The 57,671-nt window shown below is 66.9% G+C and carries 41 protein-coding genes; 23 read left to right on the top strand and 18 right to left on the bottom strand.

Annotated elements, in window-relative coordinates; translation table 11 throughout:
• Positions 1 to 241 precede the first annotated feature (241 nt).
• The 6 genes from QF819_06680 to QF819_06655 all read left to right on the top strand — a co-directional run bounded on the left by QF819_06680 (position 242) and on the right by QF819_06655 (position 10,629).
• Positions 242 to 3,181 carry a BamA/TamA family outer membrane protein gene (locus QF819_06680; protein ID MDP6802844.1) on the top strand — a complete coding sequence of 980 codons (2,940 nt, stop codon included), beginning with the start codon at positions 242 to 244 and terminating at the stop codon, positions 3,179 to 3,181.
• Positions 3,182 to 3,345: 164 nt separating this feature from the next.
• Positions 3,346 to 5,655 carry a UvrD-helicase domain-containing protein gene (locus tag QF819_06675; GenBank protein ID MDP6802843.1) on the top strand — a complete coding sequence of 770 codons (2,310 nt, stop codon included), beginning with the start codon at positions 3,346 to 3,348 and terminating at the stop codon, positions 5,653 to 5,655.
• Positions 5,645 to 6,400, top strand: coding sequence for an MOSC domain-containing protein (locus QF819_06670; protein MDP6802842.1), 756 nt, complete (start codon positions 5,645 to 5,647; stop codon positions 6,398 to 6,400). Before QF819_06675 ends, QF819_06670 begins: the two co-directional genes overlap by 11 nt.
• An 80-nt stretch (positions 6,401 to 6,480) precedes the next feature.
• Complete coding sequence (locus QF819_06665; GenBank protein MDP6802841.1) at positions 6,481 to 8,799, top strand: SLBB domain-containing protein; 2,319 nt, start codon at positions 6,481 to 6,483, stop codon at positions 8,797 to 8,799.
• 22 nt (positions 8,800 to 8,821) lie between these two features.
• Positions 8,822 to 9,826, top strand: a complete 1,005-nt coding sequence (locus QF819_06660) for a sulfotransferase (protein MDP6802840.1) — start codon at positions 8,822 to 8,824, stop codon at positions 9,824 to 9,826.
• The gene (locus QF819_06655; protein MDP6802839.1) at positions 9,826 to 10,629 is read left to right on the top strand and encodes a sulfotransferase; all 804 of its coding nucleotides are present in this window, start codon (positions 9,826 to 9,828) and stop codon (positions 10,627 to 10,629) included. The genes QF819_06660 and QF819_06655 overlap by 1 nt, the downstream gene beginning before the upstream one ends.
• Here QF819_06655 and QF819_06650 read toward each other — a convergent pair.
• Positions 10,626 to 11,951, bottom strand: a complete 1,326-nt coding sequence (locus QF819_06650) for a hypothetical protein (GenBank protein ID MDP6802838.1) — start codon at positions 11,949 to 11,951, stop codon at positions 10,626 to 10,628. The two genes, QF819_06655 and QF819_06650, sit on opposite strands and share 4 nt — an antisense overlap.
• Before the next feature lie 34 nt (positions 11,952 to 11,985).
• Positions 11,986 to 13,089: a GNVR domain-containing protein gene (locus QF819_06645; protein ID MDP6802837.1), complete on the bottom strand. Its 1,104-nt coding sequence runs from the start codon at positions 13,087 to 13,089 to the stop codon at positions 11,986 to 11,988.
• Between the two features lie 193 nt (positions 13,090 to 13,282).
• Here QF819_06645 and QF819_06640 point away from each other — a divergent pair, with 193 nt between their 5' ends.
• Entirely contained in the window at positions 13,283 to 14,500 is a 1,218-nt protein-coding gene (locus tag QF819_06640; GenBank protein MDP6802836.1) for a glycosyltransferase family 4 protein, read from the top strand.
• Between the two features lie 24 nt (positions 14,501 to 14,524).
• Positions 14,525 to 15,523: a sulfotransferase gene (locus QF819_06635; protein MDP6802835.1), complete on the top strand. Its 999-nt coding sequence runs from the start codon at positions 14,525 to 14,527 to the stop codon at positions 15,521 to 15,523.
• Here QF819_06635 and QF819_06630 read toward each other — a convergent pair.
• The 3 genes from QF819_06630 to QF819_06620 form a co-directional block, all read right to left on the bottom strand.
• A complete protein-coding gene (locus QF819_06630) occupies positions 15,511 to 16,635 on the bottom strand; it encodes a DUF1972 domain-containing protein (GenBank protein ID MDP6802834.1) in 1,125 nt (374 codons plus the stop codon). The genes QF819_06635 and QF819_06630 overlap by 13 nt on opposite strands.
• Positions 16,632 to 18,143 carry a capsule assembly Wzi family protein gene (locus QF819_06625; GenBank protein MDP6802833.1) on the bottom strand — a complete coding sequence of 504 codons (1,512 nt, stop codon included), beginning with the start codon at positions 18,141 to 18,143 and terminating at the stop codon, positions 16,632 to 16,634. The genes QF819_06630 and QF819_06625 overlap by 4 nt, the downstream gene beginning before the upstream one ends.
• A gap of 207 nt (positions 18,144 to 18,350) precedes the next feature.
• Positions 18,351 to 19,391 (bottom strand): NAD-dependent epimerase/dehydratase family protein, encoded by a 1,041-nt coding sequence (locus QF819_06620; GenBank protein ID MDP6802832.1) that lies wholly within the window; start codon positions 19,389 to 19,391, stop codon positions 18,351 to 18,353.
• A gap of 155 nt (positions 19,392 to 19,546) precedes the next feature.
• Here QF819_06620 and QF819_06615 point away from each other — a divergent pair, with 155 nt between their 5' ends.
• From QF819_06615 to QF819_06560, 12 genes are all read left to right on the top strand, one after another.
• Positions 19,547 to 20,158, top strand: coding sequence for a carboxypeptidase-like regulatory domain-containing protein (locus tag QF819_06615; GenBank protein MDP6802831.1), 612 nt, complete (start codon positions 19,547 to 19,549; stop codon positions 20,156 to 20,158).
• A 200-nt stretch (positions 20,159 to 20,358) separates the two neighbouring features.
• Complete coding sequence (locus tag QF819_06610; GenBank protein MDP6802830.1) at positions 20,359 to 20,685, top strand: hypothetical protein; 327 nt, start codon at positions 20,359 to 20,361, stop codon at positions 20,683 to 20,685.
• A 113-nt stretch (positions 20,686 to 20,798) separates the two neighbouring features.
• Positions 20,799 to 21,095: an Asp-tRNA(Asn)/Glu-tRNA(Gln) amidotransferase subunit GatC gene (locus QF819_06605; protein MDP6802829.1), complete on the top strand. Its 297-nt coding sequence runs from the start codon at positions 20,799 to 20,801 to the stop codon at positions 21,093 to 21,095.
• Complete coding sequence (gene gatA, locus QF819_06600) at positions 21,092 to 22,576, top strand: Asp-tRNA(Asn)/Glu-tRNA(Gln) amidotransferase subunit GatA (GenBank protein ID MDP6802828.1); 1,485 nt, start codon at positions 21,092 to 21,094, stop codon at positions 22,574 to 22,576. Before QF819_06605 ends, gatA begins: the two co-directional genes overlap by 4 nt.
• Positions 22,573 to 24,027 (top strand): Asp-tRNA(Asn)/Glu-tRNA(Gln) amidotransferase subunit GatB, encoded by a 1,455-nt coding sequence (gatB, locus tag QF819_06595; protein MDP6802827.1) that lies wholly within the window; start codon positions 22,573 to 22,575, stop codon positions 24,025 to 24,027. The genes gatA and gatB overlap by 4 nt, the downstream gene beginning before the upstream one ends.
• The gene (locus tag QF819_06590; protein MDP6802826.1) at positions 24,024 to 24,602 is read left to right on the top strand and encodes an NlpC/P60 family protein; all 579 of its coding nucleotides are present in this window, start codon (positions 24,024 to 24,026) and stop codon (positions 24,600 to 24,602) included. Before gatB ends, QF819_06590 begins: the two co-directional genes overlap by 4 nt.
• Entirely contained in the window at positions 24,599 to 25,900 is a 1,302-nt protein-coding gene (gene purD / locus QF819_06585; GenBank protein MDP6802825.1) for a phosphoribosylamine--glycine ligase, read from the top strand. The genes QF819_06590 and purD overlap by 4 nt, the downstream gene beginning before the upstream one ends.
• On the top strand, positions 25,900 to 26,364 hold the full coding sequence (gene purE / locus QF819_06580) for a 5-(carboxyamino)imidazole ribonucleotide mutase (protein ID MDP6802824.1): 465 nt from the start codon (positions 25,900 to 25,902) through the stop codon (positions 26,362 to 26,364). The genes purD and purE overlap by 1 nt, the downstream gene beginning before the upstream one ends.
• A gap of 10 nt (positions 26,365 to 26,374) precedes the next feature.
• Positions 26,375 to 27,001 (top strand): L-threonylcarbamoyladenylate synthase, encoded by a 627-nt coding sequence (locus QF819_06575; GenBank protein ID MDP6802823.1) that lies wholly within the window; start codon positions 26,375 to 26,377, stop codon positions 26,999 to 27,001.
• 8 nt (positions 27,002 to 27,009) lie between these two features.
• Positions 27,010 to 27,483, top strand: a complete 474-nt coding sequence (locus QF819_06570) for a low molecular weight protein arginine phosphatase (protein MDP6802822.1) — start codon at positions 27,010 to 27,012, stop codon at positions 27,481 to 27,483.
• A gap of 20 nt (positions 27,484 to 27,503) precedes the next feature.
• Positions 27,504 to 28,790, top strand: a complete 1,287-nt coding sequence (glyA, locus tag QF819_06565) for a serine hydroxymethyltransferase (GenBank protein ID MDP6802821.1) — start codon at positions 27,504 to 27,506, stop codon at positions 28,788 to 28,790.
• Between the two features lie 4 nt (positions 28,791 to 28,794).
• Positions 28,795 to 29,607: a ZIP family metal transporter gene (locus tag QF819_06560; GenBank protein ID MDP6802820.1), complete on the top strand. Its 813-nt coding sequence runs from the start codon at positions 28,795 to 28,797 to the stop codon at positions 29,605 to 29,607.
• A 6-nt stretch (positions 29,608 to 29,613) separates the two neighbouring features.
• On the opposite strand, the gene QF819_06555 is transcribed toward QF819_06560, so the two are convergent.
• On the bottom strand, positions 29,614 to 30,696 hold the full coding sequence (locus QF819_06555) for a FlgD immunoglobulin-like domain containing protein (GenBank protein ID MDP6802819.1): 1,083 nt from the start codon (positions 30,694 to 30,696) through the stop codon (positions 29,614 to 29,616).
• A 128-nt stretch (positions 30,697 to 30,824) separates the two neighbouring features.
• Here QF819_06555 and QF819_06550 point away from each other — a divergent pair, with 128 nt between their 5' ends.
• Positions 30,825 to 32,327: a glycosyl hydrolase family 18 protein gene (locus QF819_06550; protein ID MDP6802818.1), complete on the top strand. Its 1,503-nt coding sequence runs from the start codon at positions 30,825 to 30,827 to the stop codon at positions 32,325 to 32,327.
• Positions 32,328 to 32,340: 13 nt separating this feature from the next.
• On the opposite strand, the gene QF819_06545 is transcribed toward QF819_06550, so the two are convergent.
• A complete protein-coding gene (locus tag QF819_06545) occupies positions 32,341 to 34,848 on the bottom strand; it encodes a FlgD immunoglobulin-like domain containing protein (protein ID MDP6802817.1) in 2,508 nt (835 codons plus the stop codon).
• A gap of 96 nt (positions 34,849 to 34,944) precedes the next feature.
• On the opposite strand from QF819_06545, the gene QF819_06540 reads away from it, so the two are divergent.
• Positions 34,945 to 36,141, top strand: coding sequence for a DUF819 family protein (locus QF819_06540; GenBank protein ID MDP6802816.1), 1,197 nt, complete (start codon positions 34,945 to 34,947; stop codon positions 36,139 to 36,141).
• 23 nt (positions 36,142 to 36,164) lie between these two features.
• Here the strand turns inward: QF819_06540 and QF819_06535 are convergent, their stop codons facing one another.
• The 10 genes from QF819_06535 to QF819_06490 all read right to left on the bottom strand — a co-directional run bounded on the left by QF819_06535 (position 36,165) and on the right by QF819_06490 (position 55,713).
• Complete coding sequence (locus QF819_06535; GenBank protein ID MDP6802815.1) at positions 36,165 to 37,856, bottom strand: long-chain fatty acid--CoA ligase; 1,692 nt, start codon at positions 37,854 to 37,856, stop codon at positions 36,165 to 36,167.
• The gene (locus tag QF819_06530) at positions 37,853 to 42,589 is read right to left on the bottom strand and encodes a GNAT family N-acetyltransferase (GenBank protein ID MDP6802814.1); all 4,737 of its coding nucleotides are present in this window, start codon (positions 42,587 to 42,589) and stop codon (positions 37,853 to 37,855) included. Before QF819_06530 ends, QF819_06535 begins: the two co-directional genes overlap by 4 nt.
• A gap of 77 nt (positions 42,590 to 42,666) precedes the next feature.
• A complete protein-coding gene (locus QF819_06525; GenBank protein ID MDP6802813.1) occupies positions 42,667 to 44,457 on the bottom strand; it encodes a hypothetical protein in 1,791 nt (596 codons plus the stop codon).
• Between the two features lie 76 nt (positions 44,458 to 44,533).
• Positions 44,534 to 45,487, bottom strand: coding sequence for a redoxin family protein (locus QF819_06520; protein ID MDP6802812.1), 954 nt, complete (start codon positions 45,485 to 45,487; stop codon positions 44,534 to 44,536).
• 144 nt (positions 45,488 to 45,631) lie between these two features.
• A complete protein-coding gene (locus QF819_06515; GenBank protein MDP6802811.1) occupies positions 45,632 to 47,326 on the bottom strand; it encodes a VCBS repeat-containing protein in 1,695 nt (564 codons plus the stop codon).
• 13 nt (positions 47,327 to 47,339) lie between these two features.
• Positions 47,340 to 48,410, bottom strand: coding sequence for an SGNH/GDSL hydrolase family protein (locus QF819_06510; GenBank protein MDP6802810.1), 1,071 nt, complete (start codon positions 48,408 to 48,410; stop codon positions 47,340 to 47,342).
• Positions 48,407 to 49,156: a class I SAM-dependent methyltransferase gene (locus QF819_06505; GenBank protein ID MDP6802809.1), complete on the bottom strand. Its 750-nt coding sequence runs from the start codon at positions 49,154 to 49,156 to the stop codon at positions 48,407 to 48,409. The genes QF819_06510 and QF819_06505 overlap by 4 nt, the downstream gene beginning before the upstream one ends.
• A gap of 92 nt (positions 49,157 to 49,248) precedes the next feature.
• The gene (locus tag QF819_06500; protein MDP6802808.1) at positions 49,249 to 50,775 is read right to left on the bottom strand and encodes a radical SAM protein; all 1,527 of its coding nucleotides are present in this window, start codon (positions 50,773 to 50,775) and stop codon (positions 49,249 to 49,251) included.
• Positions 50,776 to 50,830: 55 nt separating this feature from the next.
• Positions 50,831 to 52,948 (bottom strand): 6-pyruvoyl-tetrahydropterin synthase-related protein, encoded by a 2,118-nt coding sequence (locus tag QF819_06495; protein MDP6802807.1) that lies wholly within the window; start codon positions 52,946 to 52,948, stop codon positions 50,831 to 50,833.
• Positions 52,949 to 52,974: 26 nt separating this feature from the next.
• Entirely contained in the window at positions 52,975 to 55,713 is a 2,739-nt protein-coding gene (locus tag QF819_06490) for a pitrilysin family protein (GenBank protein ID MDP6802806.1), read from the bottom strand.
• A gap of 246 nt (positions 55,714 to 55,959) precedes the next feature.
• On the opposite strand from QF819_06490, the gene QF819_06485 reads away from it, so the two are divergent.
• Complete coding sequence (locus tag QF819_06485; GenBank protein MDP6802805.1) at positions 55,960 to 56,373, top strand: hypothetical protein; 414 nt, start codon at positions 55,960 to 55,962, stop codon at positions 56,371 to 56,373.
• A 32-nt stretch (positions 56,374 to 56,405) separates the two neighbouring features.
• Here the strand turns inward: QF819_06485 and QF819_06480 are convergent, their stop codons facing one another.
• A complete protein-coding gene (locus tag QF819_06480) occupies positions 56,406 to 57,476 on the bottom strand; it encodes a hypothetical protein (GenBank protein ID MDP6802804.1) in 1,071 nt (356 codons plus the stop codon).
• Between the last annotated feature and the right edge of the window lie 195 nt (positions 57,477 to 57,671).

Raw genomic sequence — 57,671 nt, 5'->3', positions numbered from 1 at the left:
CTCGCGACGAACCCTGCCGCCCCCCCGGACTCAGAGGAGAAAACCCGTCCAACACAAGTCCCCGAAATCTGCTAATATAAGTACCAGCTAATATCTGGAGCGGACCTGCCGTTAGTCTATGAGTGGGTGGGCATCGTTCCTCGTTGGATCGACAATGTTGACACCATGTTACGCATCCGGGAGATTCCCTGTGGTTCTTGGCGGTCTTCGGCAGCTGGCACCCCCGACAATAGCACTCAGCTTGATTCTGTCTTGCGTTCCGACGGAATCTCCGGCGGCGTTCGGCCAGAACAAGGTGCGGTACGAGGACTTCCGCTGGCGCGTTCTCGTCACGGATCACGCCGACATCTACTTCTACCCGGAAGAAGAGGAACTGGCGTGGCGCGCCGCGGACTATGCGGAGAAGGCTTGCCGCAAGCTCGATCAGGACTTGAAGCACGAGCTTTCATCCCGGATTCCGCTGGTTGTCTTCAAGTCGCACCATCACTTCCGGCAGAACAATGTGAGTCCAGGGATGGTCGGAGAGAGTACGGGCGGGTTCACCGAGTTCTTCAAGAACCGCGTGGTGCTTCCGTACACCGGTTCCGAAGCGGACTTCCGCCATGTCATTCACCACGAACTCGTGCACGCCTACATGTTCGACATGCTGGACGCCGGGTCGGCGGCGAACTCCTTCATGGCCCGGTTCGCGTTCAACATCCCGCTCTGGTTCGCGGAGGGGCTGGCGGAGTACTTGTCGAACCAGTGGGATTCCGAAGCGGAGATGATGCTTCGCGACGCGGCCGTTACCGGGAAGCTGGCGCCGTTCGATCGGTCGCCCGGCGGGTACTTCGTCTACAAGGCGGGCTGGTCCGCGGTTGCGTACCTCGCGCGGCGCCATGGCGAAGAGGTGATCCCCCGGATTCTCGCGGAGCTGGCTTCCACGCGGGATCTCGTCGAAGCCGTGGAGACGGTCACGGGTGAGAAGGTCCCGGACATGGCCGCCGACTGGGTGCGGGATGTGCGGCGCATTCACTGGCCGACCTACGGGTTTCTGGAAGATCCGGAGTCGTTCGGAGAGGTTCTGACTTCCCCGGAAGGCATGGGCGGGTCGTTCAATCACCACCCGTGCCTCTCCCCGTCGGGAGAGCGAGTGGTGTTCCTGTCCGACCGGGAAGGCACGCCGGACCTGTGGGTCATCGAGCCGGGCGCGGGCACCGAGCCACGACTTCTGGCCCGGGGCAATCGCGGCGGGAAGATGGAGTCGCTGCACCCCATGCGGAGCTCGGTGGGGTGGTCCGCCGATGAGAGCATGGTGGCCTTGGCGGCACGGGCGGGGTCGCGGGACGCGCTGATCATCGTGAGTGCCGAGACGGGACGCACGCTGGCCGAGTTCGACCCGGGACTCGACACGCTGGAGGAGCCGGACTGGTCTCCGGTGGACGGGCGGTTTGTCTTCACGGGGATGAAGGGCGATCGAGTGGACCTGTGGGCGATGGATGCCGACGGGACGAATCTGGTGCGTCTGACGAACGATCTTGTGCGGGAACAACGCCCGCGATGGAGCCCCGACGGGAAGCGCGTACTCTTTGCGTCCGACTTTGGCGGCGCGAGCGGGCTGGACCTGCGTGTGCTGGAGGTGGAGACGGGCGAAGTGCGCAATCTGCGCGTCGGGCCGGGAGATCAGTGGGGCGCGGACTGGACGAACGGCGGCGCGTCGGTCGTCTTTGTGTCGGATGCCGAGGGCACACGGGATCTGACGATGATGGACCTCGCAACCGGGCAGACGCGCCGGTTGACCGCACTCCTCGGAGGCGCGGGAGCGCCGACCGCCGCGCGCGCCGGAAGCCGCGTGGTGTTTCCCGCGTACTCCAACGGGCGGTGGGATGTGGTGCTGGTGGAGAATCCGGACACGCTGGGGATTCCGGAAGCGGAGTCCGTGACCTGGCCCGCGATCCCGTGGGACGGGCGGGAGATCTGCGAAGCGCCGACCCCGTCGCCCGCAGAGGCCCCGGACACCCCTTCGGCACCGGAGGAGACCGCCGCCGCAGACCGCTCGGCGGACGCCGAACCTGTCGCGCCCCCGCCCGCCGAACCGCCCGCGCGCAAGACTCCCTTCGTCATCGATTACGAACCGCGCTTTCGCCCGGAGTGGGTGCAGGGGATGCTGGGCTACAGTCCGTTCGGAACCAGCGGCGCGTTCCGGACGACCATCACCGACATTCTCGGTGACCACCGCATTCAGATCGGGGCGCAGGTGTTCCGTGCGGCGCGCAACTCCAATGCGTTCGCGTCCTATTCCTACCTCGGAGGAAGGGTTCACTGGGAGACCGGTCTCTTCCATGTGAAGAACTTCCTTCTGACGGACCGGTCGTCGCTGGGGCAGCCGATTTCGGACAGCGGCGAGAGAGCGTACTTCTCCGAGCAGAGATGGGGCGTGTCGGGCGCGGTGAGATACCCGTTCCATACTTTCCGGCGAGTCGGGTTCGATGTTCGCGTGATGCAGGTGAACCGGACACACTTCGACCGGGAGTCCGTGGACCCGGCGGCCGGGTTCGTCGAGACGGGGACTTCCGGGAGCGCGATCCTCCTCCCTCGGGTCTCCCACACCTTTGACAACACGCGCTGGGGATGGACCGGCCCGGTGCGGGGGAACCGGTGGACGGTGTCGCTCCAGCATTCCCTCACGCTCGGCGGTGAATCTCTTTCGTACGGGACCGCGCTTGCGGACTTTCGGGCGTACTCGCCCCGGGGTGGCGGCACCGTGGCGGCGGTTCGCGGTCTGGCCGTCACCTCCTTCGGCGAAGACCCGCAGGAGTTCCAGCTTGGCGGCCCGCATACGCTGCGCGGCCACCCCTACCGGGAACTGCGCGGACGGACGGCGTTTCTGGCCTCGGCGGAGTTCCGGTATCCGTTCGTGGAGTACCTGCGCACGGGCTGGCCTTTCCGGGCCGTGTTCCGGAGGATTCGCGGCAACCTCTTCGTGGATGTGGGTGCGGCGTTTGACGACCCGGACGGGTTCCATCCGGTGGGGGAAGCTCATGGCGGACACGAGGGTCTTGCCGACTTGAAGGTGGGCTACGGTATCGGCCTCCGATCCCGGTTGGCGTTTATCCCGGTGCGTCTGGATGTCGGCTGGCCGACCGACTTCGTCCACTCGGGGAAGCCGCGCTGGCACTTCTCGATGGGGACCGAGTGGTAATCGCGCCCGGCCCGCTTCCCGACACCCACGCGCCCGACCATTCGTGATACTCTCCCGCTCTTTCCGTCACCCTTCTTCCCATCTGAGCGGGGCATCCCTTGTCCGAATGGTGGAATCCTGCGTCCCTGGGGGAGACCCCGACGGACGGCGCGCTTTCCGGCGCCATGGTGTCCGAAGAGGGAGTCCTTGCGGACTTGAACGACCGGCAGCGTGAAGCCGTTCTGCACGAAGACGGGCCGCTTCTTGTGCTCGCGGGCGCGGGGTCCGGGAAGACGCGTGTTCTGACGCGACGCGTGGCCCACCTGATCGGCGTGAGGGGGACGGCCGCGTCTTCCGTGCTGGCCGTGACCTTTACGAACAAGGCGGCGGGACAGATGCGCGAGAGGATCGTGTCGCTCGTCGGCGACGCAGGCCGCCGCGCGTGGATCGGGACATTCCACTCGATCGGTGTTCGCATTCTTCGCCGGGAAGCAGCGCACGCGGGCGTTCATCCGGACTTTTCCATCTTCGACCGGGCGGACCAGACGACCGCCGTACGGCGCGTGCTGGAAGCAAAGGGAATCTCCCCGCAGGAGCACAAGCCGGAGTCGTTCCTCGGAGTGATCTCACGCGCGAAGAACGATCTTGTCTCCCCGGCGGAGTTTCTCGAAAAGGCGCGCGGGCCGTGGGAACGGCTGGTCGCGGACATCTACGCGTCGTATGCGGAGTCGCTGACCGCGCAGAGTGCGCTCGACTTCGATGACCTTCTCATGCGCCCGGTGCTGCTGCTTCGCGATGAGGACATTCGCCTGAAGTACGCGCGGCGCTTCCGTCATGTGCTGGTCGACGAGTACCAGGACACCAACCGCTGCCAGTACGAGTTCCTGCACGCGCTCACCCGGGACCACCAGAACCTCTTCGTCGTGGGGGATGACGACCAGTCGATCTACGGATGGCGAGGAGCGGACCTTCGGAACATTCTGGACTTCGAGCGCGATTACACTGACGCGACTACCGTTCGCCTGGAGCAGAACTATCGCTCCACCGGGACCATTCTGGACGCGGCGAACAGCGTCATCCGGAACAATTCCGCTCGCAAGGGCAAGGAACTGTGGACGGAGAACGGAAGCGGGGATCGCGTGCTGGTGCTGGAGGTGCCGGATGACCAGACGGAGGCGATGTCCATTCTCCGCATGGTGAAGTCCGCGCAAGCAGAGGGAGGGCACACGGCGGAGGACTTCGCCGTGCTGTACCGGACGAATGCGCAGAGTCGGACGCTGGAGAATACCTTCCGCATGGGAGGTGTGGCGTATCAGGTCGTGGGCGGGCAGCGGTTCTATGAGCGACGAGAGATCAAGGATGTGCTGGCGTACCTGCGGATCGTGGCGAATCCGGCGGACGATGTGGCTCTTCGGCGCGTGGTGAATGTGCCGGCACGCGGCGTGGGCAAGAAGACGCTGGAGGATCTTGCCGCAGCGGCCACGGCAGCCGGGACGCCGCTCCTGGCAGCCATTCGCATGGCGGTCGCCCAGGACGGGGGCGCGGCTCTTCGGCCGGGGGTGCGGAAGAAGCTCGCGGCGTTTCTGGAGGGGTTGGATCGCGCGTCGTGCGCCGGGGAGACGCCGGTGGGGGAGACCACGGAGCGGCTTCTGGAGGACATCGGGTATCAGGCGTACCTCGGGAAGGAGTCGGAGGAAGAGGCACAGGCGCGCTGGGAGAATGTGACGGAACTGCTCGCGGCCATGCAGGAGTTCACCGACGAACACGAGGACGGAGACGCGACGGTGGCCGGGTTCCTTCGCGAAGTGTCGCTGGCCACCGATGTCGACGACATGGAGGAGGAGACGGACCGCGTTACGCTCATGACGCTGCACACGGCGAAGGGGCTGGAGTTCCCGTGCGTGTTCATTACGGGCATGGAGGAAGGACTCTTCCCGCACGCGAACTCTTCGGAAGATGCCGCGGGGCTGGAGGAGGAGCGGCGGCTCTTTTATGTCGGCCTGACGCGGGCGGAGCAGCGCGTGGTACTCGTGACGGCCGGAGAGCGGATGCGGTTCGGCGGGTTCCATTCGTCGCTGCCGTCGCGGTTTCTGGACGAGATCGACGAGAAGTGCGTCGAGTGGCGGAAAGTGCGCTCCGAACGGCGGGGAATGGGGCGCGGTTCGAGTACACCGCAGCGTGCGTGGGGGGGGCGCCGTGCCACGGGAGGGGCCACGGCCCCGGTTCGGAAACGGGCCCCGGTCGGACCGGTGGTGCGGACTCCGGAGCCGGATTACGAGCCGGACTACGAAAACGAGAACCAGGATGCGGGGAGTTCCTCCTTCGAGAAGGGGATGCGGGTCGTCCATCCTCACTTCGGGGAAGCCGAGGTTGAGGCGGCGGAAGGCCGTGGCGAGAACCTGAAGGTGACGCTCCGCTTTCCGGACGGGTCGCGGAAGAAGGTGCTGGCCGCGTACGCGAAACTCCGACCGGCGGAGCAGACCGATGACGCATGAGCGAGGCCGGCCGCATGCGGGCGGAGGTCGGATCCTCTCCGTGCAGGTCGGGATGCCGAAGGACATGACGGCGGAGTACGGTCCCGGCCCGGGGGGGCGCTCGTGGCAGAGCGGCATTGTCAAGCGGGCGGTGGAAGGAGCGGTGCGCGTCGGTCGGGAAGGTCTCGCGGGTGACGGGCAGGCGGACCGTGTGCATCACGGTGGCCCCGACAAGGCTGTGCTGGCGCACGCTTCGGCGCACTATGATCACTGGCGGCGCGAACTGGCGGAGGTGCTGGGCGGCGTAGAGGGAGTGCTCCCGGCCGATCAGTTCCCGCACGGGGCGTTCGGCGAAAACCTGACTGTCGAAGGGATGGACGAGGAAACGGTCTGCATCGGAGATGTGTTCCGTGCGTCGGCCACAGACGGAGAGACCGGGGGCCATGGCGGTGGGGGGGGCGGCGCCCTCCTTCAGGTCACGCAGCCCCGGCAACCGTGCTGGATTCTGGCGAAACGCTGGGGCGTCCGGGAGCTTCCCCGCGCGGTGGACCGCATGGGCGCAACCGGATGGTACCTGCGAGTGTCGGAGGAAGGGACGGTGGAGGCGGGGATGGCTCTTCGCCTGGTGGAGCGGCCTCACCCGGAATGGACGCTCTCTCGCGCGTATCGGGCGTTTCAGCAACGCCGCGACGCCCCGGAGCAGGCCGCGCATCTGGCGGAACTGGCGGAACTGTCGGAAGCTTTCCGGCAGGAGTTGCGGGCGTAGCCCAGCGGATGGTGGCGCGGTTCGGGAATCCCCCCTAGACTTTCGACCGGCCGGACAGAACAGCAAGCGGGGGAACGAACATGATGATGCGCTTTGGGAAACGGGTTCGCCGCGGGATCGCGGGGGTTGTTGTGGGGTGCGCCTGCGCCGCGGGCGCTCTCGCCGCGGGATTGCCGCCCGGCGTTTCGGAAGAAGATGTTCTGCGGGAACTCCGCTCACGCGGCATGGACGACGGCGCGATCCAGGCCGCCCTCTCGGGAGGCGGCGGGAGCGAGCCGGGGAGAACCGCCCCGGCCGACATCCCTGAACCCGCGCGTGAGGTTCTGGAGGAAGGAAGTGCCGCGCCGCCGCCTCCGCCGCCTCCGCCGCCCGTGAAGGGTGGCTCCGATCTCGCCCGTTTCGGCGAGAGCCTCTTCAGCCTGGCTCCCTCGACCTTCGCCCCTCCCGCGTACGGCCCGATCGATCCGGGCTACCGGATCGGACCCGGCGACGAGATCGTGATCGATCTGTGGGGGGACGCGGTCTTCCGGCTGGAGAAGGTCGTCTCCCGCGAGGGGACCGTGCTGCTGGCCGATGTCGGGCAGGTGAGCCTTTCGGGGCTTACGCTGGCCGAAGCGGAGGAGCGCGTCCACGGGCAGTTGTCGAAAGCGTACTCCGGGCTGGGTTCGACCCCGCAGACCGCGTTTCTGGATGTCTCGCTCGGGAAGCTGCGGCCCATCAAGGTGTTCGTGGTCGGGGAAACGCGCCGCCCGGGGGCGTACGATCTGTCCGCCGCGTCCACGGTGTTCCACGCGCTCTACTATGCGGGGGGTGCGTCTCCGCGCGGTTCGCTGCGCGATGTGCGCGTGGTGCGTGGCGGGGAAGTCGTGGCGCATCTCGATGTGTACGACTACCTCCTGCACGGTACGCGCGACGGCGACATTCGCCTGGAGGATGACGACACCGTGTTCCTCCCGGTGCGCGGAAAGCGGATCGCGCTGCGCGGGGAAGTGCGCCGACCGGCGCTGTACGAACTGCTCGCGGGAGAGACGCTCGCCGATGCCGTGAAGATGGCGGGGGGGATCACCGGGACAACCTATCTCGACCGGGCGCATGTGAACCGCGTCGTGCCGCCCCGGGAGAGGGATCTCATGCGCGAGGACCGGGTGGTCGTGGATGTGCACCTGGGCCGCGTTCTGGCCGGAGAGGAGTCCTTTGCGCTTCAGGACCTGGACGATGTGAAGCTCCTCTCGGTCGCGGATCTCAAGCGGAACTATGTGGAGATTCGTGGCCATGTACGGATGCCCGGCACCTTCGAGCTGAAGGAAGGGATGCGCGTGCGGGATCTCGTGATGCGCGCCGACAGCTTGAAGGGCGAGGCGTACCTGGCCCGGGCGTTTGTCGTGCGGACGCGCGAGGACTTTACGCGCGAGACCTTGACCTTCGATCTGGGCGCGGCGATCGCGGGGGCCGACGCGGAGAACATCCCGCTGGAAGCGTGGGACGAGGTGGCCGTGTACTCCATCTGGGACCTGCGAGATCGAGAGACCGTGCGCGTCACCGGGGCCGTGCGAAGACCCGGCGAGTACGAGCGCACGGACCGCATGACGCTGGGGGAACTTCTCGTGCGCGCGGGAGGCTTCGAGGAGCACGCGTTTACGGAGGAAGTGGAGGTGTCGCGCGTTTACCCGGAGAACGGAGACCGGACCCGGATCGCGGATGTGTTCCGTGTGGAGATTGCGGAGGGTTTTCTGGAGAGCGGGGATCTGCCCGCGTTCGCGCTGGAAAACCACGACCATGTCTTCGTGCGCAAGCTTCCCCACTGGGAGCTGCAACGGAATGTGATGGTGACGGGAGAGGTGCTCTTCCCGGGGGCGTACACGCTGCGGACCCCGACCGAGACGCTGGCGGATGTGCTCGACCGCGCGGGCGGACTCCTGGAGACCGCGTACCCGGAGGGGTTTCGCATGGAGCGGAAGTTCGGGGGCGCGGGACGCGTGTCGGTGGACCTTGTGAAGGCGCTGGCGGACCGCGACAGCGACCAGAATCTCGTGCTGGCGTCCGGAGATGAACTGATGGTGCCGGAGCGCCCGATGACGGTGAAGGTCTCGGGAGCCGTCGGGCTGCCGACGAGCCTTGTGTACCGCGCGGGGAAGGGGATCGGGTTTTATGTCCGGAACGCGGGCGGATATCTGGACACGGCGAAGCGGAGCGAGGTCAAGATCGTGTACTCCACCGGGCGCGCGGAGAAGGTACGGCGCTTCTGGTTCGACCCGGGTGTGGAGCCGGGATCGCAGATCGTCGTCCCGGCGATGGCGGAGGAAGAGGGCACCGACTGGGGGGAGGTCGTGAGGGATGTGACCGCCGTGCTGGCCAGCCTTGCGACGACGGTACTCGTGATCGATCGCGTGGGCGGGTAGCGGAGGGAGATGTCGGGGCGTGATGATCTTCGTCGTCGGCAGCAGCCGGAGCGGCACAACCCTCATGGGTAGAATCCTCGGTCGCCACTCAGCCGTTCACTTCTTTCATGAGCTGCACTTCTTCGAACAGCTCTGGGCGCCCGCGGACCGGGGGCGCATTCTGTCGATGGAAGACGCACGGGAACTGGGGGCGCGCCTCTTCGCCATTGAGCGGCACGGGTACCTTCGGCGCCAGGATCCGTCGGCGTTCGAGGTGGACGCTCAAGAGATGCTGGCCCGGGAAGACCCTTCCGCACTCACGAAGGAGAGTGTGTTCCGCGCCTTTCTGCACCGGGAGGCCGCGAATTCCGAAGCGTCGATCCCCTGCGATCAAACCCCCCGGAATGCCTACTACGCGAAGGAGATCCTCGACCTCTTCCCGGATGCGCGGATCATCCAGATGGTTCGCGATCCCAGGGATGTGCTTCTGTCCCAGAAGCGGAAGTGGCGGCGGCGGAAACTCGGGGCCACGCGGATTCCACGACGGGAAGCACTGCGGTCGTGGATCAACTACCATCCGCTTCTCGTCGGCCGATTCTGGGAGGCGTCGCTTGCGGCGGGGCGGCGGGTGGCCATGGACCCGCGGCATCGGTGGGTGAAGTACGAGGATCTGGCGCACGACCCGGACGGGACGGTGGACGGCATCTGCGCGTTTCTCGGGATCCGGCGCGAAGTCGGGATGCTGGATGTTCCGCACAGGGGTTCTTCGGCCGCGAATGACGCAGCGGACCGGGGAGTGCGGGAGGATCGCGTTCGCGCATGGAGCCGGGGCGGACTGAACGATTCGGAGATCGCCCTGTGCGACCGGGCCACACGAACGGGCCGGGCCGCCCACGGATATGCGGATTCGACCCGCAGCGGGTCATGGCCGGGGTTTGCCTGTTACGCGGCCACTCTCCCGGTGCGTCTGGGGGCGGCCTTCCTGATGAACCTGGGTCGGATGCGGGATCTTCGCTCGACGCTGGCCCGCCGCATGGGACGGGCGTAATGCGAAGGGCCGGGCGGACGCTGCGCGAGATGCGGACGATCGTCGGGAGCTTCGCCATGGCGCGGCGCTTTCGGGAGAGCGATACGCGGGTTCTCCTGATACTGGGCACGGTTCGTTCCGGCTCGACCGTTCTCGGTCACATCCTGAACTCCAACCCGGAGGTTTCAGGGTATGGGGAGACGCTCACTTCGTATCGCAGCGTGCCCCGGCTTGCCGGACTGATGTCGAATGTACGGCGTGAACTGGGGACCGAGGCAGCCGGGGTTCCCTGGCTGTACGACAAGATGCTCCACGACTGGCTCCTTCTCGGAGACGATGTCCTTCGGTCGGAGCGCGTCTCCTTCCTCATTCTTCTCCGGGATCCGGAAGAGACGCTTTCCAGCATGCACCGCCTGCAGGAACATGTCCCCGGGGCGCGCTTGTCACGAATGGAACGGGCGGTTCCGTACCTTCGCGATCGCCTGGACACGCTGGTCGAAATGGCCGCGCGAGTCGGAGATCCCGGCCGGGCTCTCTTCGTGACCTATGGGCAACTGGTGGAGCAGACAGAAGATGTGTTTCGGGCCATCGAGACGCACCTGGACCTCTCCACTCCGCTGACGGAAGAATACGAACTGACGCCGGCCACCGGGCGGGCCCTCATCGGGGATCCTTCGCCCGTGATCCGGACAGGCCGTCTGGATCGGACCCGCACGGGAGTTCGAGTTCCCGCCGATGTGCCGGAGCGGGAACTCGAAGAGTGGAAGTGCCGGTTCAAGCGGGGGGTCGAAGACCTGTCACGAACCTGCACGACCGTGGGTTAGCCCGCACTCTTCCGTGCCGACGACTCCAGTACCAGTGCACACCCCACCAGCGCGTGCAGCAGCAAGTATGACGAAAGCTGCGACACCGCGATCTGGAGGAGGAGGCCGATTGCCAGCGACAGTCGGAGTGCGAAGGCGAGGCGCTTGCCGGAGAGCGTCTCGGCGCGTTTCACGATCCGCCCGGTGAGACGCCATGCACCGGTCCAGTACAGGACATACAGCATTAGCCCGACCGCGCCCGTTTCCAGACCGACGCGGAGGTAACAGTTGTCGAGGCTGCCGAGTTGCACGACATCGAGGATGTTCCGGCTCATCCCGTAGCCCAGCGGGGAGGCTCCGGCCAGGAGGCCCAGACCGTCGGTCAACTGCTGCAGGCGCATGAAGAAACTCTGCATGGCCTCCGCGTCCAGGACCGCGCGGCGGAGCAGCGTGGTGCGGAACACCATCACGAGCAGGGCCAGTGCTGAAGTGGACGCCAGGAAAACTGCCGCGCGGCTTCTCTGGGCTGCGCCCGTTCGTGGCCGAAACACCATCCACGCCCAGAGAGCCGCAACCAGAAGGGCGAGCCCCGTTCGGGATTGCGTCCACAGGAGGACAGGGACCAGAAGGACGAGGGTTCCCCCGATGAGAATCGTCGTGAGTCCTCCCTTGCGTTCGCCCGCGAGAAAGAGAAGCGGGGGGCAGGACAGGCAGAGAAACGCGACGAGCTTCAGTGGATTTGTAAAGCTCCCCATCACCCGGTATTCGCCGCCGCGAAACCGTCCGGCCAGTTGGTCGAGATCCCGGTGAGTCCTGTAGGCGACATCGACCACGCCGTGCAGGGGGCTTCGGCCAAGGGCGTGCTCCACGAAAGCGAACGCCTCGTTGAAGGCCGCCGCGGCGGCAAGGACGAGAAAGACCGTGACGACATCTCCCTCGTTCCGGACCGTCGTCACGATGAGAAGAAGTGGGAACAGCGAGAACAGCAGGAGATTCGCGAAACCGGAAACCGCGCCGATGCCGAACCCGCTCCCGATCAGTGTCGACACGAAGGCGACTCCCATGAGCGCGGTGAGCGGCAACGACACCGTGCGTCCGCTCCGGAGGATTCGAATCCCGCGCATGGTGTCCGGCGAATGGAGCAGGACGCGGACCGTCCAGGCGATGAGCAGTGCGTACAGAGAGAGTCGCTGGAGCGTCAACGCGAATCCCTCACCGCCGACTCCGAACGCCATCGCTTCCGGAAACGCATGGAAGAGGAACAGGAAGAGAAGGACCGCGCCGCGCAAGTGCAGGAGCGCAAGCCCGGCAAAGAGCATCGTGACGCAGAGCAGAACGATCATGGGAACGGCTCCCCGGGTTTGCCCCGCGGAGGCGTCAAGTTCTCCGGCCGCCGAGAAGTTGACGGACGCTCCGTGGCAGAGATCTCATCTCCCCGGTGAGAGCACTGTGAGTGTCCGGATCCAGTTCCTCCTCCCGCAGGAGGAACTCCCTTCCGAACGAGGCGATGAACGCCAGCACCACGCCGAGTAAAAGCCCGGCCGCCGCATTCAGGGGAAGATTCGGGCTGGATCGCTTTCGCGGGGCGGTCGCCTGGTCGATCACGGTGATGACCGGCGTGTCGTTCACTTCCTGAATGCGCGCTTCTTCCAGTTCGCGGTGGAGCGTGGTGAAGACTTCCTGCTTGATCGATACGCGTCGTTCCAGGCGATCGTGCTCGAACTGGAGGCGCGGGTTTTCCTGGAAGAGCCGGTTGGCTTCCATGAATGCCATGAGGGCGTGTTCCACAGACTCCAGTTCCGCCTCCGCGGTACGCAGGCGGCTCTCGACGAAGGTCCGGCGTTCCCGTGCATGGGAGTGCCGCTGGACGAGGTCGAACGAACTCACGAGATCGACGGCCCGGTTGGCGACCGCGGCGGAAAGTGGAGGGTGGCGGGTCTCGACTGAAACGGACACGATGCCCGTCTCCGTATCCAGAGTGATGGCCACGCGCTTTTCGAGCGTCTTTCGGCCCTTCTCCATTCGCTCCGGCTGGTCGTCGCCGTCGACTCCGAGAATGTCGATCAGTGCGGCGTCCTCTTCTCCGTGTGCGAAGTGCGAGAGCAGAAGGTCGTCCCGAAGAGAGCGGCTCTCCAGGACGGCCCGGTAGAGTTGGGGGCTCGACCCTCCCACGGGAACGGTCACCCCGAACTGCCCGGCGAGTCCGACCAGTCCCGCAGGAAGTCCCGACTCGTCCTGGGCGGCTTCGGGGAGAAACGCGCTGGTGGCAGTGAACCGGGATGGCAGGAGAAGGCTCGCGAGCAGAAAAGCGACGGCCAGAATCACCGGGAGGCCGAAGAAGGCCCTTCGGTAACGCAGGAAAACGACCAGGATGCCGAGGATACCGATCGAATCAGATGCGGGCGACTCCGCCGCGAGTGGGCCGCTGCCCGGCACGCCGTCCGGGGCTGTCCGGGGACTGCGGGGATCCTGATCGCTCACGCCTCTTGCTCCTGTCGGATTGCGATGATGCCGGGGGATGGAACCTCACCCGGGACGGATCGTACAACTCGAGGGGCTTTTGCGCCACAGGGCGAATGCATCCACCGGCGGCCATTGCGGCAGACAGACGCGCATTCTGCCGGTAGATTGACCACTCCCCCGGCGACATGAATCGGAGATGCGGAGGACTTCTGTGCGCGAACGCAATCCAGCCGTATTGAACGCGGGACACTACTACCATGTCCGCGGGGGGTCCGATCGGTACATGGTGTCCCTCGGGGAACTTCTGGAGTCGAAGGGGCATACGGTCGTTCCCTTTGCGGTGCGCGACCCCGAGAATCGAGAGTCCCCGTGGACGGACCGGTTCCCGGATCCCGTGGATGTTCAAAACGGCGGTCTGCGCGATGCCGCGCAGTTTCTGTATTCGCGCCCCGCCGAACGCGCGCTCCGGAGCATCCTCTCCGACACTCCCGTGGATGTGGCGCATCTGCACATCTACTACGGGCAGTTGACGACCTCCATTCTCCGGCCTCTCCGCGAACGGGGAATCCCGATCGTGCAGACGCTTCACGACTACAAACTCGCCTGCCCCGTGTACACGATGGTCGCCGGGGATCGCATCTGCGAGGCGTGTCGGGGAAAGTCGTTCCTTCCCGCGCTGCCGCGCCGCTGCAACCGGGGATCGCTGGCACGGACTCTCGTCAGCGTCGCGGAGTCCTATGTGTCGCGCCTCAAGGGTCGCTGCCACGAACTGGACCACTTCATCGCCCCGAGTGACTTCATGCGCCGGAAGATGATTGAACTGGACCTTGTGGACCCGGACCGGATCACGGCGATTCCTCACCATGTTGACCTGCCGCCCCGAGAAGAATCCCCCGCTCCCGGGAAGCACATTCTGTACTTCGGCAGGATCGAGTCGGTGAAGGGCGTGCGCACGCTCATCGAGGCGGCGGGACCGCTGCGCGAGTGCCGCCTTGTGATTGCCGGGCGGGGCGGGGGAAAGGCGGAGATGGAGTCCCTGGTGGAGCGGCAAGGTTGGGACCACATCCGCTTTGTGGGGTTTCAGTCCGGCGAAGATCTGGAGCGCCTCATCCGGGAGAGCATCGCCACGGTCTTGCCGTCCGAATGGTACGAGAACTACCCGCTGGCCATCATGGAGTCGCACGCTCGAAGCCGACCCGTGATCGGCGCCATCATCGGCGGGATTCCCGAGATGATCGACGACGGCACGGACGGGTTCCTCTTCCCGCCCGGAGATGTGGAGGCGCTGCGCGATGCGCTGGAACGCGCAACAGGGGATCTTTCGGCCGCGGTTCGCATGGGAGAGGCCGGACGGAGACGGGCCGAAGAGCGCTACGACGCCGACCTTCACTACGACCGGATCCTTGAGGTGTACCGGCGTGTGCTCTGACGAGTCGCGCGCGGTGCCCGCATCATGATCGCGCAACTGGACGCGGCTTACGCCCGCGCGAGGCCCGGCAAGGTGGCGGAGCGGATCGCGAGTTGGGCGCTCTTCGAAGGGCGGCCGGTCACGACCCGTGGGCGCTGGATCAACCGGGTCGTCTTCGCGAACCTGCAGCTTCTGCGGCGTCTTCCGGGGGCGCGCCCGGTGCGCCGCCCTGTCTTCATCGTCGGCGTCGGGCGAAGCGGCACGACGATTCTCGGCAAGGTGCTGTCGCTGCATCCGCGCGTGGCATTCCTGAACGAACCGAAGGCTCTCTGGCATGTCGTCCACTCCGGCGAGGATGTGATCGGGAGCTATGCGCGGGAGCGCGGGCGGTTCCGTCTCGGCGCGGACGACGCGGATCCGGAAACGGTCGAGCGGGCCCATGCGCTCTTTGGCCACTACCTTCGCTGGACGGGACGACGGCGCGTTCTCGACAAGTACCCGGAACTCGTCTTTCGAGTGCCGTTCGTTCGCGCGATCTTCCCGGACGCGCTTTTCGTGCTGATCGTGCGGAACGGGTGGGATCTCTGCGAATCCGTGCGCCGGTGGGATGCGCGACACGCGTCTGAGGTCGGCGGGCCGCGTCACGACTGGTGGGGAGTGGACGGCCGCAAGTGGTCGACCCTCGTGGACGAGGTGGTGGGCGCGGATCCGGAGCTGCGGAGTTCGGCGGAAGAGATTCGGGCGTTCGCCCGGGACGAGGACCGTGCCGCCGTCGAGTGGATTGTCACGATGCGGGAAGGGCTGGCGTGGGCTGAGCGCCTTCCCGGGGCGGTCCGCATCCTGCGATACGAGGAACTGGCCGCGGATCCGGACAGCACGGTTCCCGGGCTCTTGGATTTCTGCGGGCTCGAATCCGATCCGGCGACGCTCGGCTACGCGCGGACGGCGCTCTCCCCGCGTCCCCGCCGCGCTCCGGCGAAGCTGCACCCCGCCATCGCACCGGCGTTCGTCCGGATGATGGAGCGACTGGGCTACGCGCCCTGATCCGCGAACACGCTGGCGTACTGCTCCACGATCTGCGGCCAGGTGTAACGCTCGCGAACGATCCGCCACGCGACCTCGCGACGCTCCGGAGCGAGCGGCGTCCCCTCCGTACGGCTCAGGCAGGCGGACAGGGCGGCTTCTCCTGCGAAGTAATCCGCGCCGCCGCCCAGTACCTCCCGGTTGAACGGGTTGTCGTGCGCGATGACCTCGTTCCCGCAGGCGAGTGCTTCCAGCAGCGACGGGTTCGTGCCCCCGACGCTGTGCCCGTGAATATAGGTGCGGCAGTGGAAGCGCAGCGCCGTGAGTGCGCCCCCGTCGTACACCGCGCCCGGGAAGAGCACGCGCCCGGCGGCGTCTTCGCCCTCGGCGGCGGCCGCGCGCACCGCCGCGCTGTAAGCGGTCCCGTCCGCGTTCCCGACGACAAGCAGCGGGCGGCGGCACCCCGACGCCCGGTACCCGCGGACAATCTCCAGCACATGGTTCTCCGGCTCTATGCGGCAGACCACCAGATGGTACTCTCCGGCGCGTACGCCCAACGGCGACAGCTTCGCTTCGTCGGCGTCCTCCACGAGTTCCGCTCCGTAGGCGATCGTCCACGCGCGCCGCATCTCTCCGTGTCGTGATTCCAGGTGGTCGCGGATTCCCTCCGCGTCCGCGAACACGCCGTGCGCCAGTCGGACCGCCGCGCCTTCCATCGAGCGCAGGTAGAGCCGCGCGAATGGCGACCACTTCGCGCGCCACCACTCCACGCCGTCCATGTTCACGAACAGCGGCGTTCCGAACAGACGCGGGAGTCCAAACGCCCACGCGATCCCGTAGCCGAGCATGTACACGGCGTCGTATCCACGGAGCGAACGGGCCAGGCAGGCCAGGTCGTACAGCACCGTGCGCAGCGGCCCCGCGGGAAGCGCCCGGACATGGACGAGGCGCACCCCGCGGTGCTCCCGCGGCGGAGTCTCCCCGGACTCCCGCTCGCAGAAGACCGTGACGCGAAAGCCGCGCTCCGCGAGCCCGGCCGACAGCTCCTCCGCGAAGGTCTCGAAGCCGCCGTATCGGGCGGGAATCCCCCGGCTTCCGAGGATCGCGATCCGCCGCCCCGCGCCGCCTGTCATCTCCTGTACGCCACGGCCAGAGCGACCTCCGGACCGTCCTTCGTCCGTCCGCTCTCGTGGCCTTCGTTCGTCACGCGCGCCCATCCCGCGGACACGGCCACGCGCGCATGGGCCCGGGGGAACCAGGCGGTCGTCACGCGTGCCGCGGTCACGGTCGCGATCGGGTCGGTCAGCGTCGCGCCGTCCCACGGCTCGCCGCCATCCGCGGGATCCCACGCATCCCCGATGGCGCTGTTCCCCTTGCGGCGCCGCTCGAACTCCGCGCCGACCGACCAGTCCACGCGCGGGTCCGCCGTCCATCGCAGAAGAAGCCGCTCCACATCGGGACCGTCGCCGTAGGCCAGCGGCCGCCCACTGTGGTCGTAGTTCCTGCCGTAGTAGGTGGAGTAGGTGTATCGGAACACCTTCGTGTATTCCGCGAAGAAGTCCGCGGGGAAGGGGAGCCGGGGCACGCACCACCGCGCACCCGCCTGCCATGCCAGACGGTGAGGCATGGTCGCGGTTTCCGTAGCGAGATCATCCACCAGGAACTCCGCATGCAGGCGAAACCCCGGACGCACGCGCCATACAGCGTCCGCGGACATCATCACATTGTTCCGGTGGAGGATGTCCGGCGCCTGCGAACGGTCCTTGTTGGAGATCTGCTCCACGAAGGTGTACGGCAGGAGGTTCAGCACATAGAGGAACTCCGGATGGCGCGCATCGTAGCGGGCGGATTCCGCGACCCCCACCCACAGGGAGGGCGACAGCCGGAGCGATAGGCGATGCGTCGCCAGGTACCGCGTGTCCGGTTCCGCGAGGACGCCGGTCAGCGCACGGAAGTCGACCACCCCCGCAAACCTCCGCGAGACCCGAAGCGCGGCGAACGGAGGCGCCGCATCCGACAGAAGCAGCGTCCCCGTGGTGCCCGGTCCCCAGCGCGTCCGGACGAACCCCGCCGTCACGGCGGCCGCACCCGGAGCGAAGGCCGCATAGGCTTCTCCGGCGTCCACGAAGAGGTCGTGGTTCTTGACGAGCGAATCCCCGATCTCGCGGTCGGTGCCCGTCCGGTGCAGGCGGATCTCCGTGGCCACCAGCAGGTCCGGCCCCAGCGCCGCCCGCACAGACGCATACCCGCCGCTCTCCGCGCGCACTCCGAGCTTGCCGGGTTCGTCCCGCGTCGTCGCCGCGCTCAACCCGACGGACGCGCGAAGCCATCCCCCCCCGGCTTCCCGCATGGTCAGCGTCGCGTCCGGACCCGCCTCGAATGTCTCCGGCGCCAGATCGTGGAGTTCGTCGGCGAATTCTCGAAGGAGTCGCAGGAGAATCGGGTCGGCCGGGAGCGTGTCCTTTTCCGCGACCGATGCCAGCGCGCGCGCGACCTCCTGGCGGCTCCACGGTTTCACGGAGAGGTTCAGCGAATCGACAAGCCCGCGCGTCCACAGATGATCCACATCCCGATACGCCCAGTGGCTGGCCGGAAGAAACTCCCGGGCTTCGGCGGCGGCATCTCCTGCACTTGCGGCCATCGTCATTGCGACGAGTGCGGCAACGACGCAGAACCTTTTCCCCGTACCGTTCAGCGAAGACAGGACAGCCGAAGAGTCCCGGTATGGGCAGGCTCGTATTCTCATTCCAGTGAGTCCCCTTCCCGGCGCTCGGGCCCGCAATCGAACCGGAAGCCCACCCGGAACGCGTCGCCTCGTAGCGCCCCGGTCCGCTTCGTTCGTTCTTCCCTAGCCCGACTCCATCGCGGCCCGCCACGACGGGGGCATGTTGCGGTCCACCTCGATGTTCCCGAAGACAGGGCTTGTGCGTGATCCGACCCGCTTCACCCAGCTCACCATCTTCGCGAGCCCGTCCGCCAGCGGGGTGTCCGGCGCGTCCCCGAAGCACTCGCGGACCGCGGTGTGGTCGCTGTACGCCAGCACGACTTCGTTCCGGGCATCGAGGTAGGATACCGGATGGTCCGCCGCGCCCATCGCTTCCGCGACCGCGGCCGCCAGCTCGTTGACGGTGCAGGGGCGGTCCGCGCCCACATTGAACACACGGCCCTGCGCGCTCTCCATCCACGGGGCCCGCGCGATCGGCCCGACGATGTCCCCCGCGTAGCTGAACGCACGCTGCTGTTCGCCGTCGCCGAAGAGCGTCATCGGCTCCCCGCGCAGGATCTGGTTCATGAAGATGCCGACGACATTGCGGTACCGGTCGCCGATGTTCTGGAACTCGCCATAGACATTGTGCGGGCGAAAGATCACATGATCCAACCCGAACATCTCCTTCGCGGCGCGCAGGTCCATCTCCACGGCGTACTTCGCGATCCCGTAGGGATCCTCCGGCTCGGGCGTCATGTCTTCCCGCATCGGCAGCTGCCCTTTGCCGTAGACCGCGATGGAACTGGTGAAGACGAAGCACTTCGTGCCGTGAAGGATCGACGCGTTCAGGAGGTTCATGCTGCCGATCAGGTTGTTTGTGTAGTTGAAGCGCCGGATGAAGTGGCTGAGTCCCTCCGCGGCATACGCCGCCAGATGGTAGACATGGTCGAAGGCGTGCTCGTCGAAAAGCGCGTCCACCAGCGCGGAGTCTGTGATGGAACCCTCCACGAAGGGCACGCCGTCGGGCACATGGTCGCGAAACCCTCCGGAGAGGTCGTCCAGCGCGACCAGGTCCGAGCGGTCCATCTCCTGCAGTTCGCGGAGGAGATGCGCGCCGATGAACCCGGCGCCTCCGGTCACGAGTGCGACGGGCCGGTCCCGTCGCGGGCGGTCTCTCTGCATGGCGTTCTCCACGGCAGGTTGCGGCGTGCAAGACGCCAGGGAACGGAATCAGTCCTGATGCGTTCTATCCCGCGCCCCGCGGATTGTCCACGACAATGCGCCCGCCCCGGACCCGTGCTAGTCTCCACGCGCCCGCAGTCGCCCGGAGGGAAGCCGTGCCGACGATCGTCACCCGCTCGTTTCTTTGTGCCGCCGCGTGCTCGGCGGCGCTCCTGTCGGCAATGCCCGGCTGCTCTTCGCCCTCCCGGGACTTTCGCGGCACCGTGCTCGATTCGGGAGGGGCGCCCGTGCCGGGGGCGGTCGTCTATGCGGAGGCGGTCGGGCCGGACGGGCCGATCGGGTTTCTGACCGCCCGCACCGGGGCGGCGGGCGAGGTCCCCGTCTCCGCCCGCGAACCGCTGCCGCTTCCATGGGGCGCGGGAGCGACCGCCGTCCTGGCGGCCTTTGCTCCCGGGAAGCTCCCCACCATTCTCCACGCCCCCCCCACGACGGACGGGGTCGTCCTGATCTTGCGGGATCTGCCCGAAGGCTCCCGCTGGGAGCCGCGCGTGGCGTCGCTGGCCTTCCCGTTCCCGGACGATGCGGCCCTTGCGGACCGGGCCGCCTCCCCGGAGTGCGTGGAACTTCGGGCCGCGCTCCGGGCCGCCTGGTCCGAATACTCCCCGGAGAGCGGACGACCGCCCTCAGCCCGGGAGGAGAGCGCTCATGCGGCATTCCGGGCGCTGGAGTCCCGGATTTCCGCTGCGTCGGGCCCTTCGCTCCGCTGATCCTGCCGTCGGATTCGCCCGTCCCGCCTTGCAGATACTTACACATACTGGCCGGTTTTCCGGCCCCGCCCGGCCGGGAGTGTCGATTCTTCTCGGATCAGTGGACGATCTCGGACATAATGGGCAAAGTGAGTACTCGATCGGATCGGCAGCGGCCGGTTCGGAAGCTGTCCCCCTACCTTTGCTGAGACTTCAAGGTGATGATCCGCTTCTTCGCGCTCCTTCTCATGATGCTGTTCCTCGGGACCGGTCTCATTCTGCCGGGCACCGCCGTGGCGCGGAGTGCTCCGGATTCTCCCGGCAAGACCCCCGTGCGAATCGAAGCCCCCTCTCCGGACAGCCCGTCTTTCCTGCAGGAGAAGCGCCGCTGGGAGATCTATCAGGTCATTCGCGGGGGCGGCCCCGTGGAGGATGAAGAACTCTCCGACCACCTCTGGCGCGTCGCGGGAAGCCTCGCCGCTTTGGGCTGGACCCCCCCGACGGTGACCGTCGAGGTCATCGCCACCGAGGATGTCGAGCGCGGTTGACCCGCACACGCTCTGCCTCTCCCGTTCATCGACTGCCGATCTTCCCCTGAGCGGGGACAGCGTGTATTCTGCACCCTCGCCCCTCCTCCGCAGTCCGGGAATCGGAGGACACCATGATGACTCGCGAAGAAGTCCTCCGGGTGGCGCGTCTCGCGCGGCTCGATCCGTCCCCTGCCGAAGCGGATCGCCTGGCGGTGGAACTCGGCCGGATCTTCCAGCACATGGCGGCGCTGAACGAGGCTCCGGCCCCGGCGGGTTCCGCATCGGCGGGGGACGGGGAGTGCCCGCTTCGCCCGGATGAGGTCCGTCCATCTCTCTCCCGCGCAGAGGTGATGGCGCTCGCGCCCGAGTCCGATGGCGAATCCTACCGCGTGCCGCCCGTTCTCGATCGCTCCGGGGAGGACGCATGAGGCCCGGTCTCCGGTCAGTCCCGGAGCTTTCGCGGGCACTGGCGCTCGGGGAGCTCTCCTCCGCGGACCTTGTGGAGGACTGCCTTGCGCGGATCGACGAACTCGATGGAACGCTGAACCTCTTCCTTCATGTGGATGCGGAAGGTGCGCGGGAAGCGGCCGCCGCGTCGGACTCCCGGCGCGAAAAGGGGGATGCGCGATCCCCGCTGGACGGGATCCCCGTGGCGCTCAAGGACAACATCGCGGTGCGCGGAATGCCGACAACCTGCGCCTCACGGGTGCTGGAAGGATTCGTCCCGCTGAGCGACGCCACGGCCGTCGCGCGTTTGCGGGCGGCCGGTGCGGTGCTGGTCGGCAAGACGAATCTCGACGAGTTCGCCATGGGCTCGTCGAACGAGCATTCCGCATTCGGACCCTCCCGGAACCCGCACGATGCCGAACGCGTCCCCGGCGGTTCCTCCGGCGGGAGTTGCGCGGCCGTCGCGTGCGGCATGGTCCCGCTGGCGTACGGCAGCGACACCGGCGGGTCCGTGCGCCTGCCCGCCGCATTCTGCGGGGTCGTCGGCGTGAAGCCCGGATACGGCCGCGTGTCGCGGTCGGGGCTGGTTGCGTTCGCGTCATCGCTGGACCAGATCGCGCCCACGGCACGCACCGTCGAGGGGGCGGCCCTCGGGCTGGCGGCCGTCGCCGGAGCGGACCCCGCCGACGCCACGGCACTCTCCGCCCCGCCGCCGTGCGCCGAGGCGGCCTCTCCGGTGGAACGCCCCTCGCTCGCGGGCCTGACGCTCGGCATTCTCGACTCTCCGGAGGATGCCGAAGCGGATTCCGTCGTCGCGGAGCGGTTCGCGGAGTCGGTGGCGCGACTGGAATCGTTGGGCGCACGGACCGTGCGCGTGTCGCTCCCGAACGCGGGGCACGCTCTGTCCGCGTACTATGTGATCGCGAGCGCGGAGGCGTCATCCAACCTTTCGCGATACGACGGAGTTCGCTACGGGCGCGCCGCACGAGGCGCTTCCTCGCCGGACGAACTCATCGCCGCCACTCGCGGCGCGGGCTTCGGCGACGAAGTGAAGCGCCGCGTCATGATCGGGACGCACGCGCTCTCCGCAGGCTACCGCGAAGCCTTCTACGAACGAGCGCAGGCCGTGCGCGAACTCATCCGCGACGACTTCGCCCGGGCATTCGCCGCCGTGGACCTTCTCGTCTCGCCGACCGCGGCGACGACGGCATTCCCACTGGGCGAACGCCTTTCGGATCCGCTGTCCATGTATCGGACCGACGCGCTGACCATTCCCGCCTCGCTCGCTGGGATTCCGGCCATGTCGGTGCCGTGCCCCACCGCGCCGGGGGAACTCCCCGCCGGGCTCCAGATTCTCGCGCCGCCCCTCGGGGAGGACGGGATGCTCCGCGCCGCAGCCGCCCTGGAGTGTGAAACCGGCCCCGCGCCTGCCCCCGCGCTGGCTGTGGAGGGCGGCTCATGAACGCGGGCGTCTTCCCGGTGATCGGGCTGGAGATCCATGTGCGCCTTGCCACGGCCACCAAGGCGTTCTGCGCGTGCGCGTCGGAATACGGCGCAGCGCCGAACACGCGGGTCTGTCCGGTCTGCCTGGGGATGCCGGGCGCGCTTCCCGTGCTGAACGACCGCGCCGTGGAGTTTGCGGTCGCCACGGCCCATGCACTGGGCTGCGACATCGCGAGCAGATCCGTCTTCGCGCGGAAGCATTACTTCTACCCGGACCTTCCGAAAGGGTATCAGATCAGCCAGTACGAGCACCCGCTCGCGACCGGCGGGGGCATCCCGTTTGAAGTGGCCGGGCAGCGCCGCATCGCGCCGCTCACTCGCGTTCATCTGGAGGAGGACGCGGGGAAGCTCACGCACGGGGTGGCGGGCGGCCGGGATGAAACCCGCGTGGATCTCAACCGGTGCGGGACGCCGCTGGTGGAGATCGTCACCGAACCGGCGCTGCATTGCCCAAAGGAGGCGGGAGCGTGTCTTCGGTCCCTGCGACGGATCGTGCGAACCCTGGGCGTGTCCGACGGGAACATGAACGAAGGCAGCCTTCGCTGCGACGCAAATGTCTCCGTGCGTCGAAGTGAATCGGACGCGCCCGGCCCGAAGACCGAACTCAAGAACCTGAACAGCATCCGAAGCGTGGAGCGGGCGCTGGCGTTCGAGATTGCCCGGCAGACGAAACTCGGGCACTCCGGCGGCGTGGTCCGGTCCGCCACGCTTCTCTGGGACGAGAAGCGGGCCGAGGCGCGGCCCATGCGTTCGAAGGAGGAGGCGGGAGACTATCGCTACTTCCCCGAGCCGGACCTGCCGCCGCTTGTCGTGACCGGGTCGCGGAGGAAGCGCGCCGCCGCGTCGGTCCCGGAGCTGCCTCTTGCGCGGCGCGATCGTTTCGTCCGCGACCACGGTCTTCGCCCCGCGGACGCCGCGGTTCTTGCCGACACTCGTGAACTCGCCGACTGGTATGAGGAACTCGCGCACCTCACCGGAGATCCCCGCACCGCGGCCCTCTGGGCGGTCGGGGAAGTGCTGCGAGCCGCCCGTGAGCGCGGCGGGAGAATGGCCGCCTTCCCGCTCTCGCCCGCGTCCGTTGCGGAACTGGTCGCGCTGGTCGGGTGCGGCGCGGTGTCGGGCACGGCGGCCAAAGCCGTCTTCGCGCGGATGGTGGAGACGGGACGATCCGCGGAGCGTATTGTCGCGGAGGAAGGGCTGGCGCAGGTGTCGGATGAAGCGGCGCTGGGCGTGCTTGCGGACGAAGTCCTCGCGGCCCACCCGGCCGAGGTTCGCGAGTTCCGGGCGGGGAAGGAGAAGCTCCTCGGCTTCTTCATGGGGCGCCTGATGGAGGCCGGCGGCGGGAAGGCGCACCCGGAGCGTGCGCGCGACGCGCTGCGGGCGCGGCTCGGGGAGGGAGGTCCGTCATGATCGAAGGCTGCCCCGCGCGTCGAGTCGTCTTTCCTTCGGCTGCGCTTCTCGTTATGGTGGCGCTCGCGGCCACGGGATGCGGGCCGAAACCCGTCTTCCGGACGACGCCGCTGCCGCCCTTGGGCACCGAGGCGACGAAGGACACCTCATCGCACCGCGCTCCCGGGAAGGCATCGACGGAGCGCACCGGGGAAGTCGAAGCGCTGGCCGACCCCTGGCTTGGGGTGCCGTATCGCTATGGAGGAATCTCCCGTCGCGGCATCGACTGTTCGGGGCTGGCGCTCAGCATTCTCGGAGAACTGGGCGTGACTCTGCCGCGCACGGTGGCTGAACAAAGGAAGATGGGACGAGAAGTCGGGCTGGAGGAAGTGTCTCCCGGCGACCTCCTCTTCTTCCGAATGCGGTCGGCCCGCGTGGATCATGTGGGTGTGGCGCTGGATCGTACGCGCTTCGTTCACGCGTCGGTGTCGCGCGGCGTGGTCGTGGATCATCTGATGAGCGAGTACTATTCGAATCGGGTCGCGGGCGCACGGCGCGTTCGCGTTTCTCCGACCGGGAGAAGGAGGGAGCCGTGAACGCACTGATTCTGGGAGGGGGCGGTCGCGAGCACGCACTGGCGTGGGCGGTCTCGCGGAGCGCGAACCTCGACCGGTTGCTGGTGGCCCCGGGAAACGCCGGGACGGATCGCATTGCCGAGAATGTGTCGATTCCCATGGCGAAGCCGGGGGAACTGCTTTCGTTTTGCCGGAATGAGGATGTGGCTCTTGTTCTCATCGGGCCGGAAGCGCCGCTCGTGGACGGGCTGGCCGACGCGCTCCGCGGGAGCGGCGTGGCCGTCTTCGGGCCGGGCGCGGAGGGTGCGCGGCTGGAGGGGAGCAAAGTCTACGCGAAGGAGTTCCTGCGCGCCGAGGGAATCCCCACCGCACGCGGCGCGACGGTGCGCAGCATGGCGGAGGTCGAGGCGGCGCTGGAGAGGACGGGTGAGCGCGTGGCGGTCAAGGCGGACGGGCTGGCTGCGGGGAAGGGCGTCGTCATGGCGGAGAATCGCGACGAGGCCATCGAGGCGGCGCGGGACGCGCTGGAGCGCGATGCCTTCGGCGCGGCGGGGCACGCCGTCCTGCTGGAGGAGTGGCTGGAGGGCGAGGAAGTTTCGCTGATTGCGCTTGTCGACGGGGAAGAGGTTCGGCCGCTGGTGCCGAGCCAGGACCACAAGCGCGCGTTCGATGGCGACACCGGGCCCAACACCGGCGGCATGGGTGCGTACGCGCCCTTCCCGCGACTCACGGGCGCGGAACTGGATGACGCGGTGGCGTCCTGTCTCCAGCCGGTGGCCGCGGGCTTCGCCCGCCGGGGGGTGGACTACCGGGGCGTCCTCTACGCGGGTCTCATGATGACACCGGAGGGTCTTCGCGTGCTGGAATACAATGTCCGGTTCGGAGATCCGGAAACGCAGGTGGTTCTCCCGCTCTTCGATGGGGACCTTCTCGCCGCCTTTGAGGCCTGCGCCCGGGGAGAGCTGGCGGGGGCGCCGGAGTTTCGCCTTCGGCCCGGAGCCGCGCTGACGATTGTCGCGGCTTCCGGCGGGTACCCGGGGGACTACTCCACCGGAGCGGAGATCACGGGGCTTTCCGGAGAGGACGACCAGGGCGACACCCTGGTGTTTCATGCGGGGACGAAGAGGCTGGATGACGGTACAATCATCACTTCCGGCGGGCGGGTGCTTTCGGTGACGGGGCTCGGCTCCGACATCGAGACGGCTCGGGGCGCAGCGCTCGGGCGTCTCTCGGAGATCCGCTTTGACGGGATGTTCCACCGAAACGACATTGGCCGGAGAGGACTCCAGGCCAACACCAGACAGGAGGAGACCGTCTGATGGCTGATCCCAGGGTTCTCGTGATGATCGGGAGCGAGAGCGACCGCGAACAAATGCAGGGATGTGTGGATTATCTCGACCGGTTCGAGATTCCGTACGAGTTCGTCGTGTCGTCCGCGCATCGTACGCCGGAGAAAACGCGCCAGTACGCGCAGTCCGCATCGGAGCGCGGGGTGCGCATCATCATCTGCGGGGCGGGGATGTCCGCGCACCTGCCGGGAGCGGTGGCCGCCGAGACGACTCTTCCCGTGATCGGCGTTCCTCTCCCGGGTTCGGCGCTCTCCGGGATGGACAGCCTCCAGTCGATCGTGCAGATGCCGGCGGGAGTGCCGGTGGCGACCATGGCCATTGGAACGGCGGGCGCCCGGAATGCCGCCATCTTCGCCGCGCAGGTGATCGCGCTGACAGACGAGGACACGCGCGAACGCCTGACGGAGTTCAAGACGGAACTGGCATCTCGCTGAGGGGGAAGCAATGCTCATTGAGGTGGATCATCAGTCTCCTGACCCGGTCATCGTGGAAGAGGTGGGGCGCGTTCTGCTGGGCGGCGGCGTGGTGGCCCTGCGGACAGACACCGTGTACGGTTTTGTCGGGAGCGTGAACCGCCCGGATGCAATCCGAAAACTGATTCGCCTCAAGAAGCGGCCGAAGACGAAGCCGTTCATCGTGCTCGCGTCCGACTGGCAGGGGGTGCGTGCCGTCACGGGGCACCTGCCGGCGGTGGCGAGAAGCCTGGGCGATCGCTTCTGGCCGGGCCCGCTGACCATGGTTCTCCCGGCGGACCACGGCCTCCCGAAGGAGGTGACGGCGGGTGGAAGAACGATCGCGGTTCGCATTCCTGACAACGCCTTCGTGACGGCGCTCTTGGAGATCGTGGGCGCCCCGCTGGCCGCACCGAGCGCGAATGTCGCGGGGGCGCCACCCGCGGTATGCGGAAAGGACATCCACCAGACCTACGGAGACCGGGTGGATCTCGTGCTGGATGGCGGAGAGGGCACCGGGCGGAAGGCTTCGACCATCGTGGACTGCACCACGGATCCCGCAGAGATCCTCCGGCCGGGGGTCGTGGCCTTGGGCGCCTCGGATCTCACCACGGAGTGAGGGAGACGATGGCGTTCCATGTTCTCTTCGTCTGCACCGGCAACACCTGCCGAAGCCCGATGGCGGAGGTGGCGGCGAGGCGGCTGCTTGAGCCGGGGGCGAACGGGGAGTTCACCGTCTCTTCGGCGGGAGTGTTCGGTCGGGATGGTACTTTCGCGTCGGAAGGCGCGCAGGGAGTGGCACGCGAAGAGGGACTCCGGCTCGACGCCTTCCAGAGCCGCCTGCTCACCCCGGAGATCGTGGCGGAGGCGGATCTTGTGCTGGTGATGGAACCCGCACATCGTGCCGGAGTGCTCGCGGCAGATCCCGCCGCAGACACCAGGACCTTTGTCCTCGGCGAGTTCGCCGGGGAATCAGGCCCGGACGCCGCCGTGGGGGATCCCTTCGGGAGTTCCACGGAGTCGTACCGGGAGACCTTCGGACGGATCGCCGACCTCTTGTCGAAAGGGCTCGCGCGCATCCGGGAGATGGCCGGGCAGTGACCGGCCGGGGGCATCATTCGATGGACCGATTCGCATCACTTCGGGAAGGAGACGCCGCCGTTCACGCAACGGTGGCTGCGGAGATCCGCCGCCAGAACGACGGGCTGGAACTCATCGCCTCGGAGAACTTCGTCAGCCGTGCCGTACTGGACACGATGGGTTCCCCGCTCACGAACAAGTACGCGGAGGGGTACCCCGGGAAGCGGTACTACGGCGGATGCGTGGAGGTGGACCGCGCGGAGGAGCTTGCACGCGAGCGCGCGACGGAACTGTTCGGCGCGGACCACGCCAATGTGCAACCGCACTCGGGCTCCACCGCGAACATGACGGCGTACTTTTCGCTGCTGGAGATGGGGGACCGCGTGCTGGGGATGAGCCTCGCGCACGGCGGACATCTGACGCACGGGCATCCCGTGAACTTCAGCGGGCGCTTCTTCGATGTGGCGCATTACGAAGTGGACCGCGAGACCGAACGAATCGACATGGACCGCGTGCGTGATCTCGCGCGGGAGCACCGGCCGAAGATGATCGTCGCGGGAGCGAGCGCATACCCGCGTCACTGGGACTTCGAGGCGTTCCGGTCGATCGCGGATGAGGTCGGCGCGTACTTCATGACCGACATGGCGCACTTCGCGGGGCTTGTGGCGGCCGGCGTTCATCCTTCGCCGGTGCCGCATTCCGATATCGTGACCTCGACCACACACAAGACGCTGCGCGGCCCGCGTGCCGGGCTCATCCTCTGCCGCGAGGAACACGCGAAGGCGGTCGACAAGACCAACTTCCCCGGGATGCAGGGGGGACCGCTCATGCACATGATCGCGGCGAAGGCGGTGTGCTTCGGGGAGGCGATGCGGCCGGAGTTTACGGAGTACGCCAGGCGCGTCGTGTCGAGCGCGGCGGCGCTGGCGGAGGGGCTGACCGAAGAAGGGTTCCGGCTTGTGTCGGGGGGCACGGACAACCATCTGATGCTGGTGGACATGACGCCGAAGGGCATCTCCGGCAAGAAGGCGGAGCGGCTTCTGGGCGAAGTGGACATTACCGTGAACAAGAATGCCATCCCCTTCGATCCGAAGAAGCCGACGCTGACCAGCGGCATTCGGATCGGCACGCCCGCGCTCGTGACGCGCGGGATGGGGCCGGACGAGATGAGGCGCGTGGCATCGTTTGTCGGGCGGGCACTCGCGAATCTCGACGAGGACGAGCGCACCAAGGGCCGGATCGCGGCGGATGTCCGTGAACTGGCCGGGGAGTTCCCGCTGTACCCGGATCTCGAAGACTCCGGCAGTCCGGTGGAAGCGGGGGACTAGCGGCATGGATGCGTTGAGCGCGGTGGGGAGTGCGGGCGAGATGGGGTTTGTGCTGCGCGGGTTCGTCGCGGGGTTGCTCGCGAGCCTCGCGTGCGGGCTGGGCGCGATTCCCGTGGCGTTTCGCGGGCTGCGTCTGGAAGAGCGAATCGGCCTCGCCTACGCCTTTGCGGGCGGTCTCATGTTCGCGGCGGCGTTTTACAACCTGCTCATGCCGGCCCTCACGATGGGGGGTGACAGTGCATCCCGCCTCCTCCCCGTGGCGAAGACGCTCGCCGGGATGGGGCTGGGGGCGGCATTCCTGTGGGCGGTGGACGGATGGCTGACTCCGGACAGGCTGGCGTCGTCGGTCTTCCGTAGTGTCGGAGGGCGGCAGGGGACGCTGATCTTCCTTGCGATGGCATTTCACTCGATCCCGGAAGGGATTGCGGTCGGGGTCGGGTACGGTTCAGAGGCGCATGTCGGGTGCGACGGGGGGCTCGGCACTTACATTGCCATCGCAATCGGCATTCACAACATCCCGGAAGGACTGGCTGTCGCGCTGCCGCTTCGGTTGGGGGGCGCGTCGCTGGGGCGGTGTTTCCTCCTCGCATTCCTCACGAGCCTGCCGCAGCCGATCGCGGCGGTCCCGGCCGCGTGGCTCGTATGGCTCGCGGAGCCGCTCATGCTGCCGCTTCTGGGGTTCGCGGCGGGCGCGATGATCTACCTCGTACTGCTGGAACTGATCCCCGACGCGCTGAAGCGCCACGACCCTCCCGAGATCGCGTGGTCGTTCCTGGCGGGCTTCGGCCTGATGGTGCTGGTGCAGGTGGCGCTCTAGGGGGCGCTACCTCACCAGCGTCATCTTCCGGCTCTGCGAGGCGTCCCCGGCGTCGATCCGGTAGAAGTAGACTCCGGCGGGGGCAGGGTGCCCGCTCCGGTTCGCTCCCGACCAGATCACCTCGTGGCTTCCCGCAGCCGTCGGGCCATCGACCAGCGTCTTCACGAGTCGACCGGCGATGTCGTAGACACCCAGACGCACTACCTCCGCAGACGGCAGGTGGTAGCGGATGCGGGTCTGCGGGGTGAACGGGTTCGGGTAGTTTCCGCCCAGCATATCCGTCACCAGCGCATCGTCGACCGCCGTGTCGGTGTTCAGCTTGGAACTCTCAAACAGCCGGGCGATGGTGTTGGCGATGTTGAAGTTGTTTGGAACCGGCGCGTCTTCCTCGCGCGAAGTGATGATGGCCACAATGCCCACATCCTCCGCGATGTAGTAATACGAGCGCAGGTAAGAATACTGAATCGGGACTCCCATCCAGTAGTAGGTGTACTTCTCCTCGTAGTTGACCTGAATGCAGTTCAGTTCGTCCAGGCTGTCCGGGAGAACGACGGTGCCATAGCCATCGACGAAGCCGGTGTATTCGTAGTCGATGTTCATGGTGACTCCGGAACTCGTGACATCGAAGTTCGTCGCACCCGAGAAGAAGGACTGGTAGGAGATGTGGGTGGGGAAGTCCACGATCGACGGGTTGAACGGAACGCTGGGCGATTCGGGGAGGCCGACTTCGTCGTAGAACCCGTAGTTGACGCGGCCGGTACCCGCCTGAAAGTCCATGTACATCCATGCGGATCCTTCGGCGCTGACTCTCTTCTCGGCAATCGTGGCGGACGGGAAGTCCGCCTGGTGCCCGCCGTCGGTGACATCGACATAGTCGAAGGTCCATTCCACGGATGTGTTTCCTGAAGAGAAGTCGAAGACATGCGGCCCGCCTTGAAGTCCCGTCATGCCGATCACGCCATGCGGGGACGGGATGTTGTACATGCTGTAGGACTGGCCAATGTCGTACTGGAGATCTGCGGTCGTGATGGTGACCTGCGCGAACGACGGGGCTGCGATGAGAAGAAGGGTCAGGGCGATTGGCAGCATTGGGATTCTCCTGACGAGAAGGGACGCGGGCGGCATGGAGGTCAGTATAGAAAGCGCTCCTTTCGAATACAACGCAGTTGATTCGTCCCCCCGGCGCGCCCCGGCCCTCGATGAGGTATAATCATCTCATGCGTGGTGCATCCCCTTTCTCCGCCGTCGCGGCTCTCGTCGCGCTCCTGCTGTCCGGGGCGGTAGTGCGTGCGGACGCGCCCGTCGTCATTCCCGCCGGTGATCGCCCGGTCGACCCGTCGCCTTCCATCCACCGGATCGAACTGGACGCGTGGAAGGCGCGCGAAGCGGCCGGGTGGGCACCGTGGGCCGATCCCCGGGATCTTCCGACGCAACCGCTGGCAGGCGCTCCGGGCGGCCCGTCCCGGGAAGTCCACGGATATCATCCCTACTGGATGGGGTCGGCGTATGCGGGATACGACTGGTCGCTTCTTTCAACGGTCGCCTTCTTTTCGCTGGAGTTGCACTGGTCGGGAATCATCGTGAACGATCACGGCTGGCCGTGGACCGGTCTGGTGTCAGCGGCGCACGCGGGCGGGACGCGCGTGCTGGTCACCGCGACGCTCTTCTCCCAGGCGGAGATCACCTCGCTTCTTTCGAGTCCTGCGAATCGGGCTACGGCGGTTGCAAACCTCGTGACTGCGGTCACCGATGGCGGGGCCGACGGCGTCAACATCGACTTCGAAGGCGTCTCGGGAAGCCAGAAGACGAACCTCCTGCTGTTCATGGATGAACTCGGCGCGGCGCTTTCGGGTGCGCTTGCGGATCCGTATGTGTCGATCGCCACGCCCGCGGTGGACTGGTCCGACGCTTTCGACTACGACGAACTCGAAGCGCGCACCGACCACCTCATGATCATGGCCTACGACTACCACTGGACATCCGCTCCGACGACCGGCCCGGTGGCGCCGCTCTCCGGGTGGGATCCGTACAATGTGCCGTGGACGGTTGCGGACTATCAGTCATCGGGGGCGACTCCCGGCGGGATGCTTCTGGGCGTGCCGTACTACGGGTACCGGTGGCCCGCCGCGTCGGGTGATCCCGGCTCCGCGACGACCGGTTCCGCCACTGCGCGCACCTACGATCAGGCTTACTCGGAAGCCGCGACTCACGGAAGACTCTGGGACGCGGAGAGCCGGACGCCTTGGTATCGCTATGAATCGCCGGGATGGACGCAGTGCTGGTACGAGGACGCCGAGAGCCTCGCGCTCAAGTACGCTTATGCGGAAGCGGAGTCGCTGGCGGGTGTCGGGATCTGGGCGCTCGGTTACGACGGCGCCCGCCCCGAGCTGTGGGCGGCTCTCCGCGACGCCTTCGGCACCGCGTCCGCGGCGGCACCGGTGGCCGGGCCGGGAGCGCGGCTGGGCCTGCCGTTTCCGAATCCCTTCCGGGGGGCGGTGGGCGTTCCCTTCCATTTGACGAATGCCTCTCCCGCGCGCCTCACCATCCACGATGCTTCCGGGCGGCTTCTCCGCGTCCTGTCGAGCGGGGAGTTCGCGGCGGGGATGCACCGCGCGACATGGAACGAGAGCGCTGCGTCGGCCTTTCCCGCAGGCGTTTACTTTCTTCGGCTGGAGGCGGAAGGGACCGTCTCTTCCCGGCGCCTCGTGCGTGTGAAGTAGCGGCGCGCGGTCGTTATCGGAGTCGCGTGACTCTCCGCACGCTGACGCGCCCCGCGTGCTCAAGCCGGGCGACATACACCCCCGCCGCCACGCGCCGCCCGTCCCGATCCGTTCCGTCCCACGCGACTTTGTGGTCGCCGTCCGCGCGATCTCCTTCGGTCAGCACGCGCACGAGGCGTCCTCCCGCATCGTACACGCGAAGCGCGGCGCGCCCCGCTTCGTCCATCCGGTAGCGGAAGACGGTCGCGTCGCGGAACGGATTCGGGTGGTTGCGAAGCGGCGTGCCGGGCGGGATCGACGCGACCGGTTCCGCGGAGGTCGCGAAATCCGTCTCGTAGTCCCAGATCCCGCGCCCGTAGGTTGCGAAGCGCACGACCCCGGCCGCAGGCACCGACTCCACGCTCCAGTAGGTCGTCAGCGGGGCTGTGGTACCGCCCAGATACTCCCATTCGTCGGTCGCGAGGTTCAGCCGGTACGGGCCGCTTTCGCTCGCGGCGTACACGACCTCGCTCGACGGACTCTCGTGGACCAGCCCGTACACGAGCGTCGACGGCAGCCCGTCTCCGACCGGCGTCCAGGTGGCGCCGCCGTCGGTGGTGCGGTACACGGCGGGGCCGCTGTACCCGCTGCCGCCCGCGTAGGCCGTGAGCGGATCGGTGGGGGAGTGCGTGATGGCGGTCCCGTAGAAGTAGTGCGCGGACGGCCCCGTGCTCGCGGATGCGGCCCATGTGGTTCCCGCGTCGGCCGAGTGCCACGGGATGCCGCTGTTCGTGAATGCGATCCACCGGGAGTCGTTCGCGGGGGAGATCGAAAGCGCCGTGAGGTAGCTCCCGCCGTTCACGGTGAAGTCCTGCGAGGATACGGGGTCCACGAGCCAGCTCACTCCCGACTTCCGGTATCGGTACAGATGCGTCGCGCAGAAGTAGAACGCCTTGTTCCGGTTGGGGTCGCCAAGAATGAACGGGATCCACGGGTAGTCTTCGCCGACCGGAAAGTCCAGCGTGTACGGCAGCGCGGGAAACAACTCCCCCTGCTGCACCAGCACGAACCCGGGGTAGTTCGAATAGACCCACTCGTGTGTGCCGTCGCCGGAAGTGATGTGTCCGTAGTCGCCGCTGATGAGCTGCGTGAAGTCGCGCGCGCCGCCGACTGCCGGGCCGGTGCTTCGCTGATACCCCTGATCCTGCGCCCCGGCGAGGATGAGGTCGGGGTCGTTGGCGCTGGTGTGCGTGGAGTAGTACTGGCTGACCTGAAGCCCGGAGAGCGAGAGGTTCCGGACGGTCTCGCCGCGGTCGTCGCTGCGGTACAGCCCGCCGTCGGTCGCGATGAAGAGGATTTCCGCGCCGTCCGGCGTCCAGACCGCGTCCATTCCCGGAAGGTCCGCGTGGAGCTTGTTCGCCATGTCGTTGTAGTACGATCCCCACGAGTTGACTCTCGCGAAGGAACCTCCGCCGTCGGTCGACCTCCAGCACTCCACTCCGCCGAAGAGGACGATGTCGGGATCGGCGATGGCGGCCGTCATGGTCTCCCAGAAGTCGTGGATGTCGGAGCGGTATTCCCATGAGGCTCCCGCGTCCGTGGATCGGTAGAGCTTCCAGCCGCCGTCGTCGGAAGCCGCGTAGAGGGTCGGCGCTCCGGCCTCCGATCCCGTCAGGAGAACATCCGCGAACTCGGCGACGGGCAGCGTGCCGACAGAAGTCCATGACACGCCCGCGTCCGTCGAACGCAGCACGGAGTGGCCTTCCAGCGCATACACCGCGCCGCCGGCCTGTCGGTCGATCCAGACATCGCCGGGATGGCCGCCGAGCCCGCGCACCAGTGAGTAGCTCGCGCCGCCGTCGTCCGAGCGGTAGATCTTCCACGCGATGTTCTTTCGGGCGACCAGATAGAGCCGGTTCGGGGAAGCCGCATCCACCACGATGCGCCGCACTTCCGAGAGACCGGCCACTGGCCCGGCCGGAGCGTTCCAGGTGGCGCCGCCGTCGGTCGTGTAGTGGAGGTCGCCGCCGTCCGTGGCGCGCGTCACCGTCTCCGGTGGGCCGGGGGCCGCCGCGATCGTGTGTGCGCCGCCCCACAGGTTGTCGCCCAGCGGTCGCCATCCGGCGCCGTCGAGGTCGGCCTTCCAGACCCCCCCGCGGGACGACCCCGCGTACAGGCTGTCTCCGGCGGGGGAGAGGACGGCCGCGTGCATCCGACCGGCGAGATTGCGGCTGCCTACCTCCACCCACGGGCTGCCCGTGCCCGCACGGCTTCCTCCAGCCCGGCGGCGTTGCTCCTGAAGCGCCAGCCCGTTCGCGCGTTCGATGCTCCCCCAGTCCACCCCCGGCGCGGCCCGGTGCATCTGCTCGATCCACTCCTCGCGGTCTTCCCGATGCCGCCGCTCGGCATCCGCGTCGAGAAGGTGCTCGGTGGGCGGAGGTTGCGGATGGAGGACTACGCTGCCGGCGGGTTGCTCCGGCGCGTGCGGAGACGGAGCGGAAAGCGCCGTGGCAAGGGCGAGCATGGCGAAGCGGCGAAACATGGAACTCTCCTCTCAGGAGGCGACCCATCGGGCGTTCCATTGTACCATGATGCGCCACTCGTCCGTCAGCCGCTTCCGCCAGAGTCAGGAGAGCGCGTGCAGAATCCATGGATCACCAGTCCCGCCGGAGTCGTGGCGGTGCTGGCGGGCGTTGCCTCGCTCTTCTTCCTCCTGGAACGAAAGACCGGCTGGCGTCTCTTTCACTTCTTTCCGCCGCTCATCTTCATCTATCTCGTGCCGGTGGCTCTCTCCAACACGGGAGTCCTTCCCACATCGTCTCCGGCGTACGACTTCATGGGGACGACGCTGCTCCCCGTCTTTCTGGCCGTCATGCTGCTCGATGTGGACCTTCTCGCAACCGTGCGTGTCATGGGGCGGGGCGTTTTCGTCATGCTGCTCGGGACGCTCGGCGTGGTGGTCGGCGCGCCCGCGGGGTTCCTGCTTGTCCGGAGAGGCCTCGACCCGGAAGCATGGCAGGGCTTCGGCGCGCTCGCGGGGAGCTGGATCGGCGGCACCGGGAATATGCTCGCGGTCGCGCAGATGGTCGGTCTTGATGATTCATCGGTGCAGTATGGGTACGCGGTCATCGCCGACAATGCCGTGTATCTCGTCTGGCTTCCGCTTCTCCTGGGGTCAAAGCAGCTTGCCGGCCGGTTCCACGCGTTCACGAGGGTCGGAGAGGACCGACTGCAGCGAATGGAGAGCGCCGCCCGCGAACTGACCATCGACAAGGGTCCGGTCGAGATGCGGCACTTGCTCTACCTGACCTGCATCGGGTTTGCGGTGGCGGCGGGGGCAGCGGCGGCCTCCCGTGTGCTCCCCGCGCTCCCCGCGGGTTCGGAGTCGCCCTTCATCACGGCGGGAACCTGGAAGATCCTGCTGGTCACAGTCTTCGGAATCTCGCTGTCGTTTACGCCCGCCAGTCGCATCCCCGGCACGCGTGCGTTCTCCATGGCACTCGTCTACCTCTTCGTCGCGCGCATGGGCGCGAAGGCGGATCTGTCGAACATCGGCGGCGCGGGCCTGTGGTTCGTGGGTGGCGCCTTCGTGTGGATCTTCATCCACGGGGCCTTCCTGCTGGCCGCGGCACGCGTCTTTCGTGTGGATGTTCATACTGCGGCCATCGCGTCGGCCGCGAACATCGGCGGGGCGGCATCTGCGCCGATCGTCGCGGCGCATCACCGGCCTTCGCTCGTTCCGGTCTCCATTCTCATGGCGATGCTGGGTTACGCCATCGGAAACCCGGCGGCCTTCCTGGCGGCGCTTCTCTGCCGGTGGGTGGCGGGAGTCTGACCCGGCTCCCCCCGGCCGCCTCGCTACGACTCCCCCGACCTCTTTCGCAGCTCCTCGTCGCGGAGTTCGCGGCGGAGGATCTTCAGCACGGCGCTCTTCGGGAGTTCGTCCCTGAACTCGATCGCGCGCGGCACCTTGTAGGCCGCGAGTCGTTCCCGGCACCACGAGAGAACCTCGTCCTCCGTGACGGAGGACCCGGTCTCTCTGACCAGAAAGGACTTCACCGTCTCTCCGCGCTTCTCGTCCGGAAGCCCGATGGTCGCGGCTTCCAGGACGCCGGAGTGCGAGACGAGTACCTGATCGATTTCATCCGGGTAGATGTTGTATCCGCTCGCGAGGATCATGTCCTTCTTCCGCCCGACGATCTGGTGGTAGCCCTCTTCATCCATCGTCGCGAGGTCTCCCGTGCAGAGCCATCCGTCCCGGAGGGCGGTCGCAGTCTCCTCCGGGCGGTTCCAGTAACCGCGCATGACCTGCGGCCCGGCGAGATGGAGTTCGCCCTCTTCTCCGGCGGGGACCTCCTTCCCCGTGTCGATGGCAACGATCCGGGAGTCCGTGTCCGGCAGAGGCAATCCGATCGTGTTGACCTTGCGCGTGCCGTCCACGGGATTCACATGAGTGACCGGCGACGCTTCCGTCAAGCCGAAGCCCTCGATGATCTTGCCGCCCGTGATCTTCTCAAACCTGCGAAGCGCCTTCTCCGGAAGCGGAGCGGACCCCGAGACACAGACGCGGAGGTTCTCCGTACACCGGGCGTTCAGGTCGGGGTGGTCGCAGAGCGGGTTCAAGATGGCCGGAACGATGGGGAATACCGTGACGCGATGCTTGCGCAGGCCCTTGATGATGCCGTCGATGTCGCGCGGGTTCGGGACAATGACCATGGCGCCCGCGATGGCGAGAGGGAAGTTCATGGCGACCGTCAGACCGAACACATGGAAGAGCGGCAGGACGGTGAGGAACACTTCCGTTCCGCGAGTCAGGTCCGGTATCCACGACGCCACCTGCCGCGCGTTGGCGGAGAGATTCGCGTGGGTGAGCATGGCGCCTTTCGAGACGCCGGTCGTGCCGCCGGTGTACTGCAGCGCCGCGAGATCCTCGGGCGCGGGGAGTTCCGCCGAAGTCGGCCCTCCGGCGCTCTTCAGGAAGGCGCGGAAGAGGTGGACGCCTCTCTCCGGGCGAACGCGGGCAATGAGGGGTGGTTCCGCGCGACGAAGCTTCAGCGGTGCAAGCAGGGACAGCGGGAAGCGCAGGTACTCGGGAATGGACGCGACCACGAAGTCGGTGACGGGGAGCCGGTCACGGATCGGCGCGAGGCGGCTTTTGTAGAGGAAGTCGGTGGTGAACGCCATGCGGCACCCGGCGTCGTTCCACTGGTGCTCGATCTCCGGCGCGGTGTAGAGCGGATTCGTCATCACCGCCACCGCACCGAGTCGCAGCGTGGCCTGAAACGCCAGAACGGTCTGCGGGAGGTTCGGCATATGGATGGCGACGCGATCCCCGCGCTCCACTCCGGCGTTGGCCATCGCCGCCGCCAGTCGGTCCACTTCCTCCGCCAGTTGTGCCCACGACATCGTGTGGTTCACGAAGTGGAGTGCATTTCGGCCGCCGTGGTCCGCAGCCGCGGTCGCGAGCATTTCCGGAAGCGACGGCCCGTCGGGCGCGATGTGTTTCGGGACTCCCGGGTCGTAGTGGCGATGCCAGACGCGTTCGGTCATGGTGAGGACTCCTTGGGGGATGGTTCATTCGGTTCTTCACGGGCGGATTCGTCACCCAGCATTCGGACCAGTCCGGCGAACCGGGGATCCACCCCGAATCCGAACTTGCGGAAGAACGACGGTCGGAAGAAGCCGGTCGACACGACGCGGATCCCCCGGCCCCGCATTCTGCCGAGAAACTCCATGAACAGGACCGACCCGAGACCGTGCGATCTTCGCGCGTGCGAGATCACGAGCCACTCGATCTGGGCGAATGCTTCACCGAGAAAGCGGTAGATGATCCCGCCGAGAACGCGGCCCGCATCGTCGAATACCAGAAGATGATCGGTCTCTTCGGTGGGGGGAAGCCAGCGAAAGTTCTCTTCCCGGAAGATTCGATAGAGCGCGGAGACTTCCTCGGGTCGGCCGGGCCGGCGGATTCGGAATACATCGCCGCGCTGGTCGCGGTGCTCCACCTCGACATCCGCGCCCACGCCGCCGGGTGTGTCCTCTTCGCGCACGAGGAGCGCGGGGCGCGCGGGATCCAGGTGCGGGAAGAGAGTCCGTGCCAGGAAGAACTGTTCGCGATCGTCCATGGGGAAGCTCTCGCGGAGAGCGGCGATCTCCCTCTTCCAGTGTCCCGGCGATTCGGCTTCCGTCCGGGGGGCCTGGGCGATGATGCGGTCCAGTTCCATGGTGAAGCCCGGCCGCGCGCGGCGAAAGGCGGTATGCCGCAGAAAGCGCAGCCGCGATCCCGGGCGCTCGCCCTCGAGTTCGTCCATGCCATACGCGACGGCCAACTGGTCCAGCGTCGCGGACTGCGCTTCGAGCGTGGCGTGCGGGTTCAGGTTGCTCCAGCGCCGGTAGCGGCGAGCCGCCGAACGAAGGCGAACGGGCATGAACCCGTGTCGGCGCACGGACGAGAGAAAACGAGCCAGCGCCATCCCGAATGTCACGCGCGTGCCGGCCGGATCTCCCGGAAGCGGTTCGTCGCCGATCAAATGGCTCTCGGCGCGGAGAAGTTCCAGTCCGCGCTCTTCACCGAGTACTTCCAGTACCGTGGAGAACAGGACATTCCACTCCTCGCCAAGTCCGAAGCCGGCGAACCGCTGCTGCAGCGGCACGACCACGCCCATGTGGACACCGATCAGTACTTCCGACACGCGCTCGCACGGCCCGCGCTCCGCAATCGACACCAGGCGCCCGCCCACCTGCCAGTCGTGCTCCGGCAGAATGACATTCCTCGGCGCAGGATCCTCCAGCGCGAACTTCCCGCCCGTCCGATCCCAGAATCCGACCGCGAGAGAAGTGCTGACGGCCAGAAGGTATCGCCAGATCTCCGGGAGCCGGGCGCCTGTGGTGGATCCGGGCTCCTTCGCCAGACGGTCGGCCAGAACATCCAGCGTGGGCTTCGGGATGAACTCCTCCGTCCACATGCCGGAGTCCGGATACCAGCCGCCCTGCGCCTTGGCGACCGGGCGTCCCTCCAGACGATCGGCCGCCCGGATGAGAAGCGCCAACTCGGCCTCGACCTCCTGCGGCCGCTGCGAATCGCTCGCCTTGAGCACGCATTCGAAGAGCGGGTCGGACTCTTCGGCTCGAACCCTGCACTGGAGATGGAAGACACTGCGACCCTTGCCTTCACCCAGCCAGGACACGCGGATGGCCCCCTCGGCCAACGAAGACGGATCGACGAGGACTCCATTCCCGAAGAGAAGGGACGCCTCGGGAAGGATCGGACTTCCAGAGAGCGCATGCAGGATGCGGGAACGATGAGCCGCCGTGATCTCCGGGGAAAAGCGGACGATTCTCTTCCACTCTTCACGGGGTCGCGCGGTCTTCGGGAGTCGATCTCGGAACTCGCGCGAGAGGTCGGCGCGAAGTTCACGAAGGAAGGAGACGGCCTCCGTGTCCGCGCCCCACTCCGATTCGAGCTTCACGAGCAGTGTTCGCACGCGCCGGAAGAATGCCGGATGGAGTACGCCGTGGATTGTGAGGAAACGCAGAAGGCGTCGAAGTCCGGGGACCTCGCGCGGGGGGCGGCCCGGAGACCGGTAGGCGGCCTTCAGGACGCGGTTGATCAGCGCGTTCACTTGATCGGGCCGTAGCTCCTGCCCGGCCACGATCCGCGCTTCGGACCGCTGAAGAAACGACGGGTCCGAAAGGAATGTGTCCAGAAGCCGGCTGAGACTTCCCCGGTCGAGTACGGGAAGGAGAGCGCACAGCGCGTAAGGGCGAACCTCCGGGTCCGGCAGCGCGCTTGCCAGCGCGTCGCGGATGAGGCTTCGAAGTTCGGTGCGGCGTCCGGTCAGATGAGAACGCAACTGGGCGATGGCCGTGCGCCGAACGCTCTCCTTCGGGTGGCGAACACGCGCGGCGAGGTCGTGCAGAAGGGCCGTGTCGATGGTCGCGTCCTCTTCGGAAGGAGGCTCCGGAGTGCCTTCCGGACCGGGGACCCGCGCCGGAACAAGTGCGAGGCGCGTACGCACCTCAAAGCGCCGACCCCGCCTCCACCAGTGTTCGATCTCCTTCCCCGCGAAGGCGCGGACCGCGCGGTTTCCGAGCCAGAGCCTGGCACGGCCGAGGATCTCGCCCAGGAGGAGTTCCGGCCCGCACGGTTCATATTCCAGGTCGCCGACCAGTACCCGCGTCGTTCCCGGTACGCGCCGGACGGTGAGCGTCTTTCCGGCCGCCCCGATCCGGAGGCCGCCGGGCACGGCCCGCAACTCGCCCGACGGAATCCCCGACTGCCGGAAAAACCAGTGCCCGACGACCACCTCCAGGTCCCCCAGCTGGAAAGTGGCCTGCCCGCGGGAGTACATGGGTTCGATGATGGCATTGTAGGCTTCCGCAATCCGCTTTCGGCGAGGCGTTCCCTTGGCGGTCAGCTCTCCGGCATCCGCGTCGAAGTCGCGCGCCAGCACCGCGAAGTCCAGGATTCGCTCGTAGGGCGCGAGGAAACGGTTCACCGTGGAGATGGCAGCGGCGTAGAGTTCGCGAAGTTCCGGGGCTCTCAGGACGGCAGGATCCTCCGCGGCGGAATCGGCATAGTCGGCGCACAGATCCTCCGACGGTACGATGAGCAGTGTGCAGTACTCGCGACCATCCCCGATGACCAGCGTTCGCGCGATCGTGTCGAACTCTCCGAACATTCGCTCGATGCGCCGGGGCGAAATGGTCTCTCCCTGGAGGTTCTTGAAGATCTCCTTCTTGCGATCCACGATGACAAGATGTCCGTCTTCGATCTCGCGAACGATGTCGCCCGTGGCAAACCAGCCGTCTTCGGACTTGCTGTCCGCGTCCACGGGCTGGGCCACATAGGCCCCGCGAATGAGAAGTTCCCGGTCTTCCGCCACCAGAAGTTCGATGCCGGGGAGTGCCGTCCCGATGGAGTCCTCGCGATACTCGCCCGCGGGCGTCATGGTGATTCCACCCGTGGCTTCCGTCATGCCGAACCCGGAGTGCAGTTCGATGCCCGCCCGATGAAAGCGCCGGAACACCGCAGGCGGAAGATACCCCGCCGCGGACAGGCCGCGCCGGAGTCGCCCGCCGGTCACTTCGATGACCGCGCGGGAGATGTCCGGGTCGGGTGGGTCTTCTTCGCCGGTTACCGGGGCGGCGGCTTCGGCGATCTCCAGCCATTTTTTCGGAACGCTGATGAATGTCGTCGGGCGGGCCCACTGGAACGAGTAGAGGAGTCTCTCAATGGACGGGTCTTCCACAAACGCATAGATGGACCCCCAGAAGACGCAGCCCAGCATTTCCAGAAAGCGACCGAAGGTGTGATAGAGCGGGAGGTAACAGAGGAAGACATCGCCGCGCCCCAGATCCGGCCAGGCAGCGGCGCGCGCGAAACGCTTTGTCACGAGATGGGCCTGCGTAAAGGAGATGGCGTTGGGCATTCCCGTGGTGCCGGAGGTGTACATGGTGGTGGCGTGGTCGGTGGCGCGCACCGACTCGATGGCTGTACGAACCTCTTCCGGTTCGGTGCCCGATCCCATTTCCAGGAACTCCGCGAAGGGCCGGATGCCGCCGGTCCCGTCGCGCGATCGGTCCAGCCAGTAGACGCGTCCGGCGACTTCCCCTTCGTCGATCGACTCGCGGGCGATTTCGGCCATGTGCGGCGAGCCGACAAAGAGCGCACCCGCCTTCGCGTGGCGGAGGATGTAGTCCACCTGCCCGGGAGGGGAGTTGGCCGGGACGGGAATGTCCGGCGTCCCCGTGACCAGACACGCGAGATCCATGAGTGCGCCTTCCAGCGAGTTCTCCGAGAGGATGGCGACAGGCGCGCCGGGGATCTGTCGGCGAAGCGCGAGGAGTGCGCGGGAAATGCCCAGGATGCGCTCCGCCGCGGACCGCCAGGACACGCGCTCGTCCGCATGACCCGGGGGCTGAAGGAAGAGCGTGCGGTCGCCGAGGGTCTTTGCGCGGGCCGTGAAGAGCGATCCCACCGTGAAGTCGGACGCCACCACCACTTCCAGAAGGAGATCGGTCCACTCCGCGGCAAAGGGGGTGGAGTGAAAAGCCAGACGCACCGGTCGCCGAAGCGCGCCCTCCAGGATGCGATGCAGGAGTGTCCGGTGCGAACGGGAAGCGGACTCGGCTCCGGCTTCCCGCGCGGCCGAGAGCGCGCCCAGCGTGTCGCGAGTCGCGCGCAGCAGCGCCGCCGCAGGCGCACCCGCCGCCGAAGGAGCGGGGGAGCCGTCATCGGACGGTTGCTCCAGCACCGCCAGCGACTCCAGCACGCGGTTCACCAGTGCGGGGTCCACCTCCGGGCGGGGGGGATCTCCCGCGGTCCCTCGGGGATTCGCCAGACGCGCCCTCCGGTTCGTTACTTGATGCGATGGCCTCTGGGGGAAATCCGGTTATTGAAGATCCAGGCCACCACCTCTCCGATCCGGATCTCCGAATGCAGATAGGACGCATGGTCCAAGCGTTCCGAACTCCACTTGGAACCACGCCGATAGACCGTTTGCCTCATGCTTGCGAAGCAGTCCAGCCACCATGACATGTGTGCGGGGCGGAGATCCACCCAGCCCTTCTTCGCGAATGCGTCCACGGCATCTTCCGTCAGCGGAATCCGATGCGCCTTCTTGTTGTACGGCGGAATCTTGATGACCGGTCCGCGAAGGATGCCGGTTCCGTCCGGCAGCAGGATGGGGATACCGATGGATGTGATGGTGTGTCGGAGCGGGCTCTCCGTGACGAGCGCTTCCATCTCCCGCGAGAGGTCTTCCGGCGTGCGGGCGTGGCCGTCCTCGTCAGCGAGAACTCGCTCGACGGTCCCGTGGAGCTGCTTCAGGAAGTGGACCTCGTACAGGTACTTCGCGAGTTGCGGCGGCCCGAGCTGCCCGATGGCAACCGAGGGAACGCCCTTCTCATTCTCCAGTTCCTCCAGCTCCTCGATGGCCACTCCGCGAATGAGGCCTCCCTTGTACGACGGATTGAGCACGGAGGAGTCCACGGCGGAGATGACATCTCTTCCCGTGTTGTTCCCCGCGAGCTCCAGCGTCACGAGGTCGGCAATCTCCTCCGGCGTGACGAACTCCATCTGGCCGAGGGCCGTGATGGCCTCGAACTCTCCACGCGTGAAGATCCCGTTCTCCCCTGTGTTCACGCAGGGAAGCAGGAGCTTTGCGGGGCGGCCGTCCTTGTCCTGGAGGCGTTCATATCCGTCAAAGCAGGGTTCGTTGTCGAGGATGTCCGCCAGCGGTTCTCCCCGCGCTTCGTAGAGCGCGTAGGCCTCTCCGTGCGTGACCGTGATGCCGCCGCTTTTCCCGGCAGGCCGGTATTGCGGCCCTCTGATGATGTGGTAGCCGATGTCCCGGTAGCCGATCATGGCGGCGGGCTTGATCTCCTTGATGATGGGAGAATCCGGCGTTCTGGCCATCAGGAACAGCAGTCCCGTCTGTGCGAAGGCCGTGGCCGTCTTGGCCATGAGTGTGGGGCTGGGCTTGTCCTCGCCGTGCGTGTAGGGAATGTTGAGACCCATGCCGCCGGTGCCGGTTGTCCCGACCTTCAGATAGATCCGGGAACCCGCCTCCGAGAGCGCACGGTGCAGGAGACGAACATGGACGATGAGCTGCGGGATGCCCCCGGCGATCAGGTGCTTCTCCACATCCGTTGCGAAGCCCTCGCCAAGGCCGCCCTCCCGGGCCTCCTCCAGCCCCTTCGACACGACGAACGAACTGGAGAAGATGTCCTGATAGCTGATTCCCGTGGCGGTGTTGACCGTGTCCACCACCGCATCGGGCTTCTCCATGAGCAGAAGGCGGACCAGCATCGACTCCCGATAGGCGGACTCAAAGTCCGTGAAGGTGTCTTCGAAGATGTGGCGCCGGTTCTCCGCGTTCTCCACGAAGTCCCGCGGCGACGGCTCCGGAACGCGCGTCTCGATGGGCGTGGGTTCTCCGCGAACGAAGAGGTTCCCGTAATACCCGGCGAACTCAATCCCGGGAAACTCCTTCGAAAGAGAAGCGATGGCTTCCCGCGTCTCCTTTCGGAAGAGTGACACCAGGACGATCCGACCGGGATGCAGGGCGCGCGCGGCCTTCTTTGCGCACTGCACTCCGACAAGGCCCGCGCCGCCGAGAATGAGAAGACATCGGTCTCTTCCGGGCATGATCCCTCCCCTTGAGTAGAGCCCGATGGAGTCTATCCCGGATGGCAGGGCACGACCAGACCCGACCGGCCGATGATCACTGTGCCAGCTTCCGAATGGCCCCTTCGGCCTCCTTCGACCATCCTGTGAAGACCTCCGTCACGATTCCGTCCGCGCCAACCAGGTAGGTCAGAGGAATGAAGACCTCGTCGCCGGAATAGATGCGGGCGAAGACGCCGTCGGTCGTGGTGTAGACGGGGTAAGTCAGGCGTTGCTTCCGCACGAAGCCGGGGACCTTCTTGCGCCCCTTGCCGACATCGATGCTGAGGCCGATCACATCCACGCCCGCGCGGGACAGTTCCGCGGAAAGCCTCTCCAGTTCGGGCATCTCCTTTCGACACGGAACGCAGTAGGTGGCCCAGAGGTTGACGACAGTGGCGCGGCCGGAGCCGGATTCCGCGCGAAAGGTCGTGGCGTCTCCGGCCAGCGTGCCGAGCGCAAGGTCCGGGAAGCGGTCGCCGGGCCGGACGGCCAGTTTCGCCAGAAGGACCTCCCGGTCGGCCGGGGGGTCCGGCAGCGCGAAGGCCCGATCCTCCAGCGTCGTCAACCGGCCCTGGCCCTCGGTGATCAGGACGGACAGCCCCGCGCCGACTCCCCGGAACTTCTCCACCGACCCGGATGGCCAGGCGACCTCGATCCACTCCACCGAAGTGTCACTCCCCAACCCGAAGAGAAGGCGCGGGTCGTGCTGGGAGACGAAGCCCGCCCCTCCCGACTTGAAGCGCGTCTGTACTCCGCGAGAAGTGCCCACGCGAACCACGGTTCCGAAGGCGTCGGTGCCGCTCTTCGTTCCGATCAGGGATACGCGGAGGAAGTTTGCGCGTTGCCCGACATTGTTCCGGAAGAGGTGGTGTGCCTTCCTCTGGAACGCCGTGCGGAAGATGTCGACATCGCCGTCGTTGTCGAGGTCCGCATAGGCGGCGCCCCGTCCGTCGGTGTCGGAGTCGATTCCCGAAAGCCCGGAGATGTCGGCATACCTCTTGCCGTCCACATTCAGGTAGAGGTGGTCCCGTTCGAACCCGCTGAACGAGAACCCCTCCTTCAGAATCTTGCCGAAGTGGTCGTCCTTGTAGTCTTCGCTTCCCGCGTCGTCCCGCTTCTCCGAGGCAGCCAGTACATGGCGCCAGAAGAGGCTTCAAGTGTCACGAAGCCCCTTGCCGGAGATGAAACCGTTCGGCGTGTGAATGTCCTGCCAGCCGTCGTTGTCAAAGTCGAGGAATCCGCCCCCGAAGGCCCAGCCCGCGGAAAACGGACCGACTTCGGATGTGACATCGCGGAAGGAGCCGTCTCCCGTGTTGCGGTACAGCGTGTTCCCGGACGCCAACTTCTTCAGCGTGCGGGCGTACTCGGGAGAGTCTTCCATGTCGGGAAACAGAACGCCCAGAATCCGGTTGCCCGCCGTGGACGACATGTTGGTGACATGGAGGTCGACGCGGCCGTCGTTGTCGTAGTCACCAAAGGAGACCCCCATGCCGTTTCCCGTGTCGTCGATGCCGAACTCGCGTGAGGCGTCGCGGAAGCGGTCCCCTTCGTTGATGTAGAAGGCGTTCACTCCGAAGTCGTTGGCCACATAGAGGTCCGCTCGGTGGTCTCCGTTCAGATCCGCGAACTGAGCCGCGTAGGTCCAGCGGGAATCCGCGACTCCCCAGTCGGCGGCCGCCTCGACGAATCGTCTTCCGCCGTCGTTGATGAGCAGGAGATTGGGCGTGCCGTTCGTGGCCTGGCTCCATGAGTTCGGCATGACGGTTCCGTAGGCGTTGTACGAGCACACATAGATGTCGGGGAAGCCGTCGGAGTTGACATCGGCGGAGACGGCGCTGTAGCCGTGCGCCGGAAGCGCCACTCCGGCGTCTTCCGATCGTTCGAGGAACTCCACGCGCCCTTCCGGCACGAACCGGTTCTCAAAGAACATCTGGCGTCCGACCGACGCGAGGAAGAGGTCTTCGTCGCCGTCGTTGTCAAAGTCCAGAAAGAGCGGGCCGGTCGCGGAAGGGGTCACCCCGACGAGAGCATTCATGGCGATGTCTTCGTAGGTGCCGTCACCCCGGCTTCGGTACAGGTGGTTCTCTCCGCCACCTGTCACGAAAATCTCCAGAAGCCCGTCGTCGTCCAGGTCGGCCACCGCGACTCCGTGCGCCATGAACTCCTCGTTTCCGGGAGACCCCCAGCGGGGGACCGTGAGCGCGGTCCCCGCCGGACCGCTCACCTCATCGAAGAGGTTGGCCGTGGCAACGCGAGGGTGAAGGTCGGTGAGCGTCAGTTCATGGAGGGTCCACGGGCCGTCCCGAGGGCGGGATGCCTTCACGCGGCCCACTCCTTTCACCCACTCGCGTGCTCCTTCCGGCCCGCGTCCGATCCAGAAGTACTTGATGTACGCGGACGCGGAGACGGTTCCATTTCCGTCAGTATTCATCTCTGCGGACTTCACCTTCAGACGCACATCCTCCAGCGAGCGGAAGGTGTCCAGATACTCGCCCCAGGCCGTGGCGAGGGCGCCGCGCCCTGACAGCGACACGGGTTCCCGCAAGGGCCGTGTGTGGACCCAGCGAGTCTCCGCCGTGGGTTCTCCCTCTCCGATCGGGACATCGGTGCCGGTTGCGTCCGGGGCGAAGTGCTCCGCGAACTTCTCCATGTCGCGATCCAGAATGGCGAAGGAGACTTCGTGCAGATGGTTCGCGAGGCTCTCGGTGAGGTCCTCCGTTTCTTCCAGGCCGGAGCGCGGCGTTGCGCCGGGATCGGCGGTCGGCGGGGAGGCTGCGGAGGCCTGCCCGGGAAGCATCGTCAGAAGGAGGAGGGCAGCGCCGGTTGCGCGAAGAGATCGTGGGGTCATGGCGGTCTCTCGTCTACGGGTTCGGGTGATTGGATCTCGACAGGAGTTCTTCATCGCGAAGCCACGCGGCCACTGCCCGCCCGGCCACGCGGTTCCCCCGGACGGTCATGTGTCCGTCGCCCGGGATGAAGAGGCCGGGGATGTCCCGTTCCGACCGGAACACCGGGAGGAGGTCGAGGGACGGGATTCCGAGCGAAGCCACCCGTTCCCGCAACTCGCTCCGAAGCGGGATGTCCGGGGGGTTCTTCGGGAAGGCATAGACATCGGCCGCCATCCAGACGACCCCGAACGCGGCACCCAGGGAATCCGAGACGTCGCGCATGGTGGCCATGAGTTCCACGGTGCGTTCCATTCCCATGCGAAGCTCATCCTGAGAGACGCCCCGATGCGGGCTGGAGGAGGGCATGCCGTGGAACCACTTCGTGCGGATCTTCTCGCGCGCCTCGGAGAGGAGTCGCCACAAGTGGCTCTCCCGGGCGAGCCAGCTCTCGCGGTAATACTCGTGCGTGAAGTGGTTGAAGAGGTACCCGTCGCGGACGGTATAGAAGCCTTGCGCACCGAAGAAGTTGTCCATGTAGTCGTTGGTGTAGAACCCGACCAGCACGAGGTCCGGTTGAACGGCCGGTCCGACCTTGCGGAGAAGTTCCAGCTCCGCTTCCGTGCCATACCCGTTCACGCCGCCGTTGATGCCCTCTGCCGCATTCTCCCCCAGCGCGCGTGCGGCCGCCCGGACCCATGCTTCGTCATCGGGAACTCCCCATCCCCATGTGAAGGAGTCACCGAGTGCGAGAATGCGCGCGCCGGTTTTCGGTCCCGGTTCCGGTCCGCGAAGCCCGAGTGAGTTGGTCGAAAACTCCGTGACGACGCCGTCGCGCTCGATGCGTCCTGAAAAGCCGGGGGCGAGCACGAAGCCGCAGTCTTCATCGGCGAGATACATGTCCTTCAGCACGAAGCCGCGAATGAACTCCTGCGATGGAAGGGAGCGGGGAGCGGCCAGCCGGACGATCAGTTCCGCCGCTGGCAGAAAGAGCGCCGCCGTGACGGCGGGGACCAGAAGCGCGATGCCCGCGCGACGAAGGTTCACTGCTTCCGCGCCAGACAGAGGAGTGAGAGGCCGAACGGCAGCCCGGGTCCGGAAACCAGAGGGGCCTCAGAGGAGAAGATGCTCCCGAGGGCGCGGTTCACGACCGGATGGTAGTCCACAAAGTCCGTGCGCGGTCCATGCGCCGGGGGACCGAAGAGGCGGCGGCGCAGTTGCTGGTAGGTGCGAACCGCATAGGCCAGAGGAAACAGGACGGTGTTCATGCAGGAGAACTTCACGATCCCGCATCCTGCCGCTTCCACGAGGCTGCGGAGTTCCGCGCTTCGATACCTTCGCCGGTGGTGGTTGATTTCGTCGTGATCGCTCCACAACCCGGGGAACGCGGGAACGGTAATGAGCAGGTGCCCGCCCGGCTTCGTGACGCGGACCATCTCGCGAACGGTAGCGGCATCGTCATCAATGTGTTCGATCACATCCAGCGCGGTCACCAGATCGAAGCGAGCGTCCGGGAGGTCCAGCGAGCGGAGGTCTCCCTGAATCACATCCCGATGGCCCCGTTCCGCGCAGAATCGGATGGCGTCCGGTGAACAGTCGATGCCGGTGACCCTTCCGAAGCTCTTGAGAAGCGACAGGTTGATGCCCGTGCCGCATCCCGCGTCCAGTACCTCGCGATCATCTCCGTGGGGGAGGGCGTCGCGAAGCACTCGCGAGAGAATGCGGCGGCGGCTGACGAACCACCAGTTGTCCTGTTCGAAGAGGAAGTACTCGTCGTAGTAGCTCCGTTCCAACGCAGGACTCCCGGACGGTGGCAGGGTCGGCAAGGGCGTCCCCCATGATGCCCCGACCGGCAGGATCTGTCGACTACGGGGAAGTGGACCGGCTACGACGCGCGGTTGCGAAGCCGCCGGTTTCGAAGAAGCTCCCGGACGAGTTTTCCCAGCTTTCCCTGCGAGGTGCCGCGGGCATAGCGGAAGAGTTCCGCCGGAAGCCGCCACGGGCGCATCAGGACGGCCAGTCCGTAGAACAGGGCGAAGGCGCAGTACAGCATGAACCGCAGGCGCCGATCCCCCCAACGAGGATGGAATGAGCGGTACTCGGTGATGTCCATGTAGCCAAAGAGCCCGTAAAGGAAATCGTCTCCGTCGGGGATCTTCCCCGCACGCTGAAGTTCCGCGCAGGCCTCGGTATTCGGAAGAGGCGAGAACGCGCAGACATTCATCTCGTGGAATCCGATGGCGGCGCAACGGGCGATCTCCCGGTAGGTTGCCAGCGCGTGTCGCCAGGTCTCGTGGGGAAACCCCAGGATGAAGGTGCACTGCAGCCGGATTCCGGCGGCCAGTGCATCCCTGGCGGAGGCGTGCACCTTGTCCAGATGGATGCGCTTTTTGATGATGGCCAGCGTTTCCGTGGACCCGGACTCTACGGAGTACGCGAAGTTCCGGCATCCGGCGGCGAACATCAGGTCCGCCACCTCCCGGTCGATGGCCTCGCTGCGCGTCCCCGACGGGAGCTGCCAGGTGACATTCATCTTCCGGTCCAGCACTTCCCTGCAGAACTCGAGGGTCCACGATCGTTTCACGACGGCCGTCAGGTCTTCGAACTGGAAGTCCTCTGCGCCGTACCGTTCTCGGAGCCACTCCATTTCATCCACGACGAGCTTCGGCTCACGCGGGATCCATGTGGTGGTCCACATCTGCGGCGAACTGCAGAATGTGCACTGATAGGGACAGCCGCGCGTCGCGAGAATAGGCATGGACCTGCCGCGCACCGCGCCATGGGGGCTGCCGTAGTCGATGTACGATTCCACGGGAAAGAGATCCCATGCGGGTGCGGGGATGGCATCGATGTCGCGGATGCGCTTGCGCGGCGGGGTGCGCTCCACGCGTCCGTCGTGGCCTGCGGCGCGTCGGGCCAGTCCGGTGGAGTCGGCGGGATTCTCGCCGGCTTCCGCTCGTGCGACGACTTCGAGGAGCGTCTCCTCTCCTTCGCCCAGGACGCAAAGGTCCACCGGTGACTCCGCGAGCGTTCGTTCCGGCAGGGCGGAGGCGTGCTCTCCGCCGAGAATGAGAAGCGCGCGGGGGAAGCGCTCCCTGAGCGTCGCCACCAGTTCGCGCGTGGACGGCCACTGACACGAGAACATGCACCCGATTCCGATCACGGAAGACTCCGCGTGCGCGCGATCCGCGATTTCTTCGAACGGAAGACCCCGAAGCCAGACATCGCGCGACTCGTCGTGCCGCCACACGGTCTCCAGTCCTTCGCCCACGCCGTCGACCACCGTCACATCGTGACCCGCCTCTCGGAGCGACGACGCCAGATACGCCAGTCCCAGCGGAGGGATGGCGATCGTGGAGATGTAGTTCGTCGGCGAGATGAGCTGCGGCGGCTGAATCAGCGTGACGCGCATGGAGACTCCGCGGGAGAGGGGTTCGTCCGAGTGTATCGGCGAAAGGACGACTCGCTCAAAGCCCGAACCGTCTCTCCGCGGCGAGTGCGGCAAGAAGAACGGACAGTCCGGCCAGCGTCAGGAAGAGCCGCCCGCGCCCGGGGCTGTATCGGAAGCGGACCTCATGCGTGCCCGGCGACAGCGGAACGGCACAGTAGCTTGGCAGGAGATGCGCCACGGGGGCGTCGTCGCCATTGACGGTGGCTTTCCATGCGGGGTGGTAGGTCATCTTCAGCAGGAGACGGCACTCTCGATCGACGCGCACGCGAGCGAAGAAGTCGTCTCCCGAACGCGAGGCGGAGAGGACCTCACCACGCGGGCCGGGAGGAGGCGTCGCACTCGGAAGGCGAAGGTCGTACCCGCCGATGGCGTGCGCCGTCCCGGGCGGTTGACCTCCGGCTTCGCGGAGGTGAACCATGGGGTGGAGCCCTGTGCGCGCGAGCGGCCCGGTGAGCCATGTGCGGTGAAGCCGGGGAATGTCCTTCTTCGCAACATCGACGGTGTAGGGCGTGTCTACCAGTTCCAGGAACCCCCCGGAGTCGAACTCGTGGACGGTGAAGCGTCCGAACGACGCAGTCTCCTGCGCGAGCGGGTGGGTGGGCTGGCCCGGCGGGGCGATGACGGCCCCGATGTTGAAGATGCGATAGTGGTGTTCGCGCCGTTCGTCGAATGCGGAGAAGAGGTCCGAGTTCAAGGACCACATATGGTGGAGATAGCCGAACGCATCAACTCCCCGGACGGGGAGGTACGCATACACCGGAACCCACCCGACCATGAACGAACCGCCCCACGCGTGCGGGTCCCCGGCCGCGCCGAGTCCGGCGTAGACGCGTCGCTCGCCATCCCCGCGTGCGGCGGCGATCGCCGCGTTCAGGTCATCGCGCTCCGCGGCATACTCCGCGGCGGCTTCCCGAATGAGTGCCGCGTTGCGCCGCAGGTAGCCGGTGCGTTCCACGACGGGCACGGCAGCGATCGTGGCGGCGAGAAGGAGCGCGGCGACGGTCCCGGCGCGTGCGCGCGCGACCCGCTCCAGTGCGTCCCCGACGGCAAGCCCGGCGGCGATGACCGCGGTCCACTGAACCAGCGTGAGCGCCCGGGAGAAGTGGAAGCCGCTCCCCAGCGGGAGAAGGTCCAGCAGACGGCCCCATGTCGGGCGGCCGAAGAAGAGCGCGAGGAAGAAGAGGAAGAAGACGAGAAGCCCTCGCTCCGTCTCCCGGCGACGCGCGAGGATTGCGGCGCGAACCAGTCCCGCTCCCGCGAGGATCGTGATCACGGGGAAGCGACCGAAATCGAGAAGATCCCCCTGTGCGAGCTTCGCGAGAACTTCCGCGTGCCCGAACGAGAGGTACTTCCACATCGGGACGAGGGTGCTGATGTTGTAGTACGCGAACTCGCGGAGAATCGGGACCACCACGGGCGCGGAAGCCAGGACCGTGATGGAGGCGACGGCAGCGAGCCTTGCGATTCGTGCGGGAATCTCCCGCGGATGAAGAAGTGCCGCGAGTCCGAGCGCGAGGAACGCCATGTATCCGAGTGCGAGATGCGAAAGGAAAGTGGCGGTCATGAGGAGCGCCGCCCGCGCGAGGCCGCGACCCGTACGGAGCGCCATCCAGCTCCAGGCGAGTCCGAGCGGCAGGAACCAGATTCCGACCGCCTGCGTGAACTGGCCGAGCCCCTGCCAGGTGGAGCTCTCCAGTTCCAGACCGTGGAGATAGTCCGTGCGGATGAGCGGCAGAAGCACGGCGGCGGCGGCGGCACCGGCTCGTCGCGCACCGAGCTTTCGACACCCCAGGTAGACCGGAACGGGAAGGGTCCCCAGCGCCAGCCACAGGACGGTCTGAAACGCGGTGATCAGCGACATCCCGCCGAAGGACATCTTCCACAGCCCGAGCACCAGGAAGTGGGGGAGGCTCTGGTAGTAGTGGAAGACCGGAAAGCCCAGACCCCACGCCCCGACCCACGGGTCCAGAAGGCTCTGGCCGTTGGCCGGAGCGTCGGCCATGGCGCGGAGAAGTCCCGTATGGAGAACGGCGTCGTTCAGGAACGGCTCCGGGTGGCGGACCTGGACGGCAAGGAGCGCGAGCCCCCACGCTGCGGCGGCGCCCACGGCCGCACGCGCCAGGCCGCGGGTCAATGCGGAGTCGGAAGGACTCGCGGGGTTCACCGGGCGATCGCGCAGGTGTAATCCTCCAGCGTGAGATAGGTGGCGGCAGCACGGGCGACATCCTCCGGAGTCACGGCGCGAAGTGCGGGAAGGTCCTCGTCGAGGGCGGCGGGATCTTCTCCGCGGAACTCCGCCATGCCGAGCGAATACGCCATCCCGATACGGGAGAGGCGCCGCATCCGTCGGCGTCCCTCTCCGCGATTCCGCGCGCCGTCAAGCTCCTCTGCGGTCGGGGGGGTCTCGGCCAGTTCCCGCGCGATCTCCAGCATTCCTTCCTCCATGCGGGGGAGGTTGTCCGGGCGGGTCCCCGCGATCAGCCGTACGCACGCCCCCGGTTCATCCAGCCGGAGCGATGCGCCGATCGAGTACGCCAGCCCCTCCTTTTCACGGAGGCGATCCGCGAGTCTCTCGGAGAGCACCGCGACAGCCATGCGCAGCGCGGGTTCGTCCGCCGGGTCGACGGAGAGCGTGCTCCCCACGAGGATCCGGGACTGCTCGCGCCCGGTTTCCAGCACGGCCTCCGTGCGCCCGGCGGCAGGGGCGGGTCGGAAGGACGCGCCCCCGGGTGCCGTGGGGGCGGGTGCGCGGGTGGCGAAGGCGTCGGTCGCCGCCCGGATGACCTCCTCGGGCGGGAGGCTTGTGGACACGGAGAGGATGAGGTTGGACGGGTGGAAGTAGGTCGCGTGATGGGCGCGGGCGGCATCCAGCGTGACGGAACCGGCCGCGAGATCTCCGTGAACCCGGTCGGCCAGCGGGTGGCCTTCGCCCAGCGTGTCATGGAAGAGCGTCCAGGCGAGCGAACGGGGAGACCCGGCATCCTTCGCGGCGCGCGCGACGGCGGTACTCATGGCCGCACGCAGCGTCTCCTGGTCGAAGCGCGGCGACCGGACGATCTCTCCGAGGAGCGCCATCGCATCCGCCCCGAAGCTGTCGATAGTCGTCAGGCGGATGTAGGAGAACTCCGGCGTGAAGGAGTAGTCGTCGTAGGGGATCCAGTCGGAGTCGGTCGTCTTGAGTGTGGCCCCGAGTTCGGCAAGCCTCCCTCGCAGCTCATCGCGAGTCATGGTCTCCGTGCCGAGCGCCATCATCCGGTGGAGGATGTCGGTCGTGCCCGAAGGAACGCCCGTCGCGCGCTCCCGGGCAGAACGGTTGCGGTAGAGCGCGTGTGCCGCGAATGTGCGTGAGTCGGGCGTTGCGTGAACGATGAGCGTCGCGCCGCCGGGCAGGGCCGCGCGGCGGAATACGGGCGACTCCACCATGGGTCGCGGCGAGAGGTCGATGCGTGGCGTGGTGGCCTCTGCGGCATCCGGCAGCCAGTCGGCTCCCTTGCCTGCCGTGAAGGCGCCGATCGCTTCCGTGCCGTCGCCCATTCCGGGTCCGGCGGCGGATGCGGTCACGCGCCCGTCCGCCACAATGCCCGCAAGGACGCGGGCCAGATCGCCACGGGTGGCCTGACCCACGGCGTCGAGCAGCGCGTTCGGCGCGGTGGGGCCGCCGACGGCGAGCAGGTCCGCCCGCATGAGGCCGTAGTAGTGCATCTTCTCGCCGTAGGAGATCTCCTCCACGGCAAAGGCAAGGCGCGCGGTCTCCAGATCCGCGGAGGCCACGCCGGTGCTCGCGAGTTTTGCGAGATGCGCACCCACCGCGGAAATGGCCGCACGCGCGGCATCGACCCCGACATCCGCCGGAAGGTCCGCGGAGATCCGGAGCACCGACCAGGGGTCTCCCGGGTCGAAGGAGGCACCCGCGGAGTGAGGCGCCGCACCGGTCGCGGCAGTGACGGCGCGTGTGATGCCGTCCGTTTCCCCCTCGGACAGCACCGTTGCGAGCAGCGACGCGGCGGCATGATCCTCGATCCCGCTGACTCCCGGGAGCGGAATGCGAAGGTGCAGTTCCACGCTCCCCAGGCCCGCGGCTTCCATGCGGTGAAGTTCCGCACCCGCCGGGAAGTCAGGGCGCGGCGGGAGCGGATCGGGCGTGCCGTCCCGCCCTCCGTAGAGGGCCGTGAGTTCGTCGCGCAGTTCGGACACGGGGAAGTCGCCCATCGCGAGGATGGTCATCCCCGCCGGATGGTAGCGGTCCCGGTAGAAGGCCGCGAGCGCGGCCGGATCCATGTTCGCGATCGACTCCTCCGTCCCGAGTACCGGCAGCGAGCGTGCATCCTCGCCGTAAAGGACGCGCTCGGCGAAGAGGCGCGCGTCGTAGCCGGGATCCGACCGGTCCTTTGCGAGTTCCTCCAGAATGATCCCCTTTTCCTTTTCGAACATGTCCGGAGGGAGCGTCGAGTGGAGCAGCATGTCCGCCTGAAGGCGAAGGCCTTCGCGCCAGTTCTCGGACGGGAGCATCAACTGGAAGACGGTCTTCTCGCGCTGCGTGGAGGCGTTGTTGTACGCGCCCAGCAGGTCCCCGTCGGCGTAGATGCGTTCGCGGGTGCGTGTGGTGGTTCCGTTGAAGAGCAGGTGCTCCAGATAGTGGGCGGCGCCGTTCGTCTCGGGTGTTTCCAGCGCGGAACCCGCGGGTACGATCACCGTCAGCGAGAACATCGGGACGGAATGCTGCGGGACGAGCAGGAGCGCCGGTCCTCCGGGAATCTGATCGGCGATCGCGCCTCCCCCCAGCGGGACGGCGCGAGCGTCGGCGGACACCGGAGCGATGACGGCGACAACGAAGAGAGCGACAGCAATGCGGAACCGCGCGGAGACCCCAGCGGAGTGCTTTGTGCAATCGGTGTTCATGGGCTTTCCCTCCATGGTTTCGGGAGAGACTAGCCCGGGGATGCGGGGGGCGCCATGTGGAAACGGGGCGGAAGTCCCGCGCGATGTTCGCGCCTGGGGGCCAATCCCGCCCGTCCCAGCCGATCGAGTGCTCCCGCATTCGGACGCAGCGAGGCCATGCCGGAGATTCCGCCGAGGGCTGTTCCGCTGCCGTCGCCCGGCTTTGCGGAGTCTGGTACTCTCGGCACCGGGAGGTGCGGCGAGGCAATGCGAAGCAAAGCCACACAACGACCCCTCCGAGCGTACCGTCTTCTGGCGGTGGGGTGCGCATTCCTCGCGGCCTTGCCCGCGACTGCGACGGAGGATGCGCCCGCGTTTCGCGAGGTCGCGTTGGAATCGGGGCTGGCCTTCACGCATTTCAACGGAATGTCCGGAGAGTTCTACTTCCCCGAGATGACGGGGCAGGGCGGGGGTGTGTTCGATTACGACGCGGACGGCGACCTCGATGTCTTCCCCGGGCAGGCATCCATGACACGGCAGATTCTGGCGCGCGCCCGGTGGCCGGAGGGGGACTTTGTCGGAACCCGGCTCATGGTCTCCTTCCCCGTGTGGGGAGCGCAGGCCCTCATCAACTTCCACTTCCCGGACCCGGACGAACCGACGAACGGCGACTCCGTATAGAGGCCGCCATTCGAAGGTCCGCCTTGGCGTTCTTACACTCCGGGGAAGATCCAGACCGTTGCGCTGACGGCCTTGTCCGGCTGCTCGTAGCTGGACACCCGGATGGTCACCCGTCGCTGGCCGGGCGCCGGATAGGTGTGTATTTCCGAGAAGGGCCATGTGGTCGGGCCGATGACGATCGAGTCTCCGTCCCCCCACACGATCTTCACGACCATGTCGCTGTGGACATGATTGGTGAACGATCCCGACGCAACATAGGTCAGCGATCCCGGAACGACCGGTGCGAGAAAGAGCGGCCCCAGGATTGGCGGGGGCTCCGCGGGGCTGACCGAAGGATCGATTGACACGGGGAACTGGCGGGCCGGGTCGTTCAACCACTCCAGCGGGACCTTCGTTGTGAGCGTGGCGTGCCCCGCGCCCTGCGGGTGGACCTCCACCGTCATCCACGGAATGTCGAGGTGCGATTCATCCCATGCGGAGGGCGTTGGCACATGGAACGCGACTCTCCCTCCCGGGGTCACGAAGTTGAGCCAACCGGGGGTCTCGGTGGGTTGGCCGTGAACGGCTTCGCCCTCTTCGGTCTGGATGATCAGGTCCCGGGAATAGACCATGGTCTCGGTCATTTCCAGCGAACCCGCGCCCGCAGGCAGCGGGAACGACGCATCGAGAATGAGCGCGTGATCGAGTCGGTCGGAGTACGGGTGAAACGAGAGTGAACTCCCGGGCCCGTAGATCCCGTCGAAGCGAATCTCGCCGTTCGATTCCACGCCGACGGTCCGGGTGGGCGACAGCGTCACCAGCGGAGTCCCGCTCTCGTCGCGAATCACAAGGCCGCTTTGCCGGAACACCAGCACGCGGTCCTCGTGATGCACGACGGCCTCCGCGCCGGCCGGCCGGTTCCGCACGCTGGCGGAGAACTCTGAGAGGGACATCTCGTCCGGACCGGTCTCGGGAATCCCGGCGGCTTCGGGGGCGTGGGGGGGGGACGCGGGAAGATGATCCGCTTCGATCGGTACCCGCAGGCAGCCCGCGCCGATTCCAAAGGCCACGGCGACGGCCGCGATGAATCCCGCAAGGGCTTTGGGCCGGTGTCCTGAAACCACGGCGTGCCTTCCTTTGTTTCCGGGGCGAGTGGAGGTCGGCAGCGACACCCCTCTTCTTCATCGGCGTTCCCGGCAGCGGGCTTGACGGGGAGGGCCGACTTCCCGGTCCGGGGGCGTTTCTTGCGCCCGGAGCCGGATCCGGGTAGATTCGGCCCTTCCGATCCGCACCCGGGAAACCGGGGAACGCGCCCACCC

It is taken from the genome of Gemmatimonadota bacterium (assembly GCA_030747075.1).
In the GTDB taxonomy this organism is placed as follows: Bacteria; ARS69; ARS69; order ARS69; family ARS69; genus ARS69.
Note: the sequence above shows the minus strand (reverse complement) of the source record. Positions and strands in the feature narration are given on the sequence as shown.

What these genes read in the sequence shown, in the direction of transcription:
- QF819_06675 (MDP6802843.1), top strand. Translation starts at nt 3,346, where the DNA reads ATGGTGTCCGAAGAGGGAGTCCTTGCGGACTTGAACGACCGGCAGCGT.
- QF819_06670 (MDP6802842.1), top strand. Translation starts at nt 5,645, where the DNA reads ATGACGCATGAGCGAGGCCGGCCGCATGCGGGCGGAGGTCGGATCCTC.
- QF819_06665 (MDP6802841.1), top strand. Translation starts at nt 6,481, where the DNA reads ATGATGATGCGCTTTGGGAAACGGGTTCGCCGCGGGATCGCGGGGGTT.
- QF819_06660 (MDP6802840.1), top strand. Translation starts at nt 8,822, where the DNA reads ATGATCTTCGTCGTCGGCAGCAGCCGGAGCGGCACAACCCTCATGGGT.
- QF819_06655 (MDP6802839.1), top strand. Translation starts at nt 9,826, where the DNA reads ATGCGAAGGGCCGGGCGGACGCTGCGCGAGATGCGGACGATCGTCGGG.
- QF819_06650 (MDP6802838.1), bottom strand. Translation starts at nt 11,951, where the DNA reads ATGATCGTTCTGCTCTGCGTCACGATGCTCTTTGCCGGGCTTGCGCTC.
- QF819_06635 (MDP6802835.1), top strand. Translation starts at nt 14,525, where the DNA reads ATGATCGCGCAACTGGACGCGGCTTACGCCCGCGCGAGGCCCGGCAAG.
- QF819_06630 (MDP6802834.1), bottom strand. Translation starts at nt 16,635, where the DNA reads ATGACAGGCGGCGCGGGGCGGCGGATCGCGATCCTCGGAAGCCGGGGG.
- QF819_06625 (MDP6802833.1), bottom strand. Translation starts at nt 18,143, where the DNA reads ATGGCCGCAAGTGCAGGAGATGCCGCCGCCGAAGCCCGGGAGTTTCTT.
- QF819_06620 (MDP6802832.1), bottom strand. Translation starts at nt 19,391, where the DNA reads ATGCAGAGAGACCGCCCGCGACGGGACCGGCCCGTCGCACTCGTGACC.
- QF819_06610 (MDP6802830.1), top strand. Translation starts at nt 20,359, where the DNA reads ATGATCCGCTTCTTCGCGCTCCTTCTCATGATGCTGTTCCTCGGGACC.
- QF819_06605 (MDP6802829.1), top strand. Translation starts at nt 20,799, where the DNA reads ATGATGACTCGCGAAGAAGTCCTCCGGGTGGCGCGTCTCGCGCGGCTC.
- gatA (MDP6802828.1), top strand. Translation starts at nt 21,092, where the DNA reads ATGAGGCCCGGTCTCCGGTCAGTCCCGGAGCTTTCGCGGGCACTGGCG.
- gatB (MDP6802827.1), top strand. Translation starts at nt 22,573, where the DNA reads ATGAACGCGGGCGTCTTCCCGGTGATCGGGCTGGAGATCCATGTGCGC.
- QF819_06590 (MDP6802826.1), top strand. Translation starts at nt 24,024, where the DNA reads ATGATCGAAGGCTGCCCCGCGCGTCGAGTCGTCTTTCCTTCGGCTGCG.
- purE (MDP6802824.1), top strand. Translation starts at nt 25,900, where the DNA reads ATGGCTGATCCCAGGGTTCTCGTGATGATCGGGAGCGAGAGCGACCGC.
- QF819_06575 (MDP6802823.1), top strand. Translation starts at nt 26,375, where the DNA reads ATGCTCATTGAGGTGGATCATCAGTCTCCTGACCCGGTCATCGTGGAA.
- QF819_06570 (MDP6802822.1), top strand. Translation starts at nt 27,010, where the DNA reads ATGGCGTTCCATGTTCTCTTCGTCTGCACCGGCAACACCTGCCGAAGC.
- glyA (MDP6802821.1), top strand. Translation starts at nt 27,504, where the DNA reads ATGGACCGATTCGCATCACTTCGGGAAGGAGACGCCGCCGTTCACGCA.
- QF819_06560 (MDP6802820.1), top strand. Translation starts at nt 28,795, where the DNA reads ATGGATGCGTTGAGCGCGGTGGGGAGTGCGGGCGAGATGGGGTTTGTG.
- QF819_06555 (MDP6802819.1), bottom strand. Translation starts at nt 30,696, where the DNA reads ATGCTGCCAATCGCCCTGACCCTTCTTCTCATCGCAGCCCCGTCGTTC.
- QF819_06550 (MDP6802818.1), top strand. Translation starts at nt 30,825, where the DNA reads ATGCGTGGTGCATCCCCTTTCTCCGCCGTCGCGGCTCTCGTCGCGCTC.
- QF819_06545 (MDP6802817.1), bottom strand. Translation starts at nt 34,848, where the DNA reads ATGTTTCGCCGCTTCGCCATGCTCGCCCTTGCCACGGCGCTTTCCGCT.
- QF819_06535 (MDP6802815.1), bottom strand. Translation starts at nt 37,856, where the DNA reads ATGACCGAACGCGTCTGGCATCGCCACTACGACCCGGGAGTCCCGAAA.
- QF819_06525 (MDP6802813.1), bottom strand. Translation starts at nt 44,457, where the DNA reads ATGCCCGGAAGAGACCGATGTCTTCTCATTCTCGGCGGCGCGGGCCTT.
- QF819_06515 (MDP6802811.1), bottom strand. Translation starts at nt 47,326, where the DNA reads ATGACCCCACGATCTCTTCGCGCAACCGGCGCTGCCCTCCTCCTTCTG.
- QF819_06500 (MDP6802808.1), bottom strand. Translation starts at nt 50,775, where the DNA reads ATGCGCGTCACGCTGATTCAGCCGCCGCAGCTCATCTCGCCGACGAAC.
- QF819_06490 (MDP6802806.1), bottom strand. Translation starts at nt 55,713, where the DNA reads ATGAACACCGATTGCACAAAGCACTCCGCTGGGGTCTCCGCGCGGTTC.
- QF819_06485 (MDP6802805.1), top strand. Translation starts at nt 55,960, where the DNA reads ATGCGAAGCAAAGCCACACAACGACCCCTCCGAGCGTACCGTCTTCTG.